General features: G+C 72.1%; 46 protein-coding genes and 4 tRNA genes (2 of these 50 cut by a window edge). 14 read left to right on the top strand and 36 right to left on the bottom strand.

Annotation, left to right across the window (positions count from 1 at the left end):
- Positions 1–714, bottom strand: the 5' portion of a protein-coding gene (locus tag CFI00_RS11200; protein WP_242532796.1) for a phosphotransferase. The gene continues 189 nt to the left of window position 1, outside the view; 714 of the gene's 903 nt are visible here — the first part of the coding sequence; its start codon is at positions 712–714; its stop codon lies beyond the left edge, outside the window.
- A 234-nt stretch (positions 715–948) separates the two neighbouring features.
- Here CFI00_RS11200 and CFI00_RS11195 point away from each other — a divergent pair, with 234 nt between their 5' ends.
- From CFI00_RS11195 to CFI00_RS11185, 3 genes are all read left to right on the top strand, one after another.
- A complete protein-coding gene (locus tag CFI00_RS11195) occupies positions 949–4,068 on the top strand; it encodes an Ig-like domain-containing protein (RefSeq protein ID WP_207085207.1) in 3,120 nt (1,039 codons plus the stop codon).
- An 83-nt stretch (positions 4,069–4,151) separates the two neighbouring features.
- Positions 4,152–4,973, top strand: a complete 822-nt coding sequence (locus CFI00_RS11190; protein ID WP_207085206.1) for a class I SAM-dependent methyltransferase — start codon at positions 4,152–4,154, stop codon at positions 4,971–4,973.
- Entirely contained in the window at positions 4,970–5,977 is a 1,008-nt protein-coding gene (locus tag CFI00_RS11185; protein WP_207085205.1) for a hypothetical protein, read from the top strand. Before CFI00_RS11190 ends, CFI00_RS11185 begins: the two co-directional genes overlap by 4 nt.
- A 22-nt stretch (positions 5,978–5,999) precedes the next feature.
- Here the strand turns inward: CFI00_RS11185 and CFI00_RS11180 are convergent, their stop codons facing one another.
- Both CFI00_RS11180 and CFI00_RS11175 read right to left on the bottom strand, forming a co-directional pair.
- Positions 6,000–6,974: an SDR family oxidoreductase gene (locus CFI00_RS11180; protein ID WP_207085204.1), complete on the bottom strand. Its 975-nt coding sequence runs from the start codon at positions 6,972–6,974 to the stop codon at positions 6,000–6,002.
- The gene (locus tag CFI00_RS11175; RefSeq protein ID WP_207085203.1) at positions 6,967–7,983 is read right to left on the bottom strand and encodes a glycosyltransferase; all 1,017 of its coding nucleotides are present in this window, start codon (positions 7,981–7,983) and stop codon (positions 6,967–6,969) included. The genes CFI00_RS11180 and CFI00_RS11175 overlap by 8 nt, the downstream gene beginning before the upstream one ends.
- 36 nt (positions 7,984–8,019) lie before the next feature.
- On the opposite strand from CFI00_RS11175, the gene CFI00_RS11170 reads away from it, so the two are divergent.
- Positions 8,020–8,739 carry a class I SAM-dependent methyltransferase gene (locus CFI00_RS11170; RefSeq protein WP_207085202.1) on the top strand — a complete coding sequence of 240 codons (720 nt, stop codon included), beginning with the start codon at positions 8,020–8,022 and terminating at the stop codon, positions 8,737–8,739.
- 12 nt (positions 8,740–8,751) lie between these two features.
- Here the strand turns inward: CFI00_RS11170 and CFI00_RS11165 are convergent, their stop codons facing one another.
- From CFI00_RS11165 to CFI00_RS11155, 3 genes are read right to left on the bottom strand one after another with little or no spacing between them, the layout of a single operon-like run.
- Positions 8,752–11,070 carry a transglutaminase domain-containing protein gene (locus tag CFI00_RS11165; protein ID WP_207085201.1) on the bottom strand — a complete coding sequence of 773 codons (2,319 nt, stop codon included), beginning with the start codon at positions 11,068–11,070 and terminating at the stop codon, positions 8,752–8,754.
- Positions 11,067–12,242 (bottom strand): DUF58 domain-containing protein, encoded by a 1,176-nt coding sequence (locus CFI00_RS11160; RefSeq protein WP_242532872.1) that lies wholly within the window; start codon positions 12,240–12,242, stop codon positions 11,067–11,069. Before CFI00_RS11160 ends, CFI00_RS11165 begins: the two co-directional genes overlap by 4 nt.
- Positions 12,242–13,204: a MoxR family ATPase gene (locus CFI00_RS11155; RefSeq protein ID WP_207085199.1), complete on the bottom strand. Its 963-nt coding sequence runs from the start codon at positions 13,202–13,204 to the stop codon at positions 12,242–12,244. Before CFI00_RS11155 ends, CFI00_RS11160 begins: the two co-directional genes overlap by 1 nt.
- 72 nt (positions 13,205–13,276) lie before the next feature.
- Here CFI00_RS11155 and CFI00_RS11150 point away from each other — a divergent pair, with 72 nt between their 5' ends.
- Positions 13,277–13,987 (top strand): class I SAM-dependent methyltransferase, encoded by a 711-nt coding sequence (locus CFI00_RS11150; protein ID WP_207085198.1) that lies wholly within the window; start codon positions 13,277–13,279, stop codon positions 13,985–13,987.
- A 43-nt stretch (positions 13,988–14,030) separates the two neighbouring features.
- Here CFI00_RS11150 and CFI00_RS11145 read toward each other — a convergent pair whose 3' ends face one another.
- From CFI00_RS11145 to CFI00_RS11115, 7 genes are all read right to left on the bottom strand, one after another.
- Positions 14,031–14,969 (bottom strand): DUF3068 domain-containing protein, encoded by a 939-nt coding sequence (locus CFI00_RS11145; protein ID WP_207085197.1) that lies wholly within the window; start codon positions 14,967–14,969, stop codon positions 14,031–14,033.
- A 107-nt stretch (positions 14,970–15,076) separates the two neighbouring features.
- The gene (locus tag CFI00_RS11140; protein ID WP_207085196.1) at positions 15,077–16,261 is read right to left on the bottom strand and encodes a glycosyltransferase family 4 protein; all 1,185 of its coding nucleotides are present in this window, start codon (positions 16,259–16,261) and stop codon (positions 15,077–15,079) included.
- On the bottom strand, positions 16,254–17,105 hold the full coding sequence (locus CFI00_RS11135) for a glycosyltransferase (protein WP_207085195.1): 852 nt from the start codon (positions 17,103–17,105) through the stop codon (positions 16,254–16,256). Before CFI00_RS11135 ends, CFI00_RS11140 begins: the two co-directional genes overlap by 8 nt.
- Entirely contained in the window at positions 17,102–17,242 is a 141-nt protein-coding gene (locus tag CFI00_RS11130) for a hypothetical protein (RefSeq protein WP_207085194.1), read from the bottom strand. The genes CFI00_RS11135 and CFI00_RS11130 overlap by 4 nt, the downstream gene beginning before the upstream one ends.
- Before the next feature lie 34 nt (positions 17,243–17,276).
- The gene (locus CFI00_RS11125; RefSeq protein WP_207085193.1) at positions 17,277–19,028 is read right to left on the bottom strand and encodes a hypothetical protein; all 1,752 of its coding nucleotides are present in this window, start codon (positions 19,026–19,028) and stop codon (positions 17,277–17,279) included.
- A gap of 2 nt (positions 19,029–19,030) precedes the next feature.
- Complete coding sequence (locus CFI00_RS11120) at positions 19,031–20,911, bottom strand: hypothetical protein (protein ID WP_207085192.1); 1,881 nt, start codon at positions 20,909–20,911, stop codon at positions 19,031–19,033.
- Positions 20,908–24,936 (bottom strand): alpha-(1->3)-arabinofuranosyltransferase family protein, encoded by a 4,029-nt coding sequence (locus CFI00_RS11115; RefSeq protein WP_242532870.1) that lies wholly within the window; start codon positions 24,934–24,936, stop codon positions 20,908–20,910. Before CFI00_RS11115 ends, CFI00_RS11120 begins: the two co-directional genes overlap by 4 nt.
- Positions 24,937–25,077: 141 nt before the next feature.
- On the opposite strand from CFI00_RS11115, the gene CFI00_RS11110 reads away from it, so the two are divergent.
- Together CFI00_RS11110 and CFI00_RS11105 are read left to right on the top strand one after the other, a co-directional pair.
- Entirely contained in the window at positions 25,078–26,898 is a 1,821-nt protein-coding gene (locus CFI00_RS11110; RefSeq protein WP_207085190.1) for a hypothetical protein, read from the top strand.
- Between the two features lie 39 nt (positions 26,899–26,937).
- Positions 26,938–28,182: an oligosaccharide flippase family protein gene (locus tag CFI00_RS11105; protein ID WP_207085189.1), complete on the top strand. Its 1,245-nt coding sequence runs from the start codon at positions 26,938–26,940 to the stop codon at positions 28,180–28,182.
- Between the two features lie 9 nt (positions 28,183–28,191).
- On the opposite strand, the gene CFI00_RS11100 is transcribed toward CFI00_RS11105, so the two are convergent.
- Positions 28,192–28,677, bottom strand: a complete 486-nt coding sequence (locus CFI00_RS11100) for a GNAT family N-acetyltransferase (RefSeq protein WP_207085188.1) — start codon at positions 28,675–28,677, stop codon at positions 28,192–28,194.
- Positions 28,677–31,379, bottom strand: coding sequence for a DNA polymerase I (gene polA / locus CFI00_RS11095; RefSeq protein WP_207085187.1), 2,703 nt, complete (start codon positions 31,377–31,379; stop codon positions 28,677–28,679). Before polA ends, CFI00_RS11100 begins: the two co-directional genes overlap by 1 nt.
- Before the next feature lie 72 nt (positions 31,380–31,451).
- Here polA and CFI00_RS11090 point away from each other — a divergent pair, with 72 nt between their 5' ends.
- The gene (locus CFI00_RS11090) at positions 31,452–31,892 is read left to right on the top strand and encodes a hotdog fold thioesterase (protein WP_207085186.1); all 441 of its coding nucleotides are present in this window, start codon (positions 31,452–31,454) and stop codon (positions 31,890–31,892) included.
- A 13-nt stretch (positions 31,893–31,905) separates the two neighbouring features.
- Here the strand turns inward: CFI00_RS11090 and CFI00_RS11085 are convergent, their stop codons facing one another.
- Positions 31,906–32,475: a GNAT family N-acetyltransferase gene (locus CFI00_RS11085; RefSeq protein ID WP_207085185.1), complete on the bottom strand. Its 570-nt coding sequence runs from the start codon at positions 32,473–32,475 to the stop codon at positions 31,906–31,908.
- Positions 32,476–32,773: 298 nt separating this feature from the next.
- On the opposite strand from CFI00_RS11085, the gene CFI00_RS11080 reads away from it, so the two are divergent.
- On the top strand, positions 32,774–34,075 hold the full coding sequence (locus CFI00_RS11080; RefSeq protein ID WP_207085184.1) for an ABC transporter substrate-binding protein: 1,302 nt from the start codon (positions 32,774–32,776) through the stop codon (positions 34,073–34,075).
- A 148-nt stretch (positions 34,076–34,223) separates the two neighbouring features.
- On the opposite strand, the gene CFI00_RS11075 is transcribed toward CFI00_RS11080, so the two are convergent.
- From CFI00_RS11075 to CFI00_RS11055, 5 genes are all read right to left on the bottom strand, one after another.
- Complete coding sequence (locus tag CFI00_RS11075) at positions 34,224–35,006, bottom strand: ABC transporter ATP-binding protein (RefSeq protein ID WP_207085183.1); 783 nt, start codon at positions 35,004–35,006, stop codon at positions 34,224–34,226.
- The gene (locus CFI00_RS11070; protein ID WP_207085182.1) at positions 35,003–35,962 is read right to left on the bottom strand and encodes an ABC transporter ATP-binding protein; all 960 of its coding nucleotides are present in this window, start codon (positions 35,960–35,962) and stop codon (positions 35,003–35,005) included. Before CFI00_RS11070 ends, CFI00_RS11075 begins: the two co-directional genes overlap by 4 nt.
- Entirely contained in the window at positions 35,952–37,238 is a 1,287-nt protein-coding gene (locus CFI00_RS11065; RefSeq protein WP_207085181.1) for a branched-chain amino acid ABC transporter permease, read from the bottom strand. The genes CFI00_RS11070 and CFI00_RS11065 overlap by 11 nt, the downstream gene beginning before the upstream one ends.
- Before the next feature lie 61 nt (positions 37,239–37,299).
- Entirely contained in the window at positions 37,300–38,670 is a 1,371-nt protein-coding gene (locus CFI00_RS11060) for a branched-chain amino acid ABC transporter permease (RefSeq protein ID WP_207085180.1), read from the bottom strand.
- A gap of 141 nt (positions 38,671–38,811) precedes the next feature.
- The gene (locus tag CFI00_RS11055; protein ID WP_277988377.1) at positions 38,812–39,390 is read right to left on the bottom strand and encodes a response regulator; all 579 of its coding nucleotides are present in this window, start codon (positions 39,388–39,390) and stop codon (positions 38,812–38,814) included.
- A 109-nt stretch (positions 39,391–39,499) separates the two neighbouring features.
- On the opposite strand from CFI00_RS11055, the gene CFI00_RS11050 reads away from it, so the two are divergent.
- Positions 39,500–39,575, top strand: a tRNA-Leu gene (locus CFI00_RS11050).
- Positions 39,576–39,774: 199 nt separating this feature from the next.
- Here the strand turns inward: CFI00_RS11050 and pyk are convergent.
- From pyk to CFI00_RS10990, 12 genes are all read right to left on the bottom strand, one after another.
- The gene (gene pyk / locus CFI00_RS11045; protein ID WP_207085179.1) at positions 39,775–41,220 is read right to left on the bottom strand and encodes a pyruvate kinase; all 1,446 of its coding nucleotides are present in this window, start codon (positions 41,218–41,220) and stop codon (positions 39,775–39,777) included.
- A gap of 140 nt (positions 41,221–41,360) precedes the next feature.
- Positions 41,361–42,830 carry a glutamate synthase subunit beta gene (locus CFI00_RS11040; RefSeq protein WP_207085178.1) on the bottom strand — a complete coding sequence of 490 codons (1,470 nt, stop codon included), beginning with the start codon at positions 42,828–42,830 and terminating at the stop codon, positions 41,361–41,363.
- A 44-nt stretch (positions 42,831–42,874) separates the two neighbouring features.
- Positions 42,875–47,449 (bottom strand): glutamate synthase large subunit, encoded by a 4,575-nt coding sequence (gltB, locus tag CFI00_RS11035; RefSeq protein ID WP_277988372.1) that lies wholly within the window; start codon positions 47,447–47,449, stop codon positions 42,875–42,877.
- 137 nt (positions 47,450–47,586) lie between these two features.
- Positions 47,587–48,504 (bottom strand): prolipoprotein diacylglyceryl transferase, encoded by a 918-nt coding sequence (gene lgt, locus CFI00_RS11030; protein WP_242532793.1) that lies wholly within the window; start codon positions 48,502–48,504, stop codon positions 47,587–47,589.
- A gap of 8 nt (positions 48,505–48,512) precedes the next feature.
- The gene (locus tag CFI00_RS11025; protein WP_207085176.1) at positions 48,513–49,130 is read right to left on the bottom strand and encodes an SCO family protein; all 618 of its coding nucleotides are present in this window, start codon (positions 49,128–49,130) and stop codon (positions 48,513–48,515) included.
- Positions 49,117–49,935 carry a tryptophan synthase subunit alpha gene (gene trpA / locus CFI00_RS11020; RefSeq protein WP_207085175.1) on the bottom strand — a complete coding sequence of 273 codons (819 nt, stop codon included), beginning with the start codon at positions 49,933–49,935 and terminating at the stop codon, positions 49,117–49,119. Before trpA ends, CFI00_RS11025 begins: the two co-directional genes overlap by 14 nt.
- Positions 49,935–51,215, bottom strand: a complete 1,281-nt coding sequence (gene trpB, locus CFI00_RS11015; RefSeq protein WP_207085174.1) for a tryptophan synthase subunit beta — start codon at positions 51,213–51,215, stop codon at positions 49,935–49,937. The genes trpA and trpB overlap by 1 nt, the downstream gene beginning before the upstream one ends.
- Positions 51,212–52,009: an indole-3-glycerol phosphate synthase TrpC gene (gene trpC / locus CFI00_RS11010; RefSeq protein ID WP_207085173.1), complete on the bottom strand. Its 798-nt coding sequence runs from the start codon at positions 52,007–52,009 to the stop codon at positions 51,212–51,214. The genes trpB and trpC overlap by 4 nt, the downstream gene beginning before the upstream one ends.
- A 78-nt stretch (positions 52,010–52,087) precedes the next feature.
- The gene (locus CFI00_RS11005; RefSeq protein ID WP_207085172.1) at positions 52,088–52,288 is read right to left on the bottom strand and encodes an HGxxPAAW family protein; all 201 of its coding nucleotides are present in this window, start codon (positions 52,286–52,288) and stop codon (positions 52,088–52,090) included.
- A 42-nt stretch (positions 52,289–52,330) separates the two neighbouring features.
- Positions 52,331–52,936, bottom strand: a complete 606-nt coding sequence (locus tag CFI00_RS11000; protein WP_207085171.1) for a Trp biosynthesis-associated membrane protein — start codon at positions 52,934–52,936, stop codon at positions 52,331–52,333.
- Positions 52,929–53,291 (bottom strand): phosphoribosyl-AMP cyclohydrolase, encoded by a 363-nt coding sequence (gene hisI, locus CFI00_RS10995; RefSeq protein ID WP_207085170.1) that lies wholly within the window; start codon positions 53,289–53,291, stop codon positions 52,929–52,931. Before hisI ends, CFI00_RS11000 begins: the two co-directional genes overlap by 8 nt.
- On the bottom strand, positions 53,288–54,115 hold the full coding sequence (locus CFI00_RS10990; RefSeq protein ID WP_207085169.1) for an aminotransferase class IV: 828 nt from the start codon (positions 54,113–54,115) through the stop codon (positions 53,288–53,290). The genes hisI and CFI00_RS10990 overlap by 4 nt, the downstream gene beginning before the upstream one ends.
- A gap of 138 nt (positions 54,116–54,253) precedes the next feature.
- Between CFI00_RS10990 and CFI00_RS10985 the strand changes: the two genes are divergently transcribed.
- The 4 genes from CFI00_RS10985 to CFI00_RS10970 all read left to right on the top strand — a co-directional run bounded on the left by CFI00_RS10985 (position 54,254) and on the right by CFI00_RS10970 (position 55,327).
- Positions 54,254–54,326, top strand: a tRNA-Gly gene (locus CFI00_RS10985).
- Between the two features lie 35 nt (positions 54,327–54,361).
- A tRNA-Cys gene (locus CFI00_RS10980) sits at positions 54,362–54,432 on the top strand.
- A gap of 19 nt (positions 54,433–54,451) precedes the next feature.
- A tRNA-Val gene (locus CFI00_RS10975) sits at positions 54,452–54,526 on the top strand.
- Between the two features lie 81 nt (positions 54,527–54,607).
- Positions 54,608–55,327, top strand: coding sequence for a Pr6Pr family membrane protein (locus tag CFI00_RS10970; RefSeq protein WP_207085168.1), 720 nt, complete (start codon positions 54,608–54,610; stop codon positions 55,325–55,327).
- On the opposite strand, the gene CFI00_RS10965 is transcribed toward CFI00_RS10970, so the two are convergent.
- The 3 genes in view from CFI00_RS10965 to CFI00_RS10955 are tightly spaced (at most 10 nt apart) and all read right to left on the bottom strand, a layout consistent with a single transcriptional unit that may run on beyond the window.
- Positions 55,315–55,938 carry a hypothetical protein gene (locus CFI00_RS10965; protein WP_207085167.1) on the bottom strand — a complete coding sequence of 208 codons (624 nt, stop codon included), beginning with the start codon at positions 55,936–55,938 and terminating at the stop codon, positions 55,315–55,317. The genes CFI00_RS10970 and CFI00_RS10965 overlap by 13 nt on opposite strands.
- A 10-nt stretch (positions 55,939–55,948) precedes the next feature.
- The gene (locus CFI00_RS10960; protein WP_207085166.1) at positions 55,949–57,037 is read right to left on the bottom strand and encodes a potassium channel family protein; all 1,089 of its coding nucleotides are present in this window, start codon (positions 57,035–57,037) and stop codon (positions 55,949–55,951) included.
- Between the two features lie 2 nt (positions 57,038–57,039).
- Positions 57,040–57,671: the 3' portion of a YihY/virulence factor BrkB family protein gene (locus CFI00_RS10955; RefSeq protein WP_207085464.1), read on the bottom strand. Its footprint extends 334 nt past the window's final position; 632 of the gene's 966 nt are visible here — the last part of the coding sequence; the start codon falls outside the window, past its right edge — the gene reads right to left on this strand; the stop codon is at positions 57,040–57,042.

Raw genomic sequence — 57,671 nt, 5'->3', positions numbered from 1 at the left:
GAGGACCGCGGCGACGTACGCCGGGTGGCGCTCGAAGCGGAGCAGGTTCCCGAGGTCCGTCCACGGGTGGCCGGCGTGGGCGTACTCCCAGTCGAGCACCGCGGTGACCTCGAGGGTCTCGGGGGTGACGAGGACGTTCTTCGGGTTGAGGTCGCCGTGGACGAGGCTGGCACGCCCCACCTCGTCCAGCAGGTCCTGCGCGGGTCCGCAGACGTCGGACAGGGCATCCAGCCGCGCGTGCGACCACCCGTGCAGGCGGCTGGCCGCCCACTCGAGCAGGTCGTCGGCGGGGAAGCGTCCCAGCCGCAGCTCGGCGTCGACGAACGGACCGGGTCGCAGCTGGGGCATCCCGGCGAGCGCGGCCGCCACGCCGCCCAGCGACCGGCCGAGGCGGGCCAACCCCTCCGAGTCACCGGCTGCCAGCAGGCGGTCGACGGCGAGGTCGCCGCGCTCGCCCGCCAGGAAGGACGTCACCAGCAGCCCCGGGACGTTCTCCTCGGCAACCGGACGGCGTACCTCCAGAACGTCCGGCACGGGCACCAGGCCGCGGACCAGCCCCAGCACGGACCGGTCGACCTCCGGCGCCGCGGCCCCGCGCCACTCACCGGGCGGGTAGATCCGTACGACGACCTGCTCGCCGCCTGCGTCGGCGACGAAGGTGCGGCCGGAGTGACCCCCGGGCAGAGGCGCCATGGACGTCGTGGACTCACTCACCGACCCATCGTGGCACGGGCCGCCAGGCTGCTGCCGGGCGAGCGGCATCATCCCTTGAGGCAGGGTTTGTGTCACCTTCTTGTGGATTGCTCGTTGATCTGTGAGATCGCTACCAGACGTCGCGTGGACCGCCTGAGGGTCTGCGGACGGCGAGCACCCAGGGGGGTTCGACAGATGCAGGCACGACGACAGCACCGGTCACGGGGCCGGTTCTCCAGAGGAGCGGCCATCACCGTGGCCCTCGCACTACCCGGGTCGTTGCTGGCCCTGGCCCAGGAGCCCGCCGCGGCGGCGCCGCTGCCGGCGGCCTACTCCGCCGACGCCCACGCCGACATCGTCGACCTCTCCGCACAGGTCCTCGACGCCGGCGACCTCGCCGGCCTGGTGGTCGGCCACAGCCGCAGCACCGTGGCCAGCACGACCAGCGACGGCACCTCGAGCGCCGAGTCGGCCAACCTCGACGCCGGCCTGCTCTTCGACGGCCTCCGGATCTCGCCCGACCGTGTCTCGGTCACGGCCCCGCCCAGCGCCGATCCCCCGGCCGAGGACCTCCTCGACGTCCCGGTCGACCTGGTCGCGGACGTCGGGGTCGTCAGCGGTGACGTCCAGGCCGCGTGGGCGGGCACCGGCGCCTGCGTGCCGGCCGTGGACGGGGAGCGCGTCCTCTCGGACTCGCGCACGACCCTGGCCGGCGTGACGCTCGTCGACGCGCCCGCGCCTGTCGGCACCCTGGCCGAGGTCACCGCGTCCGAGACCCGGACGCGGACCGCCCTCGTCGACGATGCCGACGGCTCGGACGTCGTCTCCACCGCCACGACCACCGTGGGCGACATCGACCTGCTCGGCGGTGCCGTCACGGTGGACGTGACCAACCCCGTGGTCCTGCAGGCACGCTCCGACGGCACAGCGGGGTCGGCCGGCTTCGTCGACCCACCGACGATCACGGCGAACGTCGGCGGCAACGTCGTCGACATCCCGCTCAACGCGTCCCCGCAGGAGATCGAGCTGCCGGTGCTCGTCGAGCCCCTCGTCGACCTCACCATCACCGCCTTCACGCCGACGAACCAGTCCTCCGGCGCGACCGGCGAGGCCACCCTGGACGCCCTGCTGCGCATCGACCTGCAGGTGGCCAACGCCGTTCCGCTCCTGCCGGCAGTCGCCGACGTGTCGCTCGCAGTGGCACCGATGGCCGTGCGGGCGAGCGCGCCCAGCGGTGGCGTCGAGTGCGCCTCGCTCGACGAGGACGCTCCCGACGCGCCGGTCATCGAGGCACCTGCCGGCGGTGACGTGACCGACGACTCCACGCCCGAGTTCTCGGGCACCGCCGAGCCGGGCTCGACGGTCGTCGTGGAGGACTCCGAGGGCAACCAGGTCTGCACCGACGTCGCCGAGGGCGGCACGTGGAGCTGCACGCCGGCCACGGCCCTTCCCGACGGCGAGGACACCTACTCCGCCACGGCGACGGACGCGGCGGGCAACACCTCCGCGCCGGACACGGTCACCTTCGAGGTCGACACCACGACCACCGTGGACGTCCTGACTCCCGCCGACGGGTCCACCACCGCCGACCCGACGCCCGAGGTCGCGGGCTCCGGCGAGGCCGGAGCCACGATCACCGTCACCGAGCGCGGGCTCACGGTCTGCACCACGGCCGTGCAGTCCGACGGCACCTGGTCGTGCGACCCGACGCTCCCGCTGCTCCCCGGAGCCCACACGCTCACCGTGTCGGCCGAGGACGAGCTGGGCAACACCGACACCGCCACGACCACCTTCACCGTCGACCCCGAAGCCGAGGACACGACGGCGCCCGACGCCCCGGTCATCGAGGCCCCGGCCGACGGCGACCTGACCAGCGACGCGACGCCTGAGTTCTCGGGCACCGCGGAGCCCGGCTCGACGGTCGTCGTGGAGGACTCCGAGGGCAACGAGATCTGCACGACCACCGCAGGTCCGGTGACCGGTTCCTGGAGCTGTACGCCGACCGCACCGCTGCCCGACGGCGAGGACACCTACTCTGCCACGGCGACCGACGACGCGGGCAACACCTCTGCTCCCGACACGGTCACCTTCGAGGTCGACACCACGACCACCGTGAGCGTGCTGACGCCCGCCGACGGGTCCAGCACCGACGACCCGACGCCGGTGGTGTCCGGCACCGGCGAGGCCGGAGCGACGATCACCGTCACCGAGGGCGGGCTCACGGTCTGCACCACGACGGTCCGGTCCGACGGCACCTGGTCCTGCGACCCGACGCTGCCGCTCTTGCCCGGCGAGCACACCCTCACCGTCACCGCCGAGGACCAGGCCGGCAACACCGACACCGCGACGACGACCGTCACGGTCGTGCCCGACGGTGGCGACACCACTCCGCCGGCCGCACCGGTGATCGTCGCGCCCGCCGAGGGCGCGTCGGTGCAGGACACCACCCCGCAGATCTCGGGCACCGGCGAGGCCGGGGCCACGGTGACCGTCACGGAGGGCTCGACCGTCCTCTGCACCGCGGTGGTGGCCACCAACGGCACCTGGTCGTGCTCGTCCACGGTGGCCCTGCCCCTCGGGGCGCACACCGTGAGCGCCACGCAGGCGGACGCCGACGGCAACGTCAGCCCCGCCGACACCGTGTCCTTCACGATCGTCGGTGCCACGACGCCCTCGACGCCCGGTGACACCGACGGCGACGGGCTGCCCGACGGCCAGGAGGGGACGATCGGGACCGACCCGGACAACCCCGACACCGACAACGACGGCCTGACCGACGGCCAGGAGGTCAACGTCCACGGGACTGACCCGCTCGACGCCGACACCGACAACGACGGGCTGAGCGACGGCGCCGAGGTCGACCTCCACGGGACCGACCCCACGGATCGCGACACCGACGACGACCGCATCACCGACGGTCGTGAGGTCGCCGGCGTGCGGATCAAGGAGCGCTTCGAGGTCTGCGGCAAGAAGACGCGTACGGCGATCCTCGTCCGCACCGACCCGCTGGCCAAGGACACGGACAAGGACGGCCTCACCGACGGCAGGGAGGTCCGCGGCTACAAGATCAAGCAGAAGGTGCGGACCAGGGAGAAGGCCTTCGTCATCGGCAGGACCCGTTCCAACCCGACGAAGAAGGACACCGACCGCGACGGCCTGAAGGACAAGGTCGAGAAGACCGGCAAGGCCAACAAGCGCTTCGGCAAGGACCGGACCGACCCCTCCAAGTGCGACACCGACCAGGGCGGCGTCCGTGACGGCGCCGAGGTGAAGGCCAGGTCCAACCCCGCCGACTGGCGCTCGGGACCGCGTGACCCGCGGATCCGCAGTGGACGGATCGCGGGCCGCCTCGGCGACTCCTTCGGGATCGGCTGAGCGGAGCAACGACGACCGGGTCCCCGGGCAGACACCTGTCCGGGGACCCGGTTGCGCCGTGGGCGCGCACTAGGCTCCCGCTCGTGGACGATCACCTGCCCCAGTCGGTCCGCGTCGAGCGCCGAGCGGTCTCCGAGCAGGAGTCGCGTCGCGCCAACGGCCCCGACTGGGACCGCTACGCCGACGAGTACCAGGCGACCCACGGCACCTTCCTCGGTGACGCCGGCTTCGTATGGGGGCCGGAGGGCCACACCGAGGAGGAGCTGCGGGTCCTCGGTGACGTCGCAGGCCTCGACGTGCTCGAGGTGGGCAGCGGTGCCGGGCAGTGCTCGCGCTGGGTGCGCACCCGCGGCGGTCGCGGCTTCGGCCTCGACCTCTCCCACCGCCAGCTCCAGCACTCGCTGCGGCTCGACGAGGAGACCGGCGTCGCGGTCCCGTCCGTGCGGGGCACCGCCACCCACCTCCCGTTCGCCCCGGCGAGCTTCGACATCGTCTTCTGCTCCTTCGGAGCGCTCCAGTTCGTCAGCGACATCGAGGACGCCGTGGCCGAGGTCGCCCGCGTGCTGCGTCCGGGCGGCCGCTTCGCCTTCTCCGTCACCCACCCCACCCGCTGGATGTTCCCCGACGACCCGGGCGAGGCGGGACTGACGGCCACCCAGTCCTACTGGGACCGCACCCCCTACGTCGAGGTCGACGACGCCACCGGCCTGGTGTCCTACGTCGAGCACCACCGGACCATCGGTGACTGGGTACGCCTCCTCGCCGGCCACGGCTTCGTCCTCACCGACCTCGTGGAGCCCCAGTGGCCCGCCGACCACGACCGCGTGTGGGGTGGGTGGTCACGTGCCCGGGGCGTGCTGACGCCGGGGACGGCCATCTTCGTCGCGCACGTGGCAGACCGGTGACGACCGGCACCTGGGTCGCGGACCCGACGGTCGCGTGGGTGATCGCCCTCGAGGCACACCTGCGGGAGGCGGTGGACGTCGAGCAGGTCGCACGCGGCCTCGCCTCCGCCGGGTTCCCGGCACCGGTCGTGGCCGCCGACGAGTGCTCGGACGCCCTCCAGCAGGTCGTCGCGCCGGGGAGCGCCGCGGTGCGTGCTGCAGCCTCCGCGAACCGTGTCGTCCTCGGCGCCCAGCACGAGCACTGCGACGGGCTGGGGCTCCTCGCGCTGCTGGCGGCGGCGACGGGGGCGCCGGCCACGTCGTCGGCCCGGGGCGTGGGCGAGCGGTCCGCACGCGGGTCGGCGCTCGGTTCCACCGCCCGACGGCTCGCCGAGGCGCTGCTGGCACCTCCCGCCCCGGTCGCCGCACCAGCCGCGACGGGCCGGCGGGAGGCCGGAGAGGCGTTCGCCCGCTTCACCGTCGCCCGCAGGCTCTCCGTCGCCGAGCTGACCCACGCGGCCGTGCAGGGCGTCGCGGCCCACAACCGTGCTGCCGGAGCGCGTACGACGCGGGTGGCCGTCGCACTCGGCGCCTCACGGCTGGGAGGCGAGGTCCCGGTCGTGGGCGACCACAGCGCCCTGCTCCGGCTCCGGGGCGTGGAGGGGTTGTCCGTCCCCGAGGTGCGCGCCGCCATCCGCGCGGCTGCTCCCGAGCCACCACCGCCCGGAGCAGGTGACGCTCCGTCCCTCACCGGACGGGTCGCCACTGTCGCGATGGGTGCGCTCTCGTCGCGCCTCGGGTCCACCCTGCTCGTGTCCCACCTCGGCGAGGTCGATGCACCGTGGGTCGAGGAGCTGGCGTTCTATCCCGTCACGGGCGGGGGCAGCGGCGTGTCCGTGGGCGCGGTGGGCCTGCGGGGGACGACGGTCGTCACCCTGCGCGGTCGCGGCCACCGCCACCCGTACGCCACCCTCGAGGCCCTCGGGCGCCGCATGCACGATGCGCTCGAGGCGACCGACAGCTGAGCGACGCCGCTGGACGGCCGGCTCAGGCCAGGTGCCCCAGTGCGACCGACCTGCGCAGGTGCTCCAGCGTGGCGGTGAGCCCGACCACGAAGGGCGTCGCCGCGAGCGCGTCGAGCTCGGGCCACACCGCGCTGCGCACCCGCAGGTCGCGGGCCTGGAAGGCAGACGTCGACGACGAGCCGAAGGTCACCAGTGGGCGCCTCTTGACGACGCGGGCGAACTCCGAGACCACGAACCCCACCGACACCGCGTGCGGAGCCGCCATCACCTTGACCACCGAACGTCCGCCGCCTGTCGCCGCGCCGTCGAGACGTCGCAGGCCGGCGACCACCATGGCGCCGCAGTCGGGGGCGTAGACGTAGCTGCGCATGGTGTCGAGCGGGACGTAGATCGAGAGCGGCCGGTGCAGCAGGTGCGCACGGCAGAGCTGGGAGATGATTCCCTGCGGCTTCGACAGGTCCTGGCCGGGACCGAAGAGGTTCGCGATGCGACCGATCAGCAGGGAGGACCCGGTGTCGCGCTGGAAGTCACGCGCGAGGCCCTCGAGCGCGAGCTTGGCGTCGCCGTAGGGCGAGATGCTGACCGGCACCGTCTCCTCGTCGAAGGGCGGGTCGGCCGAGCCGGCGTACACCCCGCCGGCGGACGACGCCAGGAACAGCGACCCCTCCGCTCCCGCTCCCGCCTCGTGCAGGCTCGTCAGCAGGTGGGCGAAGGCGTCGACCTCGCGCGCGAGGTCTGCCGCCGAGGTGCCGGAGACGCCGGCGCCCGCGCACCACGCGACCCACCACGGGCGCCCCGCTGCGTGCGCGAGGAACTCCCGCGCCATCTCCTCCAGGCTCACCCGGGTGGCGTCTGCCGCCACCCAGGCGACCGGACGCGGGGGCGCCCACACCTCCGCGGTCCCGGACGCGGCCGTCGCGGCGACCACGGACGAGCCGAGCAGGCCGCCGGCCCCGACCACCCACAGGACCGGGAGGGTCGCGGGCTCCTCAGTCATGCGGGAGCGCGGTCGGCCGTCGGCCCAGCGGTCCCTGGCTCCGGTCGCCGGTGATCAGGTAGTTGGGCCGCCCCATGGACGTGTTCACCGACACGCCGACGTACTCCGCTATCACGCCGAGGGAGAACAGCACCGTCCCGACGCCCAGCAGCATCACCACCATGACGGAGGTCCAGCCGGGCTCGTCGATGGTGCCGAGCAAGCGGCCGATGACGGCTCCGATGGCGAAGACGACACCCAGCACGGCGACCGAGACACCGAGCAGCGAGACCAGTCGCAGGGCGCGCGTGCCCGACGACAGCACGAGGCGCCAGAAGTGGGAGGCGAGCGCGCGGGTCGAGTAGCCCGACGGGCGTCCGCCTTCGGCACGCAGCTCCACCGGGCAGGTCGCCACGCGCGAGTTGACCCAGCCCAGCGCGATGTCGAGGTAGACCCCGGCACCGGAGTACGCCGCCACGCTGCGCCCGATGTCGCCCAGCACGAGCCGGTAGCTCTGGAAGCTGACGATGTCGGGGCCGGGGACCAGTCGCTGCACGACCGACTTCGCCGAGCGCGAGGCGAGGTTGCGCAGCACGCCATGGGGAGCCGGGTTGGTCGCCTTCGCATAGACCACGCCGGCCTGCTCGTGCATCGCGGTGTCGAGCATGCGCGCGATCGCCTCGGGGTCGTGCTGGCCGTCCTCGTCCATCGTGACGATCCAGTCGCTGCCCGAGGACGCCATGCCCGCCAGCGTCGCGGCGTGCTGTCCGAAGTTGCGCGTCAGCCAGACTGCGCGCACCTGTGGGAACTCCTCGGCCAGCGACCTCATCACCCGCGGCGAGTCGTCCGGGCCGTTGTCGTGCACGAGCAGCACCTCGGCGACGACCATGTCGTGGCCGCCGGCCGTGACCTGCGGCGTGAAGAGCGGCGCGAGCTCCTCGACGACCGACCGCAGGGTCTGCTCACCCTGGTAGACGGGGATGACCACGGCGACGGTGTGCCGAGGGGATGGTGCGGGCGCCTCGGTCACCACGGAAAACTAGCACTCACCTGACACACTCGCGCCATGATCACGGCAGGTTCCCCGTCGCTCAACGTGCCTGAGTACTGGTGGTACACCGCCCGCGCCCGGCTGCTGCAGACCGTCCTGGAGCCGTACGCCGCCGGCGCCAGGCGGGTCCTCGACGTGGGCAGCGCGGACGGCCCGAGCGTCGGCTGGCTGGCGGCCTCGGACCTCAAGGTCGCGATGGACATCGACCCTCGGGGACTCGTCCCCGGCGGCGTGTGCGGCTCTGCCACCGCGCTGCCCTTCGCCGACGCGTCCTTCGACGTGGTCGCCGCCTTCGACGTCATCGAGCACTGCGCACCCGAGGCGCTCGCACTGTCCGAGGCGGCGCGGGTGCTCGCACCGGGCGGCGTCTTCCTGATGTCGGTGCCGGCCTACCAGTGGGCGTGGACCGAGTTCGACGAGGCCAACCACCACCACCGGCGCTACACCCGCCGCCGCGCCGTGGACGCCGTGACCGGCGCAGGGTTCCGCGTCGAGCGGGCAACGTACGCCTTCGGGGCGACCTTCCCCGCCTTCGCCGCGGACCGGCTGCGGCGACGCATCAGTGAGCGCCGCGCCCCCACACCCGCGCCTTCCGGCACCGAGCCGGAGCTCCCGCAGGTGCACCCACTGGTCGAGCGGGCGCTGCTGCGCGCCACCCGCGTCGACGATCGCGTGCTCCGCAGCCGCGACCTGCCGTTCGGCTCCTCGGTCGTCCTCGCTGCCCGTCGGGTGTGAGCCCGACCGGGCTCAGCGCCCCACGAGCTCGCCGGCGTGCTCCCGGTCCGGGGACGCGGCCTGCACGACGTCCTGCTGCGGGGCCGAGAAGGCCCGTCGCACCGCCGTCCGGACGCTGCCCCGCAGCGACGCCGGTCCCCACCAGGCCCGCAGCCGCCCCCGGGCGCCGTGCTGGGCGAGGAGGTCGCGGCGTTCCACGGCGAGGAGGTCCCACGCGCTCGACACCTCGTCCTCGCGGGGCGGCACCGGTGCGAAGACGCCGTCCGCCATCCGGGCGAGGTCGAGGCCCCGCCCGATGACCGCGGCCTGCGTCGGCCGCGGTGCGCCGGCGGGGACCGGCTGACCGAGGTCCACGACGAGGTCGAGCAGCTCCTGCCACGCGCCCGCCACCCGGCCGGCCGGCGATCCCGACGTGCGCCGCCGACGCCGCCGCCACCACTTGGCCGCCGGGACCGCGCCGACGAGGAGGAGGGCCACGAGCACGCCGGCCACGATGCCCGGCACACGGGAGCCCTGGGGCTCCGCGGTCGGCGGCAGGGTCTCTCGCTCGGGCTCGGCGGTGGGCGGCTGCGAGCGAGGACCCTTCTCCTTCTCCGCCGCCTCCTCCTCCGCGACCACGAACGCGCCCGGGTCCTGCTTCGGCGGATCGGTGCGACGCGGGGGCCGGGTGCTGAGGTAGAGCTCCGCAGGCAGGACCCGCCACGAGCCGTCGGCCACCCGGACCTCCACCCATGTCGTCACGTCGCTGCCGCGCACCAGTCCGTCGTCACCCGGCACCGCACCGACGACGACCCGTGCGGGCACGCCCAGACGGTTCGCCGCCAGCGCCAGCAGGGCGGCGTACTGCTCGTGGTCGCCCACCATCTGGTCCGCCTCGAAGAACCCCGCGCCCAGCCGGGCGGCGTCGTGGCCGGCGGTGAAGCGCTGCTCCCACGACTCGGCGCCGTCGCTGTAGCGCCCGTTGGTGCGCAGGTAGTCGGCGACGCTGAACACGCGCTGCATCGGGGTGAGGGACGCCTGGCGCCACGGGGTGAGCGCGTCGTCGAGGAACCGGCCCGCGGGCTGGCTGCGACCGCGACGGTAGGGCATCATCCCCACGCGCAGCTCCGATCGCGGCAGCACGGCCGTGAACGCGTAGTCGTCGCGACGCACCAGCCCGCCGCGCACCATCGCGGTGAGCGTGGCGGGGTTGTACCTCACGTCCTCGCGCTGGGCGCGGCCGTCGAGGTAGGTGAACTCGAGCGAGGTCAGCTGTCCGGCGAGCGGCAGCCAGCTGGTGCCCTCGTAGGCGCGGCGCACGCTGACCTCCACGGTCGCCGGACGACCGCGCAGGGGCGCTGCGACCTCCTGCCCGATGCGGAGGAAGAGGGAGTCGCTGCGGCCCTCGACGGTCCGGTTGCCGGGGCTCCAGGTCGTGCCGTCGTAGACGTCGAGGGTGACGAAGCGCATCGGGGTGTCGCGCGGCAGCCCGGTGACCTTGAGGAGGGTCTCGTTGAAGACGTTGCCGGGCGTGCCGGGCAGCTGGCGGGTGAAGATGCGGAAGCGCGACAGCGGGTTGTCCAGCCGGGAGACGTCCTGCCCGTCGCCGACCTGCCCCCGCAGCACCCAGCGCTGGTCGTCGGCGGACGGCGCCGGCGGCTCGATGACGGTCCCGAGCAGGGCGGCGACTCCCCCGGCCACCACCAGCGCGACGAGGGACCGGACGGCACCGGCGTTGCGCACGGCCGTCGGGCCGGCCCGGTGCCCACGCGCCGACGACCACGCGACCGCGGTCGCGGCCAGCACGAGCAGGCGTACGCCGTCCAGGCCCGGGTCCTGCACGCCGAGCAGGATGGCGAGCACCAGCCCGAACAGGACGGGCAGGAGCGGCAGGACCGGTCGCCGGCTGAAGAGCGCCAGCGCCGCGCAGCTCCCGGCCAGCACGTAGCCGAGGATGAAGGTGAGGACCAGCGGTGCGCCCGCGGCGTCCGCCGGGGGGATCGTGCTCAGCAGCTCACCCGGGCCGGTGACCGCACCGGTGAGCACCGCGGACATGGAGTCGGGTCCAGGGACGGTGACGAGGTCGCCCTCGTGGCGCGAGACCAGTGCTCCGAGCGGGGCGAAGAGGACCAGCAGGGTGAGCACGAGCTCCGAGCGCGAGCGGCCCTGCGTCCAGGCGACGGTGGCCAGAGCCGTGGCCATCACGGCACCGAGGCCGCCGACGACGAGGTAGGAGCGGTCGGAATAGCTGCCCTCCAGCGCGGTCAGGACCACGAGCACCAGCACCACCGGCGCGACCACGTCCACCCACGAGGTCGGGCGGTGCTCGGCTGGGCGCTCGGCGGTCGTCATCCGAGACTCTTCGCGAGCAGGGGCGCGAGGTGCGGGAGGTCGGCCACCACCAGGGAGGTGGACCGGCCGCTGCGCACGGTGCGGGGCTCGGCGCCGTGCTCGGCGCGCACGCCGAGCACGTCGGCGGACGTCGGGAAGTGACTGACCGCGCGGCGCACGGCCGCCTCGTCGGCCCGGCTCCCGGTCACCGTGGCCACCAGGCTGCTGCCGCCCATCCCGCCCGAGAGCCGGGCACAGGTGTGCTGCAGGTCGCGGCTGCCCCACGTGAACCGGCAGGCCAGGTCCAGCAGGGTGGAGACCTCGCTCGTCACCGTCACGTCGTCACCGCACGCGAACGCCACCTCGAAGCCGTCCTGGGCCGCACGGACGGCCACGGACGTGGCGGCCGAGACCGCGAGCTCGAACTCCGCCGCGTCGACGTAGCTGTCCCGGTGCGGGTCGAGCAGCACCGAGGCGTGGCTGTGGCGGGTGAGCTGGAACTGGCGCACGAGGAGCGACCCCGCGCGGGCCGACGACTTCCAGTGGACGTGGCGCGGGTCGTCGCCGGGCACGTACTCGCGCAGGGCGTGGAAGGAGAGGTCGCTCGCCGTGAGCCGGTCGCTGGGCACCCCTTCCAAGTCGTGCACCATCCCGGCCGACAGCGACGGCAGGTGCACGATCCTCGGACGCACGTGCAGGAGCAGGGACGGGGTCACCGCGCGCTCGCGACGGAAGGCGCCGAACAGGTCGGTGCGCACGTGGACCGTCGGGCCCACGCCCACGATGCCGCGGTGCTCGGTGGGCAGGGCCAGGTCGACCCGGGCCGGGCGGGAGGCCGTCACCAGCGACGGGCGTACGCCGCGTGCGTCGCCCGCGGTGCGCACGACGAAGGTGGGGGCGAGCAGCGGCAACCGGTGGGCGCGGATGTCGAGTGCGGCCACCGCGCCGTCGCCCACCGTGACGCGCGAGGGTCGCAGCTCCAGGTCGACCACCGCGCGTCGGGGCAGCAGCACCGTCGCCGCACCCAGCGCCAGCACGACCCCGATGCTGGCAGCGAGGTGGACGAGCTCGGTCCACTGGTAGCGCTCCCCCAGCCAGCCCGCCACGAGCGCGAGCCCTCCGAGACCCCGTCCCGTGGGGGTGACCCGTCGTGAGACGGCCGCCGTGGCGCCCCTCAGGACCGCCGGTGCCATCACCCGCGTCCGGTGGGCGCGGCGACCGACGCGACGATGTCGTCGATCACCGCCTCCACCGTGGTGTCGCCGAACACGGCCTCGGGACGCAGCAGGAGCCGGTGGTTGAGGACGGGGGTGGCCAGGGTCGCGACGTCCTGGGGGACGACGTGCGTGCGGCGTGCGGCGGCGGCCCACACCTTGGCGACCCGGACGAGGGCGAGCGCGCCGCGGGGGGAGAGACCCACCCGTACGTCGGGGTGCTCCCGGGTCGCCTCCGCGACGAGCCGGACGTAGCGGATGAGCGCGTCGTCGACGTGGATGCGGTCGGCCACCTCGCCCATCGCCGTGATGTCACCGAGGCCCGCCACCGGGGACACCAGGCCCGCACGGTCGCGGATGGCGCTGCCGCGCAGCAGCGTCTCGGTGGCGTCCGCGTCGGGGTAGCCCACGGAGGTCTTGACGAGGAAGCGGTCGAGCTGGGCCTCCGGCAGCCGGTAGGTCCCGGCCTGCTCGATCGGGTTCTGCGTGGCGATCACCATGAAGGGACGGGGCACGTCGTGGGTCACCCCGTCGACCGTGACGTGTCCCTCCTCCATGACCTCGAGCAGCGCGGACTGCGTCTTGGGCGAGGCGCGGTTGATCTCGTCTGCCAGGAGCAGGTTGTGGAAGACCGCGCCCGGGTGGAAGTCGAAGCGCGAGGTCTGCTGGTCGAAGACCGTCACCCCGGTGACGTCCGAGGGCAGCAGGTCGGGGGTGAACTGGATGCGGGCGTGGGACCCGCGGATGGTGTTGGCCAGGGCGCGGGCGAGCATCGTCTTGCCCGTTCCGGGGTAGTCCTCGAGCAGGATGTGACCGTTGGCGACCAGGCAGGTCAGCGTCAGCCGCACGAGGTGGTCCTTGCCGAGCAGCGCCTGCTCGATGTTGGCCGCCATGGCGTCGAACTGCTCCGCGAACCTGTCGACGTCCTCCTGGGTGACCATGGCCGAATCCTAGTGAGGTCGCCGCCGGGCGGTGGGCGGATGCGCGTAAGCAGGTGCTCTAGGCTCGCCCGCGTGGACGAGGACGAGATCCGGAAGTCGGCACAGCTCGAGCAGAAGCACTGGTGGTACGCCGGCCGCCGGGCGCTGGTCCGGCGCCTCGTGCGCCAGGTCCCGACCGGCCGCGCCCTCGACGTCGGCTGTGGGTCGGCGGGCAACACCGCCGTGCTCCGCGACCTCGGTTGGTCGGTGACCGGGCTGGAGTACTCCCCCGCGGCGGCGAGGCTCGCCCGTGCCCGCCAGCTCCCGGTGCTGCGCGGCGACGCGCGCCACCTGCCCTTCGCCGACGAGACCTTCGACCTGGTCATGTCGACCGACATGTGGGAGCACGTCGTCGAGGACGACGAGGTGGCCGCGGAGGCCGCGCGCGTGCTGCGCCCGGGCGGGCGCCTGCTCGTCGCGGTCCCGGCAGGGATGGACCTCTGGAGCGGCCACGACGTCGCGCTCGGCCACGTCCGGCGCTACGACCGCGAGGGCCTGGTCGCGCTCGTGGAGTCGGTGGGCCTGCACGTCGACGACGTCCGCTCGTGGAACGTCCTGCTGCGCCCGGTGGCGAAGGCACGACGGCGCCGGCACTCCGAGAGCGAGAGCGAGATGGAGCCGGTGCACCCCGTGCTCAACGCCGGGTTGCGCACCGCCGTCGCGATCGAGTCGATGCTGCCCGTCGGCGGCCGGAAAGGCATCAGCCTCGTGGTCCGGGCGAGCAAGCCCGGACCACGAGGCTGAGATGGCAGACGGCTGGCCGTCTCCCTGACGCTGTCGCGGCGGGTCAGCCGGCCTTCGGGTCGGCGCTGCGGCGACGGGCCAGCAGGATGCCGAGGCCGAGCAGCAGCAGGCCGAGGACACCGAGCACGATGGGCGCGGTGGTGCGGGCGAGCGAGAGCTGCTGGGCCAGGTCGCCGAGGTCCTCGCGGTTGGTCGCCACGGTCTCGTCGGTGTACTCGAGGTTGGCCTCGGTCGCCACGACCGCCTCCTCGCCCTCGTACTCCAGGCTGGTGCGGGTGGTCTCGTTGCGGTCGACGATGGCGCCGGTCTCGGGCTCCACCCACAGCGTCTTGCTGTTCTCGTAGACGGTGGTGACCGTGACGGCCGCCTCGTCGGAGTCGACCAGCGAGCCCGGGATCTCCCGCGTGCCGACCTCGGTGGCCGGGACGTCGGACTCGAAGCGGTAGACGGTCAGGCCGTCGACGTCGGTCTCCTCGACGAACTCCATGTCGACCGACTCGCCCAGCGTGCCGTCCCACCACTGGTAGGTCTGCTTCTGGGTGTTGAAGGGCAGCTTGTAGACCTGGCCCTCGCGGTTGGCGGCGGTGCGCTCGCCCTCCGTGGTCTCGCTGAAGGCTTCGCAGCAGTTGACGGCCGCGCCGTCGGTGGCGTCGAAGGCCACGCGCTCCTGGCTGCGGGAGATGATGGTGCCGTCCGCCGCGCGGATGGAGGTGGAGCCGAACCACACGCGTACGTCGTCGCCGGCCTCCTCGGTCGCCTCGGCGTCACCCAGGGTGAGGTTCTGCACCGACAGGTCGGTCTGCTCCTCGGAGAGCGTGGAGGTGTTGAAGTAGGTGGCGTCCTCTGCCTGGAGCTTGGTGACGCTGTTCTGGTTCACCGGTGCCACCGCCAGCTCGGGGTAGGCGTAGAATCGCACCAGGAGAGCGACTGCCAAGAAGAAGCAGCCGAGGCCCACCAAGACGGGGCCGAGGATACGTCGCATGTGAATCTGTTCTCCCTCCGAAGCGGCCTGCTGACCGCAGATCGAGCGTCACAGTAGCAGCGGGATCGGGCCTTGGCACCGTGTCTGACACATGTTGTGGCAAGGAGTTACGCGCGAGTAGAACTCGCGAGTAGGTCGCGACCCTCGAGGGCGCCCACGGTGGCTGCCACCGCCTCGGTGTGCATCCGTTCCCAGGTGAACCCCGAGGCCCACTGGCGACAGCCGGCGACGAGGCGTTCGCGCTCGTCATCGTCCCCGAGCACCGCGACCGCGTGCCGGATGCGCTCGGCGAGCACCTCGGGCAGCCGCTCGCCCGACCCGGCCTCCACCAGCCATCCGGTCTCACCGTCGACGATCGAGTCCCGCAGCCCGGGCACGTCGCGGCCCACCGTCGGCAGGCCGTGCGCGGCGGCCTCGATGACCACCTGTCCCCAGCCCTCGGCGTCGGAGGCGCACACGTGCAGCCCGCTGCGCGCCAGCACGGCGTCACGCTCCTCGTCGGGGAGGTAGCCGTGCAGCGTCACGTAGTCGCCCGCGTCCAGCTCGACCACCAGCGCGGCCAGCGCGTCGGCCTCCGGTCCCCGGCCGACGACGTCGAGGCGGAGGTCGGGGAGCTCGGGCTTGAGCGAGACGACCGCGCGCACCACGGCGTCCACCCGCTTGTGGGGCACCAGCCTCCCGAGCACGGCGACCTGCGTGGGCGCGCCGGGACCGGCGTGCGACTCCCCCGCACGGTCGGTCGCGCCGTTCTGCAGGATCCCGATGGGAGGCGTCCACCCGAGGAGCTCGCGCATCTCCTCCGCGGTGGAGCGGGAGACAGCGTACGTCGGCACCGAGCGGTAGACGCGCGGCATCAGCCAGCCCTCGAGCCACCTGCCCAGCGTGCTGAGCGGACGCGGGAAGTAGGTGCGGAACTGCTCCTGGTGCACGTGGTGGACGAGCAGCACCACGGCGGTCCGGCGTCGCACGAAGAGCGGCGAGAAGGTCGGGATGCCGCACTCGGGGTCGATGACCACGTCGAGACGACGACGGCGCCGCAGCAGCTGCCAGGCGGCCCACGGGTAGAACGTCATCGCGCTGCCGCCACGGCGCACGGGGATCCCGTCGCGCTCGTCGGTCGCGCGCTGGTGGCGGTCCCGCGCGGTGAGGAACTCCACGCGCGCCCCAGCCTCCCGGAGGGCGCGGGCGTACTCCCACGCGTAGTGCTCGGAGCCACCGGCGAGGCTGTGGTCGAGGTCGCGCCAGTTGACGACGACCGCACGGACGCCGTCGAGGGGGCGTGGCTCAGGCATCCAGCGCGAGGTCGGCCGACGCGGTTCGCACGAGGGGCGTCACCGAGGCGTCGACCGGCGCGGCCGAGGCCTGTCGCTGGGCACGTCGGAGCATCAGTGCGATGCCGGCGAGCTGCGCGAAGGACTGCACGCCGTGCCGCGCGGGGTCGAAGGTCGAGCCGGGCACGTCGACCCAGGTGACGGGGAACTCCGCGATGCTCGCGCCGAGCAGCTGAGCGCGCCCGAGGACCTCGACGTCGAAGGAGAAGCCGGCGGTGTGGGTGTCGGCGAAGACCTGCCGGGCCAACGGGCCGCGGAAGACCTTGAAGCCGCACTGGGTGTCGCGCACGTCCTCGACCAGCCGTGCGGTGCACCAGCGGTAGGCGGCCGCACCGCGCTCGCGGAGGCCGCTGTGCCGCGCCATGGTGACCGAGCCGGACACCGCACGCGAGCCGATGGCCACGTCCGCGCCGCGGCGGATGTGCTCCACCGCCTGGGTGAAGGCGTCGAAGGAGGTGGCCCCGTCGGCGTCGACGAAGGCAACGAGGTCAGCCGAGGTGGCGAGGATGCCGGCGCGGACCGCGGCACCCTTGCCGGGCTCGGGGCAGTGCAGCACCGAGACCGGGACCTGGGGGGTCGACAGCATCCGGGCGACGTCGGCGGTGCCGTCGGTGCTGGCGTTGTCGACGACCAGGACCTCGAGGCGCCCGGACCACTCGGGGTGCGCCTCACCCAGCCAGGAGCCGAGGAGGACGAGGGTGCGCGGGAGGCGCTGCGCCTCGTTGTAGGCCGGGACGACGACCTGGATCATCGGACCGGCCTCGTGCCCGGCGTTCCCGCCGACCTCGGCAGGTCGGGCGGTCACTCGTCCGCGTACCCGCCGATGGAGGACTGCGCGACGGGCTCGCCGGCGGTCATCGACTTGACCGCGTTGACGCCGCCCACGGAGACGACGAGTGCCGCGACGAGGCCGGACACACCAGAGATGACGATGCTGTTCACAGGGTTTCCTCCCAGAAGAGGCCGCGACGGTTAGTTACTCGCCAGTTCGACCGGAGGGAGCATAACCCCTGCGACGCCCCGACGTGACGATTGCCACGAAGAGTCCCAGCACTGCGACCGCATCGGCCGCCACGATGACGGCCGTGCGAGCGGTGCCCCCCGCGCGCGCGTCGACCACCCGCGCCGCGGGTCCGAGGTCGACGAGCGTGAGCCAGCGCCCGTCGTGGACGACCGTGCCGGGCGGCGCGTCGTACGCGGGCGGCACCGGCTTCTCCACCAGGACCCAGCGCACGCCGACGTCGCTCAGGGCCTGCGCGGCGTCGGTCTCGTCGAGCGCAGCGCTCACCTGGGCGACGCGCGGGTCCTCCCCCGGCAGGACGCGGTCCGGCAGCACGATCCGGTCATCGATGAGCACCTCGCCGGGCAGCAGGCGCGGCGCGGGGTCGAGCGAGGCCCGCGAGTCGTTCCATCCGAGGCGGCGGTAGCTGCCGACCCACGGGAGCACGATCGTGTCGCCCGGCCCGCCGGCGCCGTCCTCGGACAGGATCGCCGAGACCGTGTCCCACTCGCCGGGGTAGGTGACGGGGCGCAGGTCACCGGTGAGGCCCCAGACCGCGCTCGGCAGGAGCAGCGCAGGCGCGGCGACCAGCGCCAGCGTGGGCACCAGCAGCCCGTCCTGTCCCGCGGCGGCCCGGCGTCGCAGGGACGTCACGACCACGGCCACGCCGAGCGACAGGACGAGGGCGAGCGGTGCGAGGTAACGGTGCGAGTCGCGGAGGATGGACGTCGCCGGCACCACACGGGAGACGTCGGCGAGGACGTCCGGCGCCCAGGCGGGCACGACCACCAGCGTGACGGCGAGCCCGCCGGTCGCGAGCAGGGACCGCTTGAGCCCCGTGTCGACGCGGGCACGGACCAGGGCGAGCACCGCCACCGCACTGAGGAGCAGTGCCGCCGCCACGACGAGCGCGGACGTCCGCTCGGCCGGCACCACGCTCTCCTTCCAGATGCCCCCGAGGGACAGCACGCTCGCCAGCACGCCCAGCGACGACTCGGCACGGGCGCCGAACGACGCGAACCCGCCTGCACCGCCCAGGTCGACCCGGTCGCCGAGGGTGAGGGCGGGCGCCAGCCACGGGGCGTTGGCCACGACGGCGCACACCGCGACGACGAGGACGGCGCGCCACCGGGTGACCACGACCGCCACCGCGACCAGGGCAGCCGTGAGCCCGCTCGAGGGGCTGCACACGGCGCTGAGCACGAGGGTCACCAGCAGGGCCGGCCAGCGGGTCGTGTCGTCGCGCCCCCGCCACGCGGCCAGGACCACCCACGGGAGCAGGGCGTAACCGGTGACGGTCGCCCACTGCCCGATCGAGAGCCGCTCGACGACCCAAGGGTTCCACAGGTACGCCGCCACGGCGGCGACCACGGCCCAGGAGGACCCTCCGACCAGGCGGCGGACGAGGCGACCGATCCCGGTGCCGGCCACCACGAACGACGCCAGCAGGACGATCTTCTGCAGCCACCCTCCCGGGACCACCTGCGTGGCGACGGACACGAGCGCGTCCATCGGCACGGCCCGCGGCACGCTGCCGTCGAGGCCGAGCCACGCGCCCTTCCACGGCTGCTGCGGCACGAACACCATGTCGCCACGCAGCACCGACCCCGGCGCGAGCAGAGCCGGCCCCAGCACCACGAGGGCGACCACGACGCTCACGCCGGCGGCGACGAGGTCGGGCGCGGAGGCGGCCACCCGCGTACGAGGGTGCTGCCGCGTGCTGGCCACGGTCAGGAGCCCTCCGCCACGCCCGCGACGAGGCCGGCGATGCAGACCGTGCCGACCGGGGCGTCGCCGTCGCCGTCCCCGGCGCTGTCCGGCGGGCTGACCTGCTCGAAGGTGAAGGTGCGCGAGACCAGCTGGTCCGGGACGACGACCCACACGTCGTTCGGGCCGTCGAGCGCGCGGAAGCGTGCCTCGTGGTCCCCGACGGTCACGGACATGTCGGTGGGCGTGTCGGTGAAGTAGCTGATGCGGGCCACGAAGCGGCCCGTGATCGCGGCCTTCAACCGCACCTTGCGCGGCTCGTCCGACACCGCGTAGCCGCAGCCGGCGTCGGGGCCACGTCTCATCGACTGGGGCAGCAGCAGGTTCACCGGCTCGAGCCGACCGGTGTCGCTGATCGTGCGGAGCTGCGAGGCGGGCTGGTCGAAGACCGGGGTCTCGGGCAGCGGCGCGAAGACGCTCGACGCGAGCGCCTCCTCCCCCAGCAGCCGGAGCAGGATCTCGGTCGGCACGAACTCGTCGACGATCACCTGAGAGGGGTCCTGGGCGAGGTCGGCACGCACGTTGGTCCAGTACTCCCGGTCGAGGGGGTTCTGGAAGTGCGGCACCAGCACGGCCGTGCCGAAGCTGCTCGCCACGAGGATGAGCCCGGTGACCGCCAGCGCGGGCACCGCTCCCCCGGCGCGCCGCAGCAGGCTCGTACGCCCGGCGCCGCTCGCACCGTGCGCAGGGCCGTCGTCAGGGCTTCGACCCGGGCCCCGGTTGCGCAGGGACAGTGCGACGGCCAGCACGGCGGGCAGCAGGAGGTCGGAGGCGTAGCGCGGGTCGTAGCCCAGGATCCGGCCGAAGCCGACGCGGCCGGCCAGCACCAGGGCGAGATCGAGCGCGAGGTAGACGACGAGGAGCAGGAGCGCCCACCGTGCGTCGGCGCCGCCCCGGCGGAGCAGCACGATGGTGACGGCCAGCACGAGCAGGCCGCTCAGCACGCTGACCCACACGGGCGGCACGACAGCGCCGCCGCGGACCTCCGCCATCCACGGCCCCCCGACCAGTCCGGGCAGGGCGTTCTCGAAGACGTAGGCGATCGACAGCTCGACGTACTTGCGTGCCGTCCCCACGCCGGGGCTGACGGTGGTGATCTCGACGTGGAGCCACAGGTAGGCGACCATCCCGACGGCGTACGCCGCCCACAGCACCCAGAATCGCCGGAGGGCCTCCGGGATGCGCCGCCAGCCGTCGGCCGGCGACAACGCGAGCGCCAGTCCGACCAGCAGCGGGGCGATGAGCACCGACCGCTCGTGCCAGGCCAGTCCGAAGAAGCAGGCCATCAGGCAGAGGGGGATGTTGACCCAGGACCGACCGCGTCCGAGGCGCTCGCGCACCAGCGCCAACGTGGCGACGAGCGCGCTCAGCAGGTGCGGCCAGAGGCTCATCGACGCGCTCCACCACAGCGTCGTCGCCAGCGTGAGGGGAGCCCACATGAGCAGGGCGAGGAGCGGCACCCGCGCCCACCGGTCCGGCAGCAGGTGGCTCAGCAGGTGCCAGGCGATGATGCCGCACGTCAGCTGGAGAAGGAGTATCAGGAAGGCCACCGACTGCCAGTCGAACGGGAGGTGGTGGCCGACCAGCCAGTGGGTGGCGTGCTGCAACGGCATGACGTGCCCGGCCACGGGCTCCATGAGGTAGCTCCACGACCACGTCGACTGCGCGAGCGCCCGCGACGTCAGGTAGTAGTCGTCCTGGTTGAAGTAGGAGCCCTCGAGCAGCACCCCGCGCCATCCGGCCGTCACGACCAGCACGAGCACCGCGGCCAGCCCCTGCGGTCCGAGCCACGGGCTGCGTCGCCGGGCGGCCGTACCGGGAGTCGGTCTCGTGGTGGTGCTCATCGCACGCCTTCCGTCCGGGACGGCCACCGCAGGCACAGGGCCAGGCCCAGGCCGAGCGCGGCGACCGCGAGTGCGTCGGCCACCGAGGTCGGCACCGGCTGCGGCCACGCGTCGAGCGCTCCGGACCCCACGACGAGGGCCAGCACCGCGCCCCGCAGGCGACCGAGGTCGCGTGCGGACCACACCGACGCGACCGCGTACGCCGCGATCGCGACCCATCCCAGCGCGACGGCGACCAGCACCCCGACCACGAACCGGCCGCGCGCGGAGGCCCGACCCGTTGCGGGCAGGTCGCGCCAGGGCGCCACCTCTCCCCGGCGTCGTGCCCGGGCACCGAGCACCAGGAGCGCAACCGCGGCGAGCAGGAGGGAGCCGGCCGCCGTGAGGCCGCCGGCGAGGAGGAGAGTGTAGCTGCCCTGAGGCGCGAACTCGACGGTGAGCACGCCCCCTGCACCGGCCGGGACGATCCAGCCCTGCTGCCAGCCGTCGACCCGCACCGCCGGCACGCGCCGGCCGTCCAGGCGGGCGACCCACCCGTCGTTGAAGTTGGAGGGCATCGAGAGCACGGCCTCCGGCCCCTCGGCAACCTGCGCGGTGAGGCTCGCACTGTCCGCGTCGTCGTCCTCGACCACGACCGGGCGCTGTTCGGCGCCGCCCCGCCGTGCGGTGCGGCCGGCGAGGGCCACCACGTCGAACTCCGCGGTCGGGGTGGTGCGGAAGGTGCGGGTGCCGGGCGAGACGTAGGTGACCCGGGCGGCGCCGTCGGGGTCCCACCGGCGGCACGTCGTGAACTTCATCGGCGCACCGCTGAGCACGTCGCCGAGCGTGCCCTCGACCCGTGTCGGCAGCTTGTTGCCCGACACGGTCACGGTCGGGCCGAGGCCGCACTGCGAGCCGGTGGGCAGGTCGGGGTCGAAGGGGCGGACGACGCCGCCGCCGTCAAGGTCGATCTCGGGCACCGAGACCGGGCCCTCGGCCTCGTCCTTGACGAAGGACACCTCGAGGTAGTCGGCGTAGATGGGGCGGCGCAGCTGGGTCGTCTCCCCCGTCACCGTGAGTCGTTCGACGCGACCGCCGCCGCGGACCACGATCCGGTTGTAGCCCGGGGCGACCTGGCCACCGTCCGGCAGGCGCACCGCGGTGACGCGGCGCGGCACGCCCCACTGGAAGAAGAGCGTCGGCTGCCGGTCACGCGGGGCCGGGACCCAGTGGGTGTCGAGACGGCCGTCGTAGGCGAAGCGGCTGGAGACCAGCGGGTCGTCGCCGAGGATCGAGGTGGAGCCCACCGTCTGCTCGGACAGGAACGGCTCGAGCAGCAGGGCGGCCGACCGCGACGCGCGGGCCACGGCGAGGCCCTGGAAGGTGAAGCTGGCGCCCTGCGGCACCTCCACCCGGCGACGCATGCCGTCAGGCTCCTCCCCCGCGCGCACCCGGACAAGGTCGCACTCGGGCAGCGTTCCGGTCGCCCGGCAGGCGCGGGTCCCGGGCTCGGCGGTGAGGAGCAGGTCGTCCCCGCGGTGGAGCGGCTCGGGGAGCGCGAGCGTGCGCGGGAGGGAAGCGCCGTCGAGGGTGACCTCCGCGATCGCCACCTGGTTGCGCTCGGAGACCGTCGCGACCGCCACGACCCGGACCTCCACCCAGTCCACGGGCTCGCCACCGAGGGGCGCCTCGACGACGGCCCCGGCGGGGTTGGTGTCGACGTCGACGCTCTCGCGCGACGTGCGCACCCGCACCGTCCGCACCGGCGCCATCGATCGGTCGTCGACCACTGGCAGGACACCGACCCGGCGCAGCGCGCGGGGCTCGGGGAAGCTGACGCGCAGCCACTGCTCACGCGCCTTGCCGCTGAGGGAGGACACCCACCGCGTGCGGAGGTTGCCGTCGAAGGCGGCGTGCGGCCCGGCCTGGGGCACGACGGCCCCGTAGGCGTCGGCGTACCCCTGCGAGCTCGAAGCGCGGACGGAGGCACCGTCGGCGTACGTCGCCACGACCTGCCCGCTGCCGGGGGTGACGGGGTAGTCCGGCACGGAGCGGTCCAGCCGGTAGAGCTCGCCGTCCTCGAGCACGGTGGACAACGACTCCTCCACCCGGCCGAAGGCGCGCTCGCGCCGCTGGTTGGTGTCGGTGACGATCGTGGCGCCCTCGTCGGACCAGCCCACGTCACCCTGGACCACCGTCGCGCGCTCGGGACCGAGCAGACCGGCGCCCTGCAGTGGCAGCCACGCCTCGGGCGACCCGGCGACGGTGGCCACGTCGCTGCGGACCGTGGACCTGACGCGCGGCAGGCGGACGGGGACCTCGAAGATCTCGACCGCGGGCCCGGCCTCGGCAGGGTCGCCGAAGGTCGCGACGCTCTCCAGCCCGGCGGAGTCCAGGGAGACCCCCGCCCCGGCCGGCGGGGGTGAGGAGGTGAACCCGCGGTTGAGGTCGCGACGCACCAGCACGTGACCGATGCCGGCCCGCGCGAGCTGGTCGGACAGGTTCGCGTCGGCCTGACCCTGCGAGACCAGCCGGTCGATGGCGGTCAGCACGCGGATGGACTGCCCGGGGATGATCGGGATCTGGCTGCGGGTGGTCCAGCGCACCTCGTCGCCGAGGGCGTGCATCGGCTCGTCGTAGGTCCAGCCCCAGGACTGGAACGCGAAGCCGGAGCCCGGGACGACGAGCGTCGTGGTGCCGTCCTGGCGCTCGGCGAGGTAGTCGTAGGCCTCCGTCCACGCCTCGGGGACGTCCCTCCAGCCCGGGGAGCGCGAGTCGTTGAGCAGGAACGGCTGGCCCAGCACGAGCACGAGTGCACCCGCGAGCACCGGGACGACCGTCGCTGCCCGGTCCGCTGCCCGTTGCGACGCAGTCGTGGCGCGGAGGCGGGTGATGACGACCGCGACGGCGTGGCCGAAGCCCATCGCGACGGCGAAGCGCACGGTCGGGTCGACCTTGTGCACGTTGCGGAAGACCTGCAGCGGGCCCTCGAGCGCGTCGAGGAAGAAGCCTGACAGCGGGCTTCCCTCCCACCCGCCGTGGGCGATGGTGAGCGCCGCGAGCCCGATCACGGCACCGGCCACCATCGGTGCGCGCATCACGCCGGTGTGGTGCAGGAGGCCGAGGAGACCGATTCCGGTCACCACCGCGGCGACGAGCACCAGGAGGGGGTCGAACATCAGGGCGTGCGCGGCCGGCCACCAGCCCTGGCCGCCGGTCGAGATGTAGGCCACCCAGTGCGAGTCACCCCGCAGCGCCTCCGACCAGCCGATCGCGCCCGTGGTGTTGCTGGCGCTCTCGACGTACTCGTAGAACGGCGGGCTGTATCGCCCGAGCGCGAGCAGCGGGAGCAGCCACCAGGTGCACGCGAGCGCGACCAGCCCGCCCCACCACGCCAGGAAGGAGCGCGGGACCAGGCGACGCCAGGCCACCCAGCAGGCGATGAGGAGCGGCATCGGCAGCGAGCCGATCACCTCGACCGCGTTGACGCCTCCCATGCAGACCACGGCCGCGGCGCTCAGCACCGCCGCCCGGACGTGCCCGATCCGGCCGCGCGCGGCCAGCAGGATCGGCAGCACGACCCACGGCAGGACCGCGCCGGGCAGGCTCTCCGCGCTGATCACGCCGACGGTGCCGAGCATGCGCGGGCTCATCGCGAAGACGAGCCCGGCGAGCGTCGCGGGATGCGAGGACAGCCCCAGCACCCTGGCGCAGCGCCGCGCGCCCTCGAAGGCGACGATCAGCACCAGCGCGGTCCAGAGGCGCTGGCCGACCCAGGCCGGCAGGCCCGTCAGCTCCACGAGCACGAAGAACGCGCCCTGGGGGAAGAGGTAGCCGTAGGCCTGGTTGAGGAGCTCACCGAAGTTGGTGGTGTCGTGCCACAACGTGAAGGCGCCGGCAAGGAACGACGCCGGGCGCTCCGTGAGCTCGATGCGGGTGTCCAGCGTCGTGCGCCCGAACTCCTGGATCATCGAGAAGAACAGGATGAGCGCGTAGACCGCCCAGTCCGTGATCCGGGGGCGGGTCGAGACGTGCTCCTCGACCATCGTCGCCACGACCCCCCACTTCCCTCACAGACGAAACCGGGTGGATGCTAACCCCTTGTGGTGCGCCGGGTGGCGTCGGTGCATACAGTTCGGCGGTGGCGCGCCCCCAGCACCCGCGCCGGTCGACACGATGGAGTTGCCGTGGGTAGTGGTCGCGCGCCCGGTCCCGAGCGTCCCGCCGAGCCCGCCCTCAGCGGGTTCCGCATCGGGCTCCTCCTCCTCGTGCTGGTGACCGCCGCGTGGCGAGGCCTCACCTCCTCGCGCTGGTCGTGGTTCGCCGACGACTGGGTGCACCTCGAGGAGACCCGGACGACCGGTTTCCTCGCCTACGTGTTCCAGGCCCACTCCGGCGACCTCGTGCCAGGTCAGCGCCTGCTGACCCGGCTGCTGACGGCCGTCGACCCGCTGGGCCACGGCTGGGCAGCGCTCGTGCTGACGCTGCTGGCGGTCGGTTCCCTCCTCGCCTGGGCGCTGGCCCTGCGCGAGGTCTTCGGCGAGCGGACCCGCCTGCTCGTCCCGCTGATGCTCCTGGCCCTGTCCCCGCTCCTGCTGCTGCCGGGGCTGTGGTGGTCCGCCGGCACCCAGGTGCTGGCGGTGCAGCTGTCCATGGGGCTGTGCGTGCTGTTCGCAGCGCGCCACCTGCGCCGCGGCGAGCAGCGCACGCACCTGGTGCTGGTGGCTGCCAGCTACGTCCTCGGGCTGTGCTTCGGGCAACGGGCACTGCTCGTGCTGGTCCCCCTCGTGCTGGTGGCCTGGCTGCTGACGACCGGCACGGCGCGCGCCCGCCTCGTCGCCACGGCGAGAGTCCTGGCCCTGCCGGTGGCGGTAAGCATGGCGTACGCCGTCGCGCTGCTCGTCGTGCCCAGCAGCGCGGACGCCGCATTGACCCGGGACACCGGCTGGCGCCGGCTCGTCGACGCCAACCTCCCCGACGTCGCCCTCCCGACCCTGTTCGGCGGGCCGTTCCGGGCGCCGGCCGCCGGGTGGGACGGCTACGCGCCCCTGTCCCCCGTCGTTGCAGCCGCGCTGTCCGGGGTCCTCCTGCTGCTCGTGCTCGCCGCCCTCGTGCTCCGGCGGCACAGCGGACCGGCCATCGCCGCCCTGCTCGTCTGCACCGCTGCCGCCTGGATCCTCGGTGAGGCCACCGCCCCCACCCAGCCGGCCCCGGACGCCACGGGCCGCTGGTTCGCCGACGTCGTCGCGGTGGCGGCGCTGGTCCTCGCGCTGCTCACCACTCGTACGGTCCGGGAGCAGCCGGGGGCCGCGACCCGGCGCACGCTCCCGCCCGTCCTCGCCCGGGCGGGTGCGGTCGGCCTCGGTGCCGCAGCGTGCGCCGTCGTCGTGGCGATGGTCGTCGCAAACGCCACGACGTGGCGGGACGTGCGGGATCGCTCTCCGCGACCGTGGGTGGACGCGGTCGTCGCGGACAGCACGCGCGCCGGGGACGCAGCGGTCGTCAACTCGTTCCCGCCGAGCAACGTCCTCGACCCGGTCGTCTTCCTGGACCACGCCGCCCTCGAGCAGATGCTCTCCCCCCTCGACCTCCCCCTCCGCTTCGACGAGCCCTCCGAGCTCCTCCTCGCGCCCGACGCGACCGGGCGCCTGAAGGTGGCCGAGGTGACCAACCTCGCTGCGACCAACGTGCCGGCCACCAACGCCCGGTGCGGCTTCCTCGTCGAGCCGGGTCGGCGTACGGACATCCCGCTCACCGCCGACCTGTACGCGTGGGGCTGGGCGGTGCGGATGGACTACTTCACCGACGAGCCGACGGTTGCGACCGTCACCACGGACGACGAGGAGGTCGAGCTGTCGTTGGAGGCGGGCCTCAACGCGGTGCAGTTCATGGTCACCGACAGCGTGGAGTCGTTCCGCGTCGCCGTCGCTCCCGGCGCGGCCCCGCTCTGCGTCACCCAGGTCTACCTGGGGCTCTTCGCCGCCTCCGACGCCTCACCGTGGGGTTGAGCGCCGTGCCGACGTCGGGAGCGTCCTAGGGTGGCCGGCATGTCGGAACCGTCGCGCGTGCGCCGGGCGCTGTCGGGCGGGGGCCGCGTCGCGGTCGCCACCAGCGCGATGAACGTCGCGACCTACGGCTTCACCATCGTGGCCGCCCGCGCGGTCGGTCCCAGCGAGTACGGCGCCTTCGCCGCCTGCCTGAGCCTGCTCATCGTCGTGCAGGTCGGCGCGCTCGGGCTGCAGGCGACGGCCGCGCGCCGGATCGCGGTGGACCGGGGCAACGTCGCGGCCATCGAGCGGGCCATCCTGGCCCTCGCCGGCAAGGTCTCCCTCGCCGTCGGGCTGCTGCTCCTCCTGCTGGTCCCCGCGATCGACGCGCTCCTGAACCTCGACAGCCTCGCCACCGCCGCCGTCGTCGCGGTCGCCGCCGTGCCCCTGACCCTTGCCGGTGGCCAGGCCGGGATCCTGCAGGGCGAGCGGAGGTGGAAGGCGCTCGCGGTCTTCTACCTCGCCCAGGGGCTGCCGCGCCTGCTGGTCGGCACGGCGCTCGTGCTGTGGCGCCCCAGCGCGACCAGTGCGCTGCTCGGCGTCGCGATCGGCTTCCTCTTCCCCCTGCTCGTGGGGTGGTGGGTGCTGCGCGACCGGCGTACGCCGGACGTCGTCCCCCCGGAGCACTCGGGCCGCTCGATGCTGGTCGAGAGCGCCCACAACGCGCAGGTGCTCTTCGCCTACTTCGCTCTCTCGAGCGTCGACATCGTCATTGCTCGCCAGGTGCTCGACGACCACGACGCCGGCCTCTATGCCGCCGGCCTGATCATGGCCAAGGTGATGCTGTTCCTGCCGCAGTTCGTGGTGGTGGTGGCCTTCCCGGACATGGCGTCCACCGAGAGCCGGCAGCGCGCGCTGGTGCGCAGCCTGCTCGCGATCGGCGTCCTCGGCTGCCTCGCCGTCGGGGCGGCCAAGGTGCTGTCCCCCGTCGCGATGTTCTTCGTCGGCGGTGCCGACTTCGGCGAGGTGGAGGACCTGCTGTGGGTCTTCGCCGCGCTCGGCACCGTCCTGGCCATGCTCCAGCTGCAGGTGTACGCCGTCCTCGCGCGGCAGGCGCGGCGATCGGTCCTCCTGGTCTGGGCTGCCTTGGTGGTGCTGGTCGTCCTCGGCCTGCGGGTCGAGTCGGTCGCCGGCCTCGTCACCGTGGTGGTGATCGTCGACGCCGTCCTGCTGGCGGTGCTGACCCTGGCCAGCCTCCGGCTGGCGAGCCGGGCCGCACCCGCTGCCAGCCACGCGCCGGGCTGAGGCGCTGCCCTACGTCGAGGTCCGGGGCGCGAGGTCCAGGCTGAGCGGTGTCAGACCTTCCACCGGTCGGAACCCCAGCCCGCGGTACAGGCCGAGCGCGGCTGCGTTGTCCGGCTCGGTCACGAGGGACAGCCGGGTCGCGCCCGCAGCGAGCGCGGCGTCTCGGACGGCCCCCAGCAGGGCGGCCGCCACCCCACCGCGACGGGCCTCGGGGAGCACGTAGAGGTCACGGACCTGCCAGGACCGCCCCAGGACGAGCGACGCGGGCATCTCGTGCGACGTCGCCAGACCGACAGGAAGGCCGTCGAGCTCCGAGGTCAAGGACGCCGTCCAGACCGCCAGCTGGCGTGAGCGGACCATCTCCGTGAGCCACCCCTCGGCGCGCGCGTCGCCGTCCGACTCGCCGTAGTGGTGCCGGTAGCGGTTGAACAGGCCGGCAGCGGCCACGAGGCTCTCATCGGTGTCGCACGAGGTGACCCGCGGCCCTGTGTCCATCAGTGCGCGGCGTCGTGCCAGCTGCGCCCGGTGCCGATCGACACGTCGAGCGGGACGGCGAGGTCGGCCGCCCCGCCCATCTCGGCACGTACGAGCGCGGCGAGGTCGTCGGCCTCCCCCGGTGCGACCTCGAAGACGAGCTCGTCGTGCACCTGGAGCAGCATGCGCGAGCGCAGGCCCTGCTCGGCCAGTGCCTTCTCGACCCCGAGCATCGCGACCTTCACGAGGTCGGCGGCCGAGCCCTGGATCGGCGCGTTGAGCGCCATCCGCTCGGCCGTCTCGCGACGCTGGCGGTTGTCGCTGGTGAGGTCGGGGAGGTAGCGACGGCGACCCAGGATGGTCTCGGTGAATCCGGACCGTCGCGCCTCGTCGACGATGCCGCCGAGGTAGTCGCGCACCCCGCCGAACGTCTCGAAGTACTCGTCCATCAGCCCGCGCGCCTCGGAGGTGTCGATCCGCAGCTGCTGGGAGAGCCCGAACGCGGACAGCCCGTAGGCCAGGCCGTAGTTCATCGCCTTGATCTTGGCGCGCTGCTCGACGCTCACCGCAGCCGCGTCGACGTCGAAGACGCGTGCGGCGGTGATCGAGTGGAAGTCCTGGCCCGAGCGGAAGGCCTCGATGAGCAGCTCGTCCTCGGAGAGATGGGCCATGATGCGCATCTCGACCTGGCTGTAGTCGGCCGTCATCAGGGACTCGAAGCCCTCGCCGACGACGAAGCCCTCACGGATCCGACGGCCCGCCTCGGTGCGGATCGGGATGTTCTGGAGGTTCGGGTCGGTGCTGGAGAGACGCCCGGTGGCCGCGATGATCTGGTTGTAGGTGGTGTGGATGCGCCCGTCGGAGGCCACGGTCTTGAGCAGCCCCTCGACGGTCTGGCGCAGCCGGATCACGTCGCGGTGCCGCAGCAGGTGCTGCAGGAACGGGTGCTCGGTCTTCTCGAACAGCTGCTGCAGGGCGTCGGCGTCGGTCGTCCAGCCGGTCTTGGTCCGCTTGGTCTTCGGCATGTCGAGCTCGTCGAAGAGGACCACCTGCAGCTGCTTGGGCGACCCGAGGTTGATCTCCTTGCCGATGACGTCGTAGGCGTCGGTCGCCGCGGCCCGCACCTGCTCGCCGAACTCGGACTCGAGGCCCTCGAGGTAGTCGGTGTCCACGGCGATGCCGACCTGCTCCATCCGCACCAGCGTGCCGATCAGCGGCAGCTCGACCTCGCTGAGCAGCCGGGTGCCGCCGTGCTCCTCCACCGCGCCGTCGAGGGCGTGGGCGAGGTCGAGGACTGCGCGCGCGGTGAGCATGGCGGTGTCGCTCGCCGTGGTGTCGTCCATGGCGTCGAAGCTGAGCTGGTCGGCGTCGACGGCGTCCTGGCGCAGCTCGCGCTTGAGGTAGCGCAGGGTCAGGTCGGCGAGGTCGTAGGAGCGCTGGTCGGGCTGGACGAGGTAGGCGGCCAGGGCAGTGTCGACGTCGAGGCCCGCCAGGCTCCACCCGCGGGCGGACAGGGCAAGGCTCGGGCCGTTGGCGTCGTGGAGCGCCTTGGGACGCGACGGGTCGGCGAGCCACGCCGCCACCGCGGCGTCGTCATCGGGCCCGATGTCGGCCACGTCGATCCAGGCCGCGTCGCCCTCGTTCGTGGCCACGGCGACCGAGAGCACCTCACCGGTGCCCGCGCGCCAGGTTCCGTGGACCGACACCCCGACCCGCTCCCCCGCCGGAGCGTGCTCGTCCAGCCACGCCGCTGCCTCACCGGCGCCGAGACGGCGCCCGTCCAGCTCGAAGCCGGACTCGGCCTGGACGGCGTCGTCGGGCTCGGGGTCGATGGTGTCGAGCAACCGGGTGCGCAGCTCACCGCGGAACTCCAGCTCGTCGAGGAGCTCGAGGCCGCCGGTGCGGTCCCAGGGTCGGCGTACGAGCTCGCCGGGGCGCACGGGCAGGCTCAGGTCGCGGACCAGCGCGTTGAGCTGGCGGTTGCGGATCACGTCGCCGAGGTGCGCACGCAGCGCCTCGCCCTTCTTGCCCGTCACCTCGTCGGCGCGGGCGATGACGTTGTCGAGGCCGTCGAACTGGTTGATCCACTTCGCCGCATAGCCCTGACCGACGCCGGGGACACCGGGGAGGTTGTCGGAGGTCTCGCCGACGATGGCTGCGAGCTCGGGGTAGCGGTGGGGCGGCACGCCGTACTTGTCCTCGACGTAGGCCGGGGTGAGCCGGGCCAGGTCGCTCACGCCGCGCATCGGGTAGAGAACGGTGGAGGACTCGGTCACGAGCTGGATGGAGTCTCGGTCGCCGGTGAGGATCAGCACCTCCATGCCCTCGGCGAGCGCCTCGGTCACGAGCGTGGCGATGATGTCGTCGGCCTCGTACCCCTCGAGATCGAGGTGGGTGATCGAGAGCGCGTCGAGGACCCGTCGGATCAACGGCAGCTGGCTGCTGAACTCGTCGGGCGTCTTGTTGCGCTTGGCCTTGTACTCGCTGTACTGCTCGAGACGGAAGGTCTGGCGCGAGCGGTCGAAGGCCACGGCGACGTGCGTGGGCACCTCGTCGCGGAGCACGTTGACCAGCATCGAGGTGAACCCGTAGACGGCATTGGTGTGCTGGCCCGTGGCCGTCGCGAAGTTCTCCACCGGCAGCGCGAAGAACGCGCGGTAGGCCAGCGAGTGGCCGTCGAGCAGGAGGAGGCGGGGACGGGACTGCTCACTCGTTCCAGGCACCCGCCGACTCTAGCCGTCGCCGCTGACAGCCCCACCCCCGGGAACGGCCCGCTCCCTCGGCACAATGGGCCCATGAACGCACCCGAGACCCTGGCAGGCCTGAGCGTCGAGGAGCTGATCGCCTTCATGCCCGAGGGCAACGGTCGGCTCAACGAGAAGATGGGCGTCGAACTCGTCGAGGTGTCCGCCGAGCGGGTCGTCGCGACGATGCCGGTCGAGGGCAACACCCAGCCCTTCGGCCTGCTGCACGGCGGCGCGTCCGTCGTGCTCGCCGAGACCCTGGGCTCGATCGGGTCGGCGATCCACGCCTACCCGGAGAAGGTCGCGGTGGGGGTCGACATCAACGCCACCCACCACCGCGCCGCCACCTCGGGGATCGTCACGGGCGTGGCCACGGCGGTGCACCTGGGACGCACGTCGACGTCCTACGAGATCGTCATCACCGACGAGCGCGGCAAGCGCGTGTGCACCTCGCGCATCACCTGCGCGCTCGTGCCGGCCTCCCCGCGCTGAGACCTGGAGGGGCTCAGCCCGGGACTCGCTCGCGCCGGATGCGACGGGCAGCCAGCACCCGGTCGATGCGCTGCCTGCTGGTCGCCGCGTGGGTGACCTGGCGCGACTGCGGGAGCCGCGAACGTACGGCGCTGGTGGTCGCGGCGCGGAGCATCGCCTGCGGTGCGAAGGACAGGCGCGCCATGAAGCGGTTGGCGTCACGTGCCTCGGCCGCGGCGGCGGTCTGGATGTGGGCGATGCCGTGCTGCTCGGCGAAGCGGCAGGCCGCCTCCATCAGCGCGCTGCCCACGCCCTTGCGCCGGAAGCGCGGGAAGACGTGCGGCGACACCGCGAGGACGGCCGGCTCGAGGTTGAGCGGGGTGAAGGTCGTGGCCTCGAGGTAGACCGCACCAGCGACCTCGCCGTCGATCTCGGCCACGGCGACGGTCTGCGTCTCGCACGCCTCGGCGGACGCGACGACGCGCGAGACGTCCGCCAGCTGCTCGTCCAGATCGCCCTTGCGCAGGATGTCTCCCCACAGCTCGCGCAGGGACGCCACATCAGAGGGCTGTGCCTTGCGCACCGTCACCGGCGTCCGACTCATCGACCCACCACTTCCTGGAGCACGTTCAGTGTGGCCCCCACCGGCCTGTCCCGGCACCACACCCGGGCGACCTTATCGCCCGGGCTCCCGTCCCCGCTACGCCGAGGTGGGTCCCGCTCCGGACCCACGCCAGTGGTCGGGCGTCCCGCAGCCGACCGAGGGGAAGTCCTCCCCGAGGTAACGAAACGGCTACGAACCGCGGAGTTGCGCCAACATGCTCGCCCATGAGAGTCGTCCGCACTACCGTTCCGTCAAAGCCCCATGGCTCCGACCGGAGCCGGCAAGAACCGGAGGACGCATGAAGCGCACCACCAACCGACGTACCCGTGTCGCGGCCGCGGCCGTCGCCAGCCTGTTCGTTTTCGCTGCCTGCGGATCCGATGGCGACGACACCGAGACCCCCGACGCCGGCGGCGAGACCTCGGAGACCGAGTCCGCTGCACCCGAGGGTGACGGCACGCTGACCTTCGGGTCGCTGCTCCCGGAGACCGGCAGCCTCGCGTTCCTCGGCCCGCCCGAGTTCGCCGGCGTCGACCTCGCCGTCCAGGAGATCAACGAGGCCGGCGGCGTTCTCGGCCAGGACGTCGTGCACGTGCGCGGCGACTCCGGTGACGCCGACTCCGGCATCGCGCCGGCCGAGACCGACCAGCTGATCGCCGAGGGGTCCGACGTGATCGTCGGAGCAGCCTCGTCCGGCGTCTCGCTCACCGTCATCGACGCCATCCAGGCTGCCGGTCGCGTGATGTTCTCGCCCGCCAACACCTCGACCGCCTTCGACGAGGGCGACTACGCCGAGCCGGACCTCTACTTCCGCACGGCCCCCTCCGACATCCTCCAGGGTGCGGTGATGGCCAACCTGCTCATCCAGGACGGCAAGTCCAACGTCGCCATCCTGTCGCGACAGGACGCCTACGGCGAGACCCTCGTCGACCAGATCACGCAGAACCTCGAGGGTGCCGGCAGCTCGGTCGCCGCGACGGTCTTCTACGGCGAGAACGCCCAGTCGTTCGACTCCCAGGTCGACGAGATCGCCGCCGCCGGTGGCGACGCGCTCGTGCTGATCGGCTTCGAGGAGACCGCGACGATCATCCCGCAGCTGATCACCGCCGGTGCCGGTCCGCAGGACATCGACACCTACTTCGTCGACGGCAACACCGCTGACTACAGCCCGGCCGGCTCCACGCCGCTCCCGCGCGGCACGCTCGAGGGCACCAAGGGCACCATCCCCGGCGCCGACAGTGGTGGTGAGTTCCAGGACCGTCTCCTCGAGGTCGACCCCGACCTCGACTCGTTCGCCTACGCGGCTGAGTCCTACGACGCGGTCATCGTCTCCGCGCTGGCGGCTGTCGCGGCCGAGAGCGACAACGCCGAGGCCCTGGCGCTCGAGATCCCGGGCGTGACCGAGGGCGGCGAGAAGTGCACGGACTTCGCCGCCTGTGTCGAGCTCCTCGAGGCCGGTGAGGACATCGACTTCGACGGTGCCTCCGGTCCCATCGAGCTCGGTGAGACGGGCAGCCCGACGGCTGCCTCGATCGGCATCTACGAGTACGACGCCAAGAACCAGATCGCTCCTGTCGACTACATCGAGGGCGAGATCTGATCCGGTCTGACCGCATCAGCACCTGAGCGAAGCCTCCGGCCCGAGACCTCACGGTCTCGGGCCGGAGGTCGTTCCAGGTGTCGAACGACCGCAGGAACGACGAACGGCCCGGGATCGAGGATCCCGGGCCGTCGTCGTTGCTGGCGGACTAGCTCGCAGCGGCACCCAGCGTGCCGAGGTAGAGCTGGATGACCTTCGGGTCGCTGCCCAGGGACTTGCCCGTCCCGGTGTACGCGTTGCGGCCGTGGTCGAGGACGTAGCCGCGGTCGCAGATCTGCAGGCACCGGCGGGCGTTCTGCTCGACCATGATCACCGAGACACCGGCCCGGTTGATGTTGCGCGTCTGCACGAACACCTCGTCCTGGAGGACAGGCGAGAGACCCGCCGAGGGCTCGTCGAGGAGGAGGACCGACGGCGCCATCATCAGCGCGCGTCCCATCGCGACCATCTGACGCTCACCACCGGACAGGGAGCCTGCCCGCTGCTTGCGGCGGTCTCCCAGCCTCGGGAAGATGTCGGTGACGAAGTCGAAGCGCTCGGAGAACTTCTTGGGAGCCTGGTAGCAGCCCATCTCGAGGTTCTCCTCGATGGTCAGGCTGGGGAACACGTTGTTCGACTGCGGGACGAAGCCGATGCCGGCCGTCACCAGCTGGTCGGCGCGCATGTTGGTGATGTCGCGACCCTCGAGGGTCACCGACCCGGTGCGCACCTTGACCAGCCCGAACAACGCCTTGAGCAGCGTGGACTTGCCGGCGCCGTTGGGGCCGATGATGCCGACGAGCTCGCCCTTGTTGCAGTAGAGGTCGGCGCCGTTGAGGATGTCGACCCCCGGGAGGTAGCCGCCGCGCAGCGAGTCGGCGCGCAGGACGGCGTCACCGGCAGCGGCGAGATGAGCCTCGCGCTCCTTGGTGGTGTTGTCGGCCTCGTTCATGGCGCGTCCTTCCTGTGCTCGTCTGCCGTCGTCGGTGCCGCGTGGTCGAGCTCGGCCGCGGCCTCCGACTCCAGCTCGTCCTCGTCGAGCTCGGTCAGGTCCGTGTCGTGGTGGGCGCCGAGGTAGGCGTCGATCACTGCCGGGTTGCTCATCACCTCGGACGGCGTGCCTTCGGCGACGATCTGGCCCTGGGCCATCACGATGACCCAGTCCGAGATGTCGCGGACCATGTCCATGTCGTGCTCGACGAAGAGCACTGTGCGGCCTTCGTCGCGCAGGGACTTCACGTGACCCAGCAGGGACTGCTTGAGGGCGGGGTTCACCCCGGCCATCGGCTCGTCGAGCATGATCAGCTCGGGGTCGACCATCAGGGCGCGCGCCATCTCCAGCAGCTTGCGCTGCCCACCGGACAGCGACCCGGCGAAGTCCTCCCGCTTGGCGTCGAGCTTGAAGCGCTGCAGCAGGTCGTCGGCGCGCGTGGTGTTGGCCTCCTCCTGGCTGCGCCACAGGAACGGCAGCGCCGCCGACCAGAACTTCTCGCCGCGCTGGCCGGTCGCGCCCAGGCGCATGTTCTCGATCACGGTGAGCTTGGCCAGGACCTTGGTCAGCTGGAAGGTGCGGACCATGCCCAGCCGGGCGACCTTGTAGGGGGCGACCCGCTGCAGCGACGTGCCGTTGAAGCTCCACTCGCCCGAGTCGGGCATGTCGAACCCGGTCAGCAGGTTGAACAGCGTGGTCTTGCCTGCGCCGTTCGGGCCGATCAGGGCGGTGATCACGCCACGCTGGATCTCGATGTGCTCGACGTCGACGGCGGCCAGGCCGCCGAAGGTCCGTCGGATGCCGTCGCCCTTGACGATGGGGTCCGGCTTGGGCACACCGGGCCTGGCCTCGAGCCCGCTCAGGTCAGGACGCGACGCGGCGGCGGGAGGCCGGGTCGGCTCGGTGTCAGCGCTCATCGATCGCGATTTCCCTTCGGTCGCCGAAGATCCCCTGTGGTCGGAAGATCATCAGCAGCATGAGGCCGAGCCCGGTGGCGATGAAGCGGACAAGGCTGGACTGGGTGTTGTCCATGATCCACGTCGGCACGAGCGGGTCGATGCCGGAGGTCGCCTGGCCGAGGAAGGAACCGAGACCGGAGATCAGGAACCAGAAGATCATCGCCCCGACGACCGGCCCGAAGACCCGTGCCGCACCACCGATCAACAGGGCGGTGTAGGCGAAGAACGTCACGTTGGTGGAGTAGTCGGTCGGGACGACCGACGCCTGCTTGAGCGCGAGGAACAGGCCGGCGAGGCCACCGAACACTCCGCCGAGGACGAGCGCCTGCATCTTGTAGGCGAAGACGTTCTTGCCGAGCGAGCGGACGGCGTCCTCGTCCTCGCGGATCGACCGCAGCACGCGGCCCCACGGGCTGCGCATCAGCGCCCAGACGATGAGGAGGCAGATCGCGACCATGCTCCATCCCACGAGCACCGACCAGGTGTCGCGGGCGCTGAACGCCACGAAGCCGAGGTCCAGGCGCGACTCGAAGGGGTTGAGGTCCTGGAACGTGCCGGCGTAGCCGGTGAGCCCGTTGGACCCGCCGAGCGTGTCCGACATCTCGACCGAGCCGAAGGTGAGGCGCAGGATCTCGGCGGTGGCGATCGTGGCGATCGCCAGGTAGTCGGCCCGGAGTCGCAGCGTCGGCACACCCAGGAGGATCGCGAGCACGACCGGGGCGAGCAACGAGATCCCCACCGCGGGCCAGAACGAGAGGTCGAAGGTCACGACGCTCACCGCGAGGCCGTAGGCGCCGACCGCCATGAAGCCTGCCTGCCCGAAGTTGAGCAGCCCGGTGTAGCCGAAGTGGACGTTGAGCCCGATCGCGGCGAGCGCGAAGACGATCGCGTTGGGGCCCAGGGCCTGGTTCAGCGCGGTCTTGAAGACCTGCCCGATGTCGACGGGGAGCACGTTGGTGAAGAACCCGAGGACCAGCCAGGTGACGAGCAGGACGGTGCCGAGGAGGCCGAGCACCCGACCGAGGTTGGCGAGCCCGCGTCCCTCGTAGTCGCCCGGGTCCGCCTCGATCGCCGCGATCGCCTGCTGGCCCTTCCAGAGGGCGAACGGCGAGGCGATGCCGGCGGTGAGCGTCAGGCCGGCCACACCGAGGACCGCGGACGCGATCGCCGCGGGGTGGGTCCGCTTGGGGCGCAGCGCGGGTGCGGTGCTCGCCTCGTGGGTCGTGGCGCTCATGGGCAGGTGCTCCGTTCGCGAGGAGTCGACAGGACGGGTGGCCGGTGGTCGCTCATGTGCCTCACCCGATCCGCTCGCGACGCCCGAGGATGCCCTGCGGTCGCAGGAGCAGGACCAGGATCAGCACGACGAGGGCACCGACCTCCTTGATCGACGACGGCACGCCGAACAGCGGACCGACCTCGACCATGATCCCGATGATCATCGACCCGAAGAGGGCACCCCAGATGGTGCCGAGGCCACCGAGGGTGACCGCGGCGAACACCAGCAGGAGCAGCTTGAACCCCATCAGGAAGTTGACCTGGCTGTTGATGGCGAGCAGCACGCCGGAGAGGCCGGTGAGGGCCGTGCCCAGGATCCAGACAGCTCCGATGACGCTGTCGACCTTCATGCCGGACGACGCGGACAGGGCCGGGTTGTCCGAGACGGCGCGCATGGCCTTGCCGAGGCGGGTCTTCATCAGCAGCACGCAGGAGATGGTGATGGTGACCAGGGCGATGCCGATGATCGCCAGCTCCTTGTCGGCCAGGCTGATGAAGCCGTAGTCGCGGCGTCCCTGACTGACGTACTGGCTCAACGACTGTCGCGCGCTCCCGATGGAGTACTGGAAGGAGTTGCGGAGCAGGAGCCCGAGCCCGATCGAGACGATCATCATCGCGATCAGACCGGTGCCACGTCTGCGCAGTGGTCGCCACAGCCCACGTTCCTGCACCCAGCCGAACAGCGCTGACACCACCACGGCCAGGACACCGGAGAGGATCACCGGCAGGCCGAAGCCGCGGTTGGCGACGTAGGTCATCACCGCACCGAAGGTGATCAGCTCGCCGTGGGCGAAGTTGGTCAGGCCGGTGGTGCCGAAGATCAGTGAGAGGCCCAGCGCGGCCAGCGCCACGATGAGTCCGAACTTGACGCCCGAGGTGAGGGCGGTGACCAGCCGGTCGGCGAAGGGCACCGCCACGACCTCCTCGACCCCGATCGGGAAGAGCCCGGGGTTCGGGCCGTCGAACCTCACCTGGATGGTGATCGAGGCGTCGTCGGGATCGCTGAGCTCGGTCCCTTCGGGGAGGGTGTCCTCGTCGAGGACGACCTCGTAGGCGCCGCGCTCCGGGGTCTCGATGATCACCCGGCCCTCGTCGTTGGTCACGGCTGAGCCGACCTCGGTGCCGTCCTCGGCCGTCACGGTCAGCGTGACGCCGACGATCGGTGCGTCGTCGTTCGCGGAGTCGAGGAGGACGACCGTGATGTAGGGACCGTCAGGCGGCTCGACCGGCTCGTCGTCACCCGCCTGGTCGTCAGGCTCCTCCGTCGACGACGTGGTCGACGTGGGCTCCGTGGGCTCGGTCGTGCTGTCCGCCAATGCAGCCAGCGGAGACAGCACCATCATCACGAAGGCCAGTCCAGCGGCGAACCATGCCAACAGTCGCAGTCGCAACGCTCTACTCCCGTCAAGCGAGTGTCCAGTGACACTCGTCGGACCGGAGCATAGCCACCTCGGCGTCTCCAACGACACAAGTGGCGGACACGCTTGGTAACAGTTCAGTCTCCGTCGGGACCCACCATCACCGGTGCGGGCTCAGGAAGAGCCAGGACCAGTCTGCGGACCGTGCTCCACCACTCCGTCGGCCACCTGCTTCATCGACAGGCGCAGGTCCATGGCGGTCTTCTGGATCCAGCGGAAGGCGTCGGGCTCGCTGAGACCGAGCTTCTCCTGCAGCACGCCCTTGGCGCGGTCGACCGACTTCCGGGTGGCGAGGGACTCCTGGAGGTCGGAGACCTCCTGCTCGAGCACGCTGATCTCGGCGTAGCGGCTGACTGCCATCTCGATGGCGGGCACGAGGTCCCCGCGCTGGAACGGCTTGACGAGGTACGCCATCGCCCCGGCGTCGCGCGCCCGCGCCACGAGGTCGCGCTGGGAGAAGGCGGTGAGGATCACGACGGGGGCGATGCGCTCGCTCGCGATGACCTCCGCGGCCGCGATGCCGTCGAGCACGGGCATCTTGACGTCGAGGATCACGAGGTCCGGGCGCAGCTCGCGGGCCAGCTCGATGGCCTTCTGCCCGTCGCCGGCCTGGCCGACGACCTCGTAGCCCTCCTCGCCCAGCATCTCGGCGAGGTCCATGCGGATGAGGGCCTCGTCCTCGGCGATCACCACACGGCGTACGCGGTCGTCGTCTCGGACGACCGGCGTGGGCTCGGACTGGGCGGCGGCAGGCTGCGTCACGCCTCCAAGGCTAGTCGGATAGGGTTTCGGAGCCGATTCAGCCCCGGTACTCCAACGGCAGAGAGAGTGGTCTCAAACACCATCCAGTGTGAGTTCGAATCTCACCCGGGGCACCAGTCCCGAGCATCCCTGTGTCCTCGTGGCGTCCCGGGCGACCACCATCGCCCCAAGGTGGCGGCAGCCGACAACCTCTCACCCGAGGGTGGCGGCAGACGACGACGATCGATGCCGTGTCAATGTCGTGTGCCGCCAGCGTGACGGCCCGGCTTGCCATGTGCCGCCACTCACGAGCGAGCACCGGCCCGAAGACGTGACTCAGCGCCGGCGGTAGGCCGGGGCCACCTCGTTGATCGCGTCACCCATCCGGTGGATGCGCATCGCGTTGGTGGAGCCGGGGATCCCGGGCGGGCTGCCGGCGATGAGGACGACGAGCTCGCCCTCCTTGACGCGACCGATGTCGAGGAGCGCCTCGTCGACCTGGCGGACCATCTCGTCGGTGTGCTCGACCTCGCCGGTCTTGAAGGTCTCGATGCCCCACGTCAGCGAGAGCTGGGAGCGCACGCGGTCGGTGGTGGTGAAGGCCAGCACGGGGATGTGGCCGCGGTAGCGGGCCAGGCGCCGGGCGGAGTCACCGCTCGCGGTGAACGCGACGACGTACTTGGCACCGATGCTCTCGGCGACCTCGGCGGCCGCCTTGGCGATGACCCCGCCGCGGGTGCGCGGCGACCAGGTGACCTCGGCCATGTGGGACAGGCCGTGGTTCTCGGTGGAGGCGATGATGCGTGCCATCGTGCTGACCGCCTCGATGGGGTACTCCCCCACCGACGTCTCGCCCGAGAGCATCACGGCGTCGGCGCCGTCGAGGACGGCGTTGGCCACGTCGGAGGCCTCGGCGCGGGTCGGCGCGGGGGCGGTGATCATCGACTCGAGCATCTGGGTGGCGACGATGGCGGGCTTGGCGTTGGCGCGCGCCTTGTCGACCAGCAGCTTCTGGTGGACCGGGACGTCCTCGAGCGGGCACTCCACGCCGAGGTCGCCGCGCGCGACCATGATGCCGTCGAAGGCGTCGATGATGGCGTCGATGTTCTCCAGCGCCTGCGGCTTCTCGATCTTGGCGATGATCGGGACGAAGATGTCCTCCTCCTCCATCACCTTGCGCACGTCGGCGGCGTCCTCGCCGGACCGCACGAAGCTCAGCGCGATGAAGTCGACGCCGAGGTGCAGCGCCCAGCGCAGGTCCTCGGTGTCCTTCTCCGACAGGGCCGGCACGGAGACGGCCACGCCCGGCAGGTTGATCCCCTTGTTGTTGGAGACCTTGCCCGCCACCACCACCTCGGTGACCACGTCGGTGTCGTCGACGGAGACGACCTTGAGGCGGACCTTGCCGTCGTCGATGAGCAGCGGGTCGCCGGGCTCAACGTCGCCGGGCAGTCCCTTGTAGGTCGTGCCGCACTGGTGGACGTCGCCCACCACGTCGCGCGTGGTGATGGTGAACGTCGCGCCCTTGCGGAGCTTGACCGGCCCATCGCCGAAGGTCTCCAGCCGGATCTTCGGCCCCTGCAGGTCGGCGAAGACGCCGATCGCGTGGCCGGTGTCGTCGGAGGCCTGCCGCACCAGGCGGTAGACCGCCTCGTGGTCGGCGTACGCGCCGTGGCTCATGTTGAGCCGGGCGACGTCCATCCCGGCGTCGACGAGGGCTCGGATCCCTTCGGGGGTGTTCACCGCGGGACCGAGGGTGCAGACGATCTTTGCTCTACGCACGGGGCCACACTACCGGCACTTGGATCGTTCCAAGCAAGGACGCTCCGGCTGGTGGACACGCTGTAACGCCGGGTGAGGCGCTGTACCCACCCGGACATGTCCAGGTGGGTACAGCTGGTAACCCGGCGTTACAGCGGAGTTCACACGACCAGCGGACGCTCGTGCGGCTTGATCGGCGCGGGCAGCGTCGTGGAGCCGGTCAGGTAGGCGTCGACCGACGCCGCGGCCGAGCGGCCCTCGGCGATGGCCCACACGATCAGCGACTGACCACGGCCTACGTCGCCGGCGACGAAGACGCCGGGGACGGAGGAGGCGTACGACTCGTCGCGGCGGACGTTGCCGCGCTCGTCGAGGTCCACCTCGAGCTGCTCGACGAGGCCAGCCTTCTCCGGACCGACGAAGCCCATCGCGAGCAGCACCAGCTGCGCCGGGATCTCGCGCTCGGTGCCCTCGACCGGCTGGAACTTCGCGTCGACCTCGACCAGGCGCAGCCCGGCGACGTTGCCGTCGGCGTCGCCCACGAACTCCTGCGTGGAGACGGCGTAGACCCGCTCGCCGCCCTCCTCGTGGGCGGAGGAGACCTTGAAGGTCATGGGGTACGTCGGCCACGGCTGGCCCGTGGGCCGGTCCTCTCCGGGTCGAGGCATGATCTCCAGCTGCGTGATGGAGCGCGCGCCCTGGCGGATCGAGGTGCCGAGGCAGTCGGCGCCGGTGTCGCCGCCGCCGATGATGACGACGTCCTTGTCGGTGGCCAGGATCTGCTCCGAGCCGTCGGGCGTCGGGGCCTCCCCCAGCGCGACGCGGTTGGCCTGGGGCAGGAACTCCATGGCTTGGTGGATGCCGCCGAGCTCGCGCCCGGCGGTCGGCAGGTCACGGGCGTCGGTCGCGCCCATGGCGAGCACGACCGCGTCGTAGCGCGCCAGCAGCTGCGGGCCGGTGAGGTCGCCGCCGACGTCGACGCCGGCACGGAAGACGGTGCCCTCGCGACGCATCTGGTCCAGGCGCCGGTCGAGGTGCTTCTTCTCCATCTTGAACTCGGGGATGCCGTAGCGCAGCAGCCCGCCGATCTTGTCGGCGCGCTCGTAGACGGCGACCGTGTGGCCGGCGCGGGTGAGCTGCTGGGCGGCGGCGAGGCCCGCCGGGCCGGAGCCGATGACGGCGACGGTCTTGCCCGAGAGCCACTCCGGCGGCTGGGGACGGACGTAGCCCGAGCCCCAGGCGCGGTCGATGATCGAGACCTCGACGTTCTTGATCGTCACCGGGTCCTGGTTGATCCCCAGGACGCAGGCGGTCTCGCACGGCGCCGGGCACAGCCGCCCGGTGAACTCCGGGAAATTGTTCGTCGCGTGGAGACGGTCCATCGCGCCGTCCCAGTCGTCGCGCCAGACCAGGTCGTTCCACTCCGGGATGATGTTGCCCAGAGGGCAGCCCTGGTGGCAGAACGGGATGCCGCAGTCCATGCAGCGCCCGGCCTGGGTGGTGATGATCGGCAGGAGCGCGCGGCCGACCCCGTCGGGGTAGACCTCGTTCCAGTCGTGCACGCGCTCGGCGACGTCGCGACGCGAGGCGACCTCGCGGCCGTGCTTGAGGAAACCCTTGGGATCAGCCATCGTGCGTCACCTTCTTCCGCTCGGACCTGTCGTGGTGGGGACGCTCAGCCATGGAGCACCTCCATGATGCGCGCGTTGGCCTGGTCCTCGTCGAGGCCGTCGGCCAGCGCCTCCTCGCGCGCGTCGAGGACGCGCTTGAAGTCGCGCGGCATGATCTCGGTGAAGCGCGCCAGCGACGCGTCCCAGTCGGCCAGCAGCGCGGCGGCGACGGCGGAGCCGGTCTCCTCCGCGTGCTGCTCGACCAGGCTCCTCAGCTCCTCGACCGCCTTGCCGGTGACCGGTGAGAGGTCGACCAGCTCGGGGTTGACCCGGGCCTCGTCGAGGTCGAGGACGAAGGCGTAGCCGCCGGACATGCCGGCCGCGATGTTGCGCCCCGTCGGGCCGAGGACCACGACGACGCCGCCGGTCATGTACTCGCAGGCGTGGTCGCCGACGCCCTCGACGACCGCGCTGGCGCCGGAGTTGCGGACGCAGAACCGCTCACCGGCACGACCGCTGAGGAAGATCTGGCCCGACGTGGCGCCGTAGCCGATGGTGTTGCCGGCGATGATCTGCTCGCCGGCCTCGAAGGTCGCGGACCGGTGGGGGCGTACGACGATGCGCCCGCCCGAGAGGCCCTTGCCGACGTAGTCGTTGGCGTCGCCCTCGAGCCTCAGCGTGACGCCCCGCGGCACGAACGCACCGAAGGACTGGCCGGCCGAGCCGGTGAGGGTGATGTCGATCGTGCCCTCGGGCAGCCCTTCGCCGCGGTAGCGCTTGGTCACCTCGTGGCCGAGCATCGTGCCGACGGTGCGGTTGACGTTGCGGATCGCGACCTGGGCGCGCACCGGCTCACCGGACTCCAGCGCCGGGGCGGCGATGGCGATGAGCTCGTTGTCGAGCGCCTTGTCGAGGCCGTGGTCCTGGCTGCGCGTGTGGCGCAGGTCCTGGTCCTCGAACTGGCCGAACTCACCGTGGCGCGAGGCCTGGTGGAGGATCGGCGTCAGGTCGAGCCCGGCGGCCTTCCAGTGGTCGACCGCACGGCCGACGTCCAGCGTGCCGACCCGGCCGACGGCCTCGTCGAGGGTGCGGAAGCCGAGCTCGGCGAGCAGCTCGCGGACCTCCTGGGCGATGAACTGGAAGAAGTTCACGACGTAGTCGGCCTGGCCGCTGAAGCGCTCGCGCAGGACCGGGTTCTGGGTCGCCACGCCCACCGGACAGGTGTCGAGGTGGCACACCCGCATCATGATGCAACCGCTGACGACCAGCGGTGCGGTCGCGAAGCCGAACTCCTCGGCCCCGAGCAGCGCGGCGATCATGACGTCGCGGCCGGTCTTGAGCTGGCCGTCGGCCTGCACCACGATCCGGTCGCGCAGCCCGTTGAGCAGCAGCGTCTGCTGGGTCTCGGCCAGACCGAGCTCCCACGGACCGCCCGCGTGCTTGAGCGAGGTGAGCGGGGACGCGCCGGTGCCGCCGTCGTGGCCCGAGACGAGCACGACGTCGGCGTGCGCCTTCGACACACCGGCTGCGACGGTGCCGATGCCGACCTCCGACACGAGCTTGACGTGCACGCGCGCCGACGGGTTGGCGTTCTTGAGGTCGTGGATCAGCTGCGCCAGGTCCTCGATCGAGTAGATGTCGTGGTGCGGCGGCGGGCTGATCAGGCCCACGCCCGGCGTGGAGTGCCGGGTCTTGGCGACCCACGGGTAGACCTTGTGGCCGGGCAGCTGACCGCCCTCGCCGGGCTTGGCGCCCTGCGCCATCTTGATCTGGATGTCGTCGGCGTTGGTGAGGTACTCCGATGTGACGCCGAAGCGGCCCGAGGCGACCTGCTTGATCGACGAGCGGCGCTCGGGGTCGTAGAGCCGGTCCGGGTCCTCGCCGCCCTCACCGGTGTTGGACTTGCCGCCCAGCCGGTTCATCGCGATCGCGAGGGTCTCGTGCGCCTCCTTGCTGATCGAGCCGTAGGACATCGCGCCGGTGGAGAACCGCTTCACGATCTCCGAGACCGGCTCCACCTCCTCGATGTCGATCGGCTCGCGGACGCCGTCCTTGAAGGTGAAGAGCCCGCGCAGGGTCATCAGGCGCTGCGACTGCTCGTTCACCCGGTCGGTGTACTGCTTGAAGATGTCGTAGCTGCCCGTGCGCGTGGAGTGCTGGAGGCGGAACACCGTCTCGGGGTCGAAGAGGTGCGGCTCGGCGTCCCCGTTCACGCTGCGACGCCACTGGTACTCGCCGCCGATGCTCAGCTCGCGGTGCGCCGGTGCGATGCCGCCGCGGGGGTACGCCATCGCGTGGCGACGCGAAACCTCCTCGGCGATCGTCTCGAGCTCGATGCCGCCGAGCTTGGACGTCGTACCGGTGAAGTAGCGGTCGATGACCGCCTGCGACAGGCCGACCGCCTCGAAGATCTTCGCCCCGGTGTAGGACGCGACCGTGGAGACGCCCATCTTCGACATCACCTTGAGCACGCCCTTGCCGAGCGCCTTGATGAGGTTGGTGACGGCCTTCTCGGCGTCGACCTTGACGTAGTAGGCCTCGCGGGCGAGGTCCTCGACCGATTCCATGGCGAGGTAGGGGTTGACCGCCGCCGCGCCGTAGCCGACGAGCAGGGCCACGTGGTGCACCTCGCGGACGTCGCCGGCCTCGACCAGCAGCCCGACCTGGGTGCGGGTCTTCTCGCGCACCAGGTGGTGGTGCACCGCGCCGGTGAGCAGCAGCGACGGGATGGGCGCCAGGTCCGCGGTGGAGTGGCGGTCCGAGAGCACGATGATCCGCGCGCCGTCGGCGATGGCGGCCGAGACCTCGGCGCACAGCTCGTCGAGGCGGGCGGCGAGCGCCTCCCCTCCCCCGGCGACGTCGTAGAGGCCGCGCACGATGTGCACCTGGAAGCCCGGCATGTCGCCGTTGCGGTTGATGTGGCGGATCTTGGCCAGGTCGTCGTTGGAGAAGACCGGGAAGGGCAGCACGATCTGACGGCACGACGCGGGCGTCGGGTCCAGCAGGTTGGCCTCGGGCCCGATCGAGCCGCTCAGCGAGGTGACGAGCTCCTCGCGGATCGCGTCGAGCGGCGGGTTGGTCACCTGCGCGAACAGCTGTGAGAAGTAGTCGAAGAGCAGCCGGGGCCTGTCGCTGAGGGCGGCGATGGGCGTGTCGGTGCCCATCGAGCCGAGCGCCTCACCGCCGGTGTTGGCCATCGGGCTCAGCAGGACGCGAAGCTCCTCCTCGGTGTAGCCGAAGACCTGCTGGCGTCGCGTCACGGAGGCGTGGGTGTGCACGATGTGCTCGAGGTCGTCGAGGTCGTCGAGGTGCACCTGGCCGGCGTGCAGCCACTCGTCGTAGGGCTGCTCGGCGGCGAGCTGGCCCTTGATCTCCTCGTCCTCGATGATGCGGTGCTCGTCGGTGTCGACGAGGAACATCTTGCCCGGCTGGAGCCGGCCCTTGCGGACGATCGTGGCGGGGTCGAGGTCGAGCACGCCGACCTCGGACGCGAGCACGACGAGGCCGTCGTCGGTGACCCAGTAGCGCGAGGGGCGCAGGCCGTTGCGGTCGAGCACGGCGCCGACCTGCGTGCCGTCGGTGAACACCACGCACGCGGGACCGTCCCACGGCTCCATCAGCATCGAGTGGAACTCGTAGAACGCCCGGCGCTGGGCGTCCATCTCGCGGTGGTTCTCCCAGGCCTCGGGGATCATCATCAGCACCGCGTGGGGCAGCGAGCGACCCGCGAGGTGGAGCAGCTCGAGCACCTCGTCGAACGACGCCGAGTCCGAGGCGCCGGGGGTGCAGATCGGGAAGATCCGCTCGAGGTCGCCGGGGATCAGGTCGCTCTCGAGGAGCGCCTCACGGGCGCGCATCCAGTTGCGGTTGCCCATGACCGTGTTGATCTCGCCGTTGTGGGCGATGAATCGGAACGGGTGGGCCAGCGGCCAGCTCGGGAAGGTGTTGGTCGAGAAGCGGGAGTGCACCACCGCCATCGCCGAGGCGACCCGCTCGTCGGTCAGGTCGGGGAAGACCCGGTCGAGCTGGTCGGTGGTGAGCATGCCCTTGTAGGCGAGCGTGCGCGCGGACAGCGACGGGAAGTAGACGTCGGTCTCGGACTCGGCACGCTTGCGCAGGCAGAAGGCCAGGCGCTCGAGCGCCATGCCGGTCACGCGCGCGCCCTTGCCGGCCACGAAGAGCTGGACGAAGCGAGGCATCACGCTGCGCGCGGTCGCGCCGAGGGTGGAGTCGTCGACGGGGACCTCGCGCCAGCCGAGGACCGCGAGGCCCTCCTCGTCGGCGATCTCCTCGATGCGGCGACGGGTGGCGGCGACCGCGTCGTCGTCGCCGGGCAGGAAGGCGGTGCCGACGGCGTACGCCCGCGCGGGCGGGAGGTCGAAGCCGGTCACCTCGCGGAGGAACGCGTCCGGCACCTGCATCAGGATCCCGGCACCGTCGCCGGAGTTGACCTCGGCGCCGGCGGCACCGCGGTGGTCGAGGTTGCGCAGGGCGGTGAGGGCCTTGGCCACGATGTCGTGGCTGGCCTCACCGGTCAGGGTCGCCACCATGGCGACACCACAGGCGTCCTTCTCGTGCCGCGGGTCGTAGAGACCCTGCGGGGAAGGGAAGTTCGGCGGGAACGCGTGCTTCACAGACACTGGTTCTCCCGTCGTCGTCCCGGCGCACCAGTGCATGCAGCTGGCAGGTCACGGGGGGTGGGCGTTTCCGCTGGGGACGACGTTGGCCCGAGCAAGACGGAACCTATCACCGGCGTACGACGCCGGCGCAGGGTGTTTCAGGCCGTGGGACCGGACGTGGAGCGCTCGTCGGCGTCCTCCTCGGACGGGTCCGGGTCCGGCTCGGGGGTGCGCACGACCTCCTCGCGGCCCGGGTGGCGCCGGGCGGAGACGGCGAAGTAGATCGCTGCGAGGACGAAGAGCACGATCGAGGTCCACACGTTGAGCCGCAGGCCGAGGACGTCGTCCATCTGCACGTCGTCGATGCGCAGGTTCTCGATCCACCCGCGTCCGGCGGTGTAGAGCATCACGTAGAGCGCGGCGACGCGCCCGTGCCCGAGGCGGTAGCGACGGTCGAGCCAGATGAGGACCGCGAAGGCAGCCAGGTTCCACAGGCACTCGTAGAGGAACGCCGGGTGGAACGTCGCGACGTCGAGGTACTGCGACGGGCGGTTGGCCACGTCGATCTCCAGGCCCCACGGCAGGTCGGTCGGACGGCCGTAGAGCTCCTGGTTGAACCAGTTGCCCCAGCGTCCCAGCGCCTGGGCGACCAGGACGCCCGGGGCGAGTGCGTCGAGCAGCGGCAGGAGCTTGATCCCGCGCAGCCGCGCACCGATCCAGATGCCCACGATGCCCAGCGCGATCGCGCCCCAGATGCCGAGTCCACCTCGCCAGACGTAGAGCGCGGTGACCGGGTTCCTGCCCTCCCCGAAGTAGAGCTCCCAGTCCGTGATGACGTGGTAGAGCCGGCCGCCGACCAGCCCGAACGGGATCGCCCAGATCGCGAGGTCGCTCACGTCGCCGGCCTTGCCGCCGCGGGCGACCCAGCGGCGCTCGCCGAGCCAGATGGCGAAGACGATGCCCAGGATGATGCTCAGCGCGTAGCCGCGGATCGGCACCGGCCCGAGGTGCCACACGCCCTGCGACGGGCTCGGGATGGACATCAGGACCACCATCGGGGACGGCAGGGGCAGCATGGTGGCACTCATCCTTCGTCGAGCAGCAGGGTGACGTCGCCGGCGAGCTCGGCCTGGGAGACGTCCTGGTCCCACATCATGGTGGACTCGTCATCGGCGTCGATGGCCAGGACCCGGGTGCCGTGGGTGACCTCGTAGCCGCCGCTGGGCAGCTTCTCGCCCTGGTCGACCGCGACCGCCATGCTCCGTGCCACGCCGATGATGTCGTCGAGCGGACCGGTCACCCCGACGATGCTGTCGTCGAAGGCGCTGACGTAGTCCTCGACGACCTCGCCGGTGTCACGGGCCGGGTCGGTGGTCACGAAGACCACGTCGAGGCGCTCCTTCTGCTCGTCGTCGAGCCGGGCGAGCGTGCCCGCGAGGGTCGCCATCACCTGGCCGCAGATGTCGGGGCAGTTGGTGTAGCCGAAGAAGACCAGCGTCAGGTCCTTGTCGGTGTCCTCGGTCAGGCTGTACGCCGCTCCGCTGGTGTCGACCAGCGGGGTCGGGTCGACCTCGAAGGGCGGGTCCAGCACGGTGCCGGTGAGCTCCCCGCCCGTCGCACCCGGTCCCGCTCCGGCCTCGCCGCCGCAGGCGGCCAGCAGCCCGAGCAGCGCGAGTCCCGCGAGGGCCCTACCTCGCGCCACGGCGTACGCCCTCGGCCAGGTCGGTGGTCAGCGCGCGCAGCGCCTCGATCCCCGCGGCCTCGTCGCCGGCGTGGTCGAGCAGGCAGCGCACGAACGCCGAGCCGACGATGACGCCGTCGGCGAAGGCCGCCACCTCGGCCGCCTGGTCGCCGTTGCTGACGCCGATGCCGACCGCGACCGGGATGTCGCCGCTGGCGCGCACCCGTCCCACGAGCGGGCCCGCGAGGTCGGAGCTCGCGTCACGGGCACCGGTGACGCCCATGACGGCTGCGGCGTAGACGAAGCCGCGGCTCTCGGCGGCCGTCATCGCGATCCGGTCGTCGGTGGAGCTGGGGGCGACCAGGAACACCTTGTCGAGGTCGTGCGCGTCGGCCGCGTCGATCCAGGCCGACCCGTGGTCCGGTGTGATGTCGGGCGTGATCATCCCGGCACCCCCGGCCTTCGCCAGGTCGCTCGCCCACCGCTCCACGCCGTAGCGCTCGATCGGGTTCCAGTAGGTCATGACGAGGGTCGGCACGCCGGTCTCGGCGACGGCCTCGACCACGCGCAGGACGTCGGCCGTGCGGACGCCGCCCTCGAGCGCCTGCTGCGCGGCGGCCTGGATGGTGGGCCCGTCCATGACGGGGTCGCTGTAGGGCAGGCCGATCTCGATCACGTCGCACCCGGCCTCGACCATCGTGCGAAGCGCGGTGATCGAGCCCTCGACGCTCGGGAAACCGGCGGGCAGGTAGCCGACGAGGGCCGAGCGGCCCTCGGCGCGGGCCTTCTCGAACGCCTGGGTGGTCGAGGTGGTGGTCGAGGTCATCAGGCCTCCTCCCCCGGCGCCGTCGCGATGACCGGCTCGGCCTCGCCGTCGGCGTCGCCGAGCCCGAACCACTCGATGGCCGTGCCCATGTCCTTGTCGCCGCGACCGCTGAGGTTGATGATGACCGTCGCGTCGGGGCCCTTCTCCTCGCCCAGGCGGCGGGCCACATCGAGGGCGCCGTAGACCGCGTGCGCGGTCTCGATCGCCGGGATGATGCCCTCCGTGCGGCTCAGCAACGCCATGGCCTCCATGGCCTGGGCGTCCGTGACGGGCGTGTACGTCGCCCGACCCAGGGCCGCGAGCCAGGAGTGCTGCGGACCGACGCCGGGGTAGTCGAGCCCGGCGGAGATGGAGTGGGACTCCACGGTCTGGCCGTCCTCGTCCTGCAGGACGTAGGTGCGCGCGCCGTGCAGGACACCCGCCTCGCCCGCGTGGATGGTCGCGGCGTGGCGACCGGTCTCGACGCCGTCGCCGCCGGGCTCGAAGCCGTGGATCTCGACTCCCTCGTCCTCGAGGAACGCCGTGAACAGCCCGATCGCGTTGGAGCCGCCGCCGACGCACGCCGCGACCGCGTCCGGGAGGACGCCGTACTGGTCGAGGCACTGCTGGCGCGCCTCGTCGCCGATGCCGCGGCAGAAGTCGCGGACCATGCTCGGGAACGGGTGCGGGCCTGCCGCGGTGCCGAAGAGGTAGGCCGTGTGGTCGACGCTGGCGACCCAGTCGCGCATGGCCTCGTTGATGGCGTCCTTCAGCGTCGCGCTGCCGGACTCGACGGGGACGACCTTGGCACCGAGGAGCTGCATGCGGGCGACGTTGAGCGCCTGGCGGCGGGTGTCGACGGCGCCCATGTAGACCGTGCAGTCCAGGTCGAAGTAGGCCGCGGCGGTCGCACTCGCGACACCGTGCTGGCCGGCCCCGGTCTCGGCGATGACGCGCGTCTTGCCCATCCGCTTGGTGAGCAGCGCCTGGCCCATCACGTTGCGGATCTTGTGGGCGCCGGTGTGGTTGAGGTCCTCGCGCTTGAGCAGCACCCGGGCGCCGACGGTCCGCGACAGCCGTTCGGCGTGGTAGAGCCGGCTCGGGGTGCCGGCGTAGTCGCGCAGCACCCGCTCGAACTCGCCCACGAAGGCAGGGTCGGCCATCGCGTCCTGCCAGGCGTCGGTCAGCTCGTCCAGCGCGGCGACGAGGGCCTCGGGCATGAAGCGCCCGCCCCAGGTCTGGCCGAAGTAACCGCGCTCGTCGGCGTCGTACTGCACGGGCTGGGTCGTCTGCTGACTCACGGTGCCGTCACTCCTGTCATCGCACGTACGGCGGCCTCGGGGTCGCCGTCCTTGACCAGTGCCTCGCCGACCAGCACCGCGCCTGCTCCCTCGGAGACGAAGCGCTCGACGTCGACGACGCCGGTGATGCCGCTCTCGGCGACCTTGACCACGTCGGCGTGGATCTGGGGGGCGAGGCGACCGAAGACGCCCGCGTCGACCTCGAGGGTCTTGAGGTTGCGGCTGTTGACGCCGATCAGCTCCGCGTCGAGCGCCATGGCCCGCTCGGTCTCGGCCTCGTCGTGCACCTCGACCAGCACGGTGAGTCCGAGCTCTCCGGCCTCGTCGTGGAGGCGGCGCAACGTGTCGTCGTCGAGGGCCGCGACGATCAGCAGCGCCAGGTCGGCGCCGGCGGCGCGCGCTTCGACGAGCTGGTAGGTCTCGACGATGAAGTCCTTGCGCAGGATCGGCGTGTCGACGGCGGCGCGGACCGTCCGCAGGTCGGCCAGGCTGCCACCGAAGCGGCGCTCCTCGGTGAGCACCGAGATCGCCGCGGCACCACCACGGGCGTACGCCGCCGCGAGCACGGCCGGGTCGGGGATCTCGGCGAGGTCGCCCTTGCTCGGACTGCGCCGCTTCACCTCGGCGATCACGCTCGAACCGCGGGCGCGGAAGTGCGGCATCGGGTCGCGCGGCGCGGGCGCGTCGGCGAGGTGCGCGAGCAGCTCGGACAGCGGGAGGTCGGCCTCGCGGCGCGCGAGGTCCTCACGGACGCCCGCGACGATGTCGTCGAGCACGGAACCGGTCGCAGGCATGCAACAACCCTCTCACCCGGGACCAGCCCGGGAGGGGCCGGTGCCCAGAGGTCGGACCGGGCGCGGCCCGGCCCGGGATCAGTGCTCGGAGCTGTGGAAGCCGAGCTTGGACAGCACGAGGAAGAGCGGGAACGCGAGCGTCGCGACGATGAGGCCGATCCAGAGCAGCGTCATCTGGGTCGGGACCTGGAGCAGGGCGACGCTGCCCACCACGAAGCCGAGCATCGCGATCGACACCGCGGTCCAAGCAGCGGGGGTGTTGCCGTGGCCAGCAGCCATGGGGAGTGCTCCTTCGTCGGATCTGCGCTTGCGTGCCGAAGTCTAGGCGGTGGGGTCACGCCCCTCGTCGAGGGCCTTCCAGATGTCGATGTTCTCCTTCGGCGCGGCGTCGTGGGCATCCGCTGCGCCGGCGCCCGTGGGGGCGTCGTAGCGGGTGCCCATCTCGGGCCAGCGGGGCACGAGAGCGACCGCGGCGGCACTCGCCGCGACGCTCAGCAGCGCCCCGACGGCACCGGCGGCGTACCAGCCCGTGAGGTCGGTGGCGACCGTGTCGGTGCCGGACGCGCGGAGCAGCGCGTCGGCGAGCTTGTCGGGCAGGCTCCGATACGCCTCGACGACCGTCGCCGTCATGCCCACGGCGGCGACGAGGCCCAGCACCGACACCGCCCGCCGGACCCGACCGCGGGTGACGAGCAGGACTCCCCAGCACGCCAGCAGGACCAGCGCGAGGGCAGCGGCCAGCGGCGACTCCTGGACGCTGTCGAGGGAGAGCGCGGACGCCATCGCGGAGTCGGCCGCCGTGTCGACGCTGCCGGACCGGCCGGCGACCCACGGCTTGCTGCCGGCCACGGCGGAGAGCCCGGCAGCGGCGACACCGCCGAGGACGACCGGGCCGAACCTCGCTCGCCCCTGCGTCCGCTCAGCCATCGAACCGGTGGACCAGGTCGGCGTCGAAGCACGTCCGGTCGCCGGTGTGGCAGGCACCGTCGACCTGGTCGACGACGAAGAGGAGGGTGTCACCGTCGCAGTCGAGGCGGACCTCCTTCACCTGCTGGGTGTGGCCGGAGGTCTCGCCCTTGACCCAGTACTCGCGCCGCGAGCGGGACCAGTACGTCGCGCGCCCGGTCGCGAGCGTGCGGGCCAGCGCCTCGTCGTCGACCCACGCCAGCATCAGCACCTCGCCGGACCCGTGCTGCTGCACCACGACGGGGACGAGTCCCTCCGCGGTGTGGCGCAGTCGGGCCGAGACGGACGGGTCGAGGGATGGAACAGGGAGGTTCACGGGTCCATCGTCTCAGCCTCGCGGCTGCGCCACGTCTCCGCGCAGGCCAGCGTGACCGGGCCCGGGGCCGGCAGGTCCCGGTCGTCCCACCGGGCGATGGCCTGCACGTCGCGGGTGGTGGAGGCCAGGAACGCCTCGCTGCAGCGCTCGAGGACGTCCGTCAAAGGTTCGTCGACCTCCCGCGCGCCGCACCACTCGACGACGAGCGCGCGCGTCACCCCGGCCAGGCAGCCCGAGGCCAGGCTGGGTGTGCGGAGCTCGCCGTCCACGACGTAGAAGACGTTGCTGCCCGTGCCCTCGCACAGGTCCCCGGCGGTGTTGGCGAGGACGGCCTCGGTCCCGCCGTGCTCCGCGGCATGCGCGAGCGCGATCACGTTCTCGGCGTACGACGTGGTCTTGAGGCCCGCGGTGGCGCCGTTCTCGTTGCGGGTCCACGGGACGGTCACGACGCGGGTCGCCGGCGGCGCGGGCTCGAGCGGGCCGTAGGCGACGACGAGCGTCGGCGGGCCGCCGCCGCGCCCCGACCCCATCGGGTGCGGGCCCGCGGTGAAGGTGATCCGCAGGCGACCCATCGGGTCGTCTTCCGCGCCGACCACGACCGCCTCAACGCCGCGGCGTACGGCGTCGAGGTCGGGGGTGGGCAGTCCCAGCCCGGCGGCCGAGCGCTCGAGCCGGGCGAGGTGGCGGGTCAGCGCGAACGGCACGCCGTGCAGCGTCTTCACCGCCTCGAAGACACCGTCACCGACGGTGAACCCGTGGTCGGTGACCGTCACGGCTCCTCGGGTCGGGTCGGGCATCAGGTCGCCGTTCAGCCATACGCGCATGGCGCCACTCTAGGGCCGCCCCACGCACCCCACGAGCCCCTCGAACACGCGGAACCGGGGACCCGATTTTGGCCCCGCGCGACCCGTGTACTACTGTTCCACTCGCACTCAGGCCGCGAAACCGGCAGGAGCACGCAGGCGGACATAGCTCAGTTGGTAGAGCGCAACCTTGCCAAGGTTGAGGTCGCGAGTTCGAGTCTCGTTGTCCGCTCGGAAGGTCTCCCCCGTTCATTTCGGAACCTCCACGGTGGGTTGGCCGAGAGGCGAGGCAACGGACTGCAAATCCGTCTACACGGGTTCAAATCCCGTACCCACCTCGCACACACAAGTTCACACGGGCGATTGGCGCAGCGGTAGCGCGCTTCCTTGACACGGAAGAGGTCACTGGTTCAAACCCAGTATCGCCCACCAGCACCACGGAAGGCCCCGGAGAGATCCGGGGCCTTCTGCCGTTTCGGCCGGACTCACCCGGGCGACGGGCATACTCCCGGGGTGACCAGCACCGAGACCGCCCACGACCGCACCCTCCGGCCGACGCAGACCGCGCGCCGGGCGTACGCCGTCAACGCCGCCATCGCCTGGCTGGGCGTGCTGTTGACGGTCGTGCTGTCGGCACTGGGGTGGTACCGCGAGGCCCCGGTCGAGGCCGGTCTCTACGGCGACACCGGCGACGGTGTCGGCGGCGCGCTCGCGCGGGTCACCGACACGTTCAGCTACTTCACGATCTGGTCCAACATCGTCGTCGCGGTCTCGACGACGATGCTGCTGCGGCGTCCTGTGCGCGACACGCTCGTGCAGCGGGTGCTGCGGCTGGACGCACTGCTGATGATCACCGTCACCGCGATCGTCTACCAGGTGCTGCTCGCGCCGACGGTCGACGTGGAGGGCTGGTCCTTGCTGACCGACCCGATCCTGCACGTCATCACCCCGCTGGTCACCGTCGTCGTGTGGGCGGTGTGGGGACCGCGCGGCTGGATCAGCGCGCGGCTCGTGCCGCTGGCCCTCGTCGTGCCGCTCGCGTGGATCGGGTGGATGATGGCGCGCGGCGCCGTCGTGGGCGCGTACCCCTACGGCTTCGCCAACGTCACCGAGCTCGGCTACGCCCCGGTGGTGCTGACGCTCGTCATGATCCTGGTCTTCGGACTGGTGGTCGCGGCGGCCTACTGGGGCGTGGACGTGCTGCTGCGCAGGCGCTCGGCTCAGAACGCGTAGCCGAACTCCCGGATCGTGCGGGCGAAGCGCTCCGCCACGATCTCGGCGTCGCCGGGGCCGTAGAGCTCGCGGTAGTGCGGGCCGCTCCCCTGCTTGACGTGCGGGACGTCGAGCTCGATGCCGAGCCGCGCCGAGATGTCGGCCACTGCGGCCGGCAGGTCCTCGTAGCGGTAGACCTCGTCGACGACGACCTGCCCGCCGAGGCGGTAGAGCTGCTGGTTGAGCGCCAGCCGCTTGATGCGCCGCGGGGTGCGCACGAACTCGGCGAACGACTTGGTGAAGGTCGCCTTGCGGGCGCTGTAGCGGTAGGACGAGGCGACCACGTCGAACGGGTTCCGCTCGACGGCGAAGGTGAAGTAGGCGTCCCACGTCTCCCGACCGATCATCTCGATCACCCGGCGCGCACCCATGTGGGCGTACGAGCGGGGGTCGGTGTCGTCGTTCTGCGGACCCACTCCCCCGGCTGCGGCGCGCAGCACCTCGTCCTGCGGGCTGATCCGGGTGACGACGTCGTCGGGGCCGCAGTGGCGCGACAGGGCGATCTCGAGGCTCGTGCCGGCGGTCTTGCGGGTCTTGACGAAGACGAAGCGGTGCCGGTGGGAGGCGATCACGCGAGAGGACCTAGTCGTCCTCGTCGGCCAGCATCTCGCCGTGCGTGCCGGGACGGGGCGCCCACGGAAGCTCCTTCGCCGGGCGCACCACGATCAGCCGGTCACCGCGGGCGAGCAGCGACACCACGGGGTCGAAGTAGCGGTAGGTCTTCTCGTCGCGGACCACGGCGATGACCTGGTCGGGCAGCGACTGCGGCTGCTTGCCGACCTCGTTGACGAGCAGGTCGCGCTCGGCGACCTCGAGGCCCTCGCCGTAGGTCATCAGGTCCTCCATCACCGAGCCCAGCTGCGGGGACATCGACGACAGGCCGAGGAGGCGGCCGACGGCGTCGGAGGAGGTGATGACCGAGTTGGCTCCCGACTGGCGCATGAGCGGGACGTTCTCGTGCTCGCGCACCGCCGCCACGATCCACGCGTCGGGGTTGAGCTGGCGCACGGTGAGGGTGACCAGCACGTTGGAGTCGTCGCGGTCGGTGGTGATGATCACGTGGGTGGCCTTCTCGACGCCCGCCTGGCGCAGCACCCCGCGACGGGTGGCGTCCCCGGAGATGACCACGAGCTGGTCGCGGTTGCCGTCGGCGACCGCCACCGGGCTGGGGTCCACGACGACGATCGCGTCGCGGTCGTAGCCGTTGTTGAGGAGGGTCTCGATCGCGCTGCGGCCCTTGGTGCCGTAACCGACGACGACGACGTGCTGGTCCATCTTCTTCCTCCACCGGGAGACCCGGAGCATCTCGCGTCCCTGGGAGGCGAGGACCTCCAGGGTGGTGCCGATCAGCAGGACCAGGAACGCGATGCGGGCCGGGGTGATGACCAGCGCGTTGACCAGGCGCGCCTGCGGCGACACCGGGGCGATGTCGCCGTAGCCGGTCGTGCTGAGCGTGACGGTCGTGTAGTAGAACGCGTCGAGCAGGCTGATCTCGTTCTTCGGGTCGTTGCCGTCGCGGTAGCCCTCGCGGTCGAGGTAGACCAGCAGCACGGTGCCCACCAGGATCGACAGGGCGATCAGGACGCGACGTCCCAGCTCCCACCACGGCGACCTGGTCTGCTCGGGCAGCGACACCCGGCCGACGCTGGGCTGGTGGCTCGACGTCGACACGGTCAGGAGTCTCGCACGCCCATGCGCTCGCGCAGGCGCTGGACCAGCTCGATTCGTGCGCGCATCGTGTTCTTCTGCGGGAAGACCGTGTCGAAGGCGGCGTTGACCGCCGCACCGATCAGCACCGCCAGGGCGAGGAGGTAGAGCCAGAGCAGCACCGCGATGGGGGCGGCGAGGGGCCCGTAGATCGAGCGCGACTCGGCCGCGGTGACCGTCAGCGTCCAGCGCAGGACGTAGGACCCCGCGATCCAGCAGAACAGCGCGAAGGCGGCGCCGGGGAGGTTGAAGCTCCAGTTGGTCCGCACCGGGACTGACACGTGGTAGAGCGTGGCGAGGAAGCAGATGCACACCAGCAGCACCACGGGCCAGTAGAGGCTGTTGAGGAAGTCGAGCCGCTGCGGCAGCACGCGGTCGACCAGCGAGGGGCCGGCGACCACCAGCGGGAGGCTGAGCGCCCCGGTGACCATCGCCAGCACGTAGAGCACGAAGGACAGCGCCCGGGTCGCGACGATCCCGCGGTGGCCTCCGAGGCCGTGCATGATCGTGATGGTGTCCACGAAGACGTTGAGCGCGCGCGAGCCCGACCACAGCGCGAGGACGAAGCCGATCGAGATCACGTCGTAGCGTCCGCCGT

The organism is Nocardioides sp. S5, assembly GCF_017310035.1.
GTDB lineage: Bacteria > Actinomycetota > Actinomycetes > Propionibacteriales > Nocardioidaceae > Nocardioides.
The sequence above is the reverse complement of the archived record's forward strand: the minus strand, read 5'-3'. Positions and strand labels throughout refer to the sequence as shown.

Excerpts from the sequence above, each read along its gene's own strand:
- CFI00_RS11085 (WP_207085185.1), bottom strand. The coding sequence starts at position 32,475 with ATGAGTCGGACGCCGGTGACGGTGCGCAAGGCACAGCCCTCTGATGTG.
- CFI00_RS11065 (WP_207085181.1), bottom strand. The coding sequence starts at position 37,238 with ATGAGCGCCACGACCCACGAGGCGAGCACCGCACCCGCGCTGCGCCCC.
- CFI00_RS11105 (WP_207085189.1), top strand. The coding sequence starts at position 26,938 with ATGTCGGAACCGTCGCGCGTGCGCCGGGCGCTGTCGGGCGGGGGCCGC.
- CFI00_RS11005 (WP_207085172.1), bottom strand. The coding sequence starts at position 52,288 with ATGGCTGCTGGCCACGGCAACACCCCCGCTGCTTGGACCGCGGTGTCG.
- lgt (WP_242532793.1), bottom strand. The coding sequence starts at position 48,504 with ATGCTGCCCCTGCCGTCCCCGATGGTGGTCCTGATGTCCATCCCGAGC.
- CFI00_RS11145 (WP_207085197.1), bottom strand. The coding sequence starts at position 14,969 with ATGCGACGTATCCTCGGCCCCGTCTTGGTGGGCCTCGGCTGCTTCTTC.
- CFI00_RS11170 (WP_207085202.1), top strand. The coding sequence starts at position 8,020 with ATGATCACGGCAGGTTCCCCGTCGCTCAACGTGCCTGAGTACTGGTGG.
- CFI00_RS11080 (WP_207085184.1), top strand. The coding sequence starts at position 32,774 with ATGAAGCGCACCACCAACCGACGTACCCGTGTCGCGGCCGCGGCCGTC.
- CFI00_RS11160 (WP_242532872.1), bottom strand. The coding sequence starts at position 12,242 with ATGGCACCGGCGGTCCTGAGGGGCGCCACGGCGGCCGTCTCACGACGG.
- CFI00_RS11120 (WP_207085192.1), bottom strand. The coding sequence starts at position 20,911 with ATGAGCACCACCACGAGACCGACTCCCGGTACGGCCGCCCGGCGACGC.
- CFI00_RS11075 (WP_207085183.1), bottom strand. The coding sequence starts at position 35,006 with ATGAACGAGGCCGACAACACCACCAAGGAGCGCGAGGCTCATCTCGCC.
- CFI00_RS11000 (WP_207085171.1), bottom strand. The coding sequence starts at position 52,936 with ATGGCTGAGCGGACGCAGGGGCGAGCGAGGTTCGGCCCGGTCGTCCTC.
- CFI00_RS11165 (WP_207085201.1), bottom strand. The coding sequence starts at position 11,070 with ATGACGACCGCCGAGCGCCCAGCCGAGCACCGCCCGACCTCGTGGGTG.
- CFI00_RS10990 (WP_207085169.1), bottom strand. The coding sequence starts at position 54,115 with ATGCGCGTATGGCTGAACGGCGACCTGATGCCCGACCCGACCCGAGGA.
- trpA (WP_207085175.1), bottom strand. The coding sequence starts at position 49,935 with ATGACCTCGACCACCACCTCGACCACCCAGGCGTTCGAGAAGGCCCGC.
- CFI00_RS11100 (WP_207085188.1), bottom strand. The coding sequence starts at position 28,677 with ATGGACACAGGGCCGCGGGTCACCTCGTGCGACACCGATGAGAGCCTC.
- CFI00_RS11155 (WP_207085199.1), bottom strand. The coding sequence starts at position 13,204 with ATGGTCACCCAGGAGGACGTCGACAGGTTCGCGGAGCAGTTCGACGCC.
- CFI00_RS11115 (WP_242532870.1), bottom strand. The coding sequence starts at position 24,936 with ATGGTCGAGGAGCACGTCTCGACCCGCCCCCGGATCACGGACTGGGCG.
- trpC (WP_207085173.1), bottom strand. The coding sequence starts at position 52,009 with ATGCCTGCGACCGGTTCCGTGCTCGACGACATCGTCGCGGGCGTCCGT.
- CFI00_RS11040 (WP_207085178.1), bottom strand. The coding sequence starts at position 42,830 with ATGGCTGATCCCAAGGGTTTCCTCAAGCACGGCCGCGAGGTCGCCTCG.
- CFI00_RS11090 (WP_207085186.1), top strand. The coding sequence starts at position 31,452 with ATGAACGCACCCGAGACCCTGGCAGGCCTGAGCGTCGAGGAGCTGATC.
- CFI00_RS11140 (WP_207085196.1), bottom strand. The coding sequence starts at position 16,261 with ATGCCTGAGCCACGCCCCCTCGACGGCGTCCGTGCGGTCGTCGTCAAC.
- CFI00_RS11070 (WP_207085182.1), bottom strand. The coding sequence starts at position 35,962 with ATGAGCGCTGACACCGAGCCGACCCGGCCTCCCGCCGCCGCGTCGCGT.
- CFI00_RS11180 (WP_207085204.1), bottom strand. The coding sequence starts at position 6,974 with ATGACTGAGGAGCCCGCGACCCTCCCGGTCCTGTGGGTGGTCGGGGCC.